The sequence below is a fragment of the Chitinophaga sp. 01L420 genome (genome assembly GCF_056399985.1).
Window position 1 is genome coordinate 1 of the sequence record NZ_JBFTSK010000008.1, and the last position, 57,075, is coordinate 57,075.

The window sequence follows — 57,075 nt, forward strand, 5'->3', positions numbered from 1 at the left end:
ATTTTCGTCTTTTTTATTCAATAAATGACATTTATCCGGTAAATTTAAACTCAAATCAAGAAACTTTTATAAGTATGCGCTACGTGTTTTTCGTTATTTTAAGCTGTTTACCTGTGTTTTTGAAGGCTCAAACTGCCACTAATCCACCCACAAAACCACCATATTTACAGTATCCGATCATACCAGCTTTCCCGCTTACGCTTGCCGATGGCCATTCTATCACTAAGAACGACCTCAAGCGGAATGAGAAAACCATGCTGTTTGTGTTCAGCGTAGATTGTGATCACTGTAAGCACCTGACGGAAGAAGTCCTGAAAAACATCAGCAAGTTCAAAAAAACACAAATCCTCATGGTTACCCCTTTTAAGGTGGAACAAATGAAGGAATATTACGATCAGTATAAAATTAAAGACTACCCAAACATCATTATGGCCAGCGAACCTACCCGGCAGATCATGTATTTTTATGACCTCCATTACTTCCCTGGTTTATACATATATGACAAGAAACAACAGTTTGTAAAGGGTTTTGAAGGAACAGCCAAGGTAGATTCTTTGCTGTTTTATCTGAATAAATAATCCTTGTGAAAATGTGTCTGCCCGGCCGGTTATTCTAAAGCCGAATCATTACATTTGTTTAATCACAATCATTCTTCACTTTTAAAGCTATAGACAAAATGAAAGTTACAGTAGTAGGAGCCGGGAATGTAGGCGCAACGTGTGCCAACGTACTGGCCCACAAAGATTTTCTGCAGGAGGTGGTTTTATTGGATATTAAGGAAGGAACGGCTGAAGGTAAGGCCCTGGACACATGGCAACAGGCTCCCATTGATTATTACAGTACCAAAATTACCGGGGTGACCAGTGATTACACCAAAACAGCGAACAGCGACGTGGTAGTCATCACTTCAGGACTTCCCCGCAAACCTGGAATGAGCAGAGATGACCTGATTTCTACCAATGCCAATATTGTAAAATCGGTTACTGAAAATATTACCAAACATTCTCCGGATGCCATCATCATTATTGTGAGCAACCCGCTGGATGTAATGACTTATTGCAGTTACCTCACTGCCAAAAAAGACAGCAGTAAAGTATTCGGCATGGCCGGCATACTGGATACTGCCCGTTACCGCGCTTTCCTGGCAGAGGAAATAGGCTGTTCTCCGAAAGATATACAGGCGATACTCATGGGTGGCCACGGTGATACCATGGTGCCTTTGCCACGCTATACAACCGTAGGCGGTATCCCGGTAACAGAACTGGTAGCCCAGGATAAACTGGAAGCCATTATTCAGCGTACTAAAGTAGGTGGCGGTGAAATCGTAAACCTGCTGGGTACTTCCGCCTGGTATGCTCCCGGTGCTGCTGCCGCTCAAATGGTAGAAGCGATCGTGAAAAATGAAAAACGTATTTTCCCTGTATGCGCCTGGTTATCCGGTCAGTACGGTCTGAAAGATATTTACCTGGGTGTTCCTGTTGTACTGGGTAAAAACGGTATAGAAAAAATCATTGAACTGCAGCTCAATGATGCTGAAAAAGCATTACTCAATACCTCTGCCCAACATGTAAAAGAAGTGATGGACGTACTGGATAATATGCAGTCGGCTACCGCATAAACGAACTTTTTTTTACACAGGATGATCCTGATTTTATACAATACCATTTAAAAGATTAGCGGAGACCGATGTGGATTTTTCCCATCTATCTCCGCTAATCTTTTCTCATCTTCCAAAATCAAATAAAAAACAGTCATCCGGAACAAGACAAGATCCCCGGTTTCTGTTTTTATTCGTAATTTTACCCCGGCCCTTTAAGCGGCTAAAGCAGTATAAATGAAACACTTCCAAATCGTTTCATCAAATTTGGTTTAACTCTCAATGTATGTCTAACCTGGAAAAACTGATTACGCAGAAAACTTTTGAAAATGAAAATCAGCGGGGCCTGATCAGCCTTATTTTTGTTGGTAACTGGATAACGTCCCGTCATCAGCAATTCTTTAAGCAATACGGTATTACCATGCAGCAGTATAACATACTGCGCATACTCCGCGGCCAACATCCCAAAGCCGCTAATATCAATGTGCTGAAAGAAAGAATGCTGGACAAAATGAGCGATGTATCCCGCCTCGTGGAAAGGCTCCGGAAAGCCGACCTCATAGAACGTAAAAGCAGTGAAATGGACAGGCGTGCGGTAGACGTTCGTATCAATGACAAAGGGCTCCAACTGCTCGCAGATATCGATGTCGAAATTGCGCAGCTGGACAATACCCTTAAATCATTAAACGACAAAGAAGTCATACAACTGAATAAGCTGCTGGACAAAATGCTGGATAGCTATCACTAAATTTCTTCCAGGTAGTTCAGATCTTTACCAAACGTTTCTTCTACTTTCCAGGCAGTAATCAATGCAATACCAATGCAGATAACCGCCACAATAGCCCCACTCTGCAAGTAAGAAAAATAGTTGTTCACTTTTATAAACAGAAAAGATATTAATGGAAGCATCCCCCGGGCAAAATTAGGAACCGTAGTAGCCACGGTAGCCCGCAGATTGGTACCAAAACTTTCTGCAGCTATGGTCACAAAAATAGCCCAGAAACCTACACTGAAACCAAGTATAAAACATACGGTATAAAACACCCAGGTTTCCACTCCATGCAGGTTTAAATATACAGTCACCATCACCCCTGTTAATACCAGGAATAATAACATGACCTTGCGGCGGCTTCGCCATACCTGGCTGAGAAAGCCTGTGGTGAAGTCGCCCAATACCAGTCCTGCATAGCAAAATGCCACGGCATCCCCCGGACTGATAGCACCCTTTACATTCATCACGGTAGCAAACTTATTGGAAAACGCAATGAGTATACCCACCACAAACCAGGTAGGAGTGCCCAGCAGCATACATTTCAGGTATTTAATAAAACGCTCCTTATTGGTAAACAACGCCATAAAACTCCCCCTGGAGGCAGCAGATGCCCTTACCGCATTAAACATATGCGACTCCATCACACTTACCCGCAACACCAGCAAAGCCAGGCCCAGTCCACCTCCTATAAAATAACAAATGCGCCAGTCGCCCACCAGTTTGGCAATCAAGTTGGCAGCTACCGCGCCGGAAACACCTACAGTAGCCACTATCATGGTACCGTATCCTCTTTTTTCTTTGGGTAGTATTTCTGATACCAGGGTAATACCTGCGCCCAGCTCCCCTGCCAAGCCAAAGCCGGCAACAAAGCGCCAAAGCATGTATCCATTGATACTATGCACAAAACCATTGGCAATATTTGCAACAGAATAAATCAGGATGGATCCAAACAATACACTCAAACGACCTTTTTTATCTCCAATAATACCCCAGAAAATACCGCCTACGAGCAGACCAATCATCTGGATATTAATCAGTAACATACCTGCACCTGCGTCAATTTCACTCTGGGGCAATCCCAGTGATTTTAAACTCGGTACTCTCACAATAGTAAACAGCAAAAGATCGTAGATGTCCACGAAATAGCCCAGTGAAGCCACTATCACGGCTATATTGAAAATAGAAACAGGACGATTGTCGGTTTTCATTTTAGTTTGGTTGACGATAATAATAACGGGAATAAATAAAAAAAAAGGGCCTTTTTCAAGGCCCTTTTAAAGATATAAAAAATTATAATGGAGAATCTGTTTTTTCTGTTGTTTCCTTGTGTTCTTCGTGTACATGCTGATGTTTCACTTTCCCGAAAATCACTTTAATCAATACCGGTAAAGTAGTGATCAATACTATTACCAGGATGATCAGCTCCAGGTGATCTTTCAGATTAGGGAACAATTTGTCCAGGTAATGACCTGCCAGCATCATGGAAAATACCCAGGCGAAAGATCCGATGATATTAAAGAACATAAATTTTCTTGCTTCCATCCCCACAATACCCGCTACTATAGGGGCAAAGGTGCGGATGATAGGCAGAAAGCGGGCAAAGAAAATAGCGCCGCCGCCATACTTTACAAAAAACTCATGGGCCTGATGCAGGTGTTTCTTTTTGAAAAAGAAAGTGTCTTTCTTCTTAAATAATAATGGGCCGGATTTTTTACCAAACCAGAAACCTACCATATTACCCAGCACACCAGCGGTGGCTATAAGGAACATAATGACTACAAAGGGCAGATCAAAGAAGCTGCGGCAAAGGTCTTCGCTGTAGATACCTGCCACAAAGAGCAGGGAGTCTCCCGGCAGAAAGAAGCCAATGAATAAACCGGTTTCTGCGAAAATAATCGCCAGTAACAGGTAAAGGCCACCATGTTCAATAATCCACGAGGGATTAATGAGGTGTTTAAAAAACTCAATAATCTGGTCCATGCTAGTACGCTATTTCTATTTCTGAAGTGGTAAAATAAACATTAATCTGTTACGCATTTGTTAAGTTAGGCGTTAGTGGCATCTCCGGGCGTAAGTTTATTTTCCCATTTGGAAACAACGGCAGTAGCCATTGCATTCCCGATTACGTTGGTAGCGGAACGGCCCATATCCAGCAAATGATCTACCCCCAGCAACAGAATCAGGCCTGCTTCAGGGATGTGGAACATAGACAGGGTACCGGCAATTACAACCAGGGAAGCACGCGGTACACCCGCAATTCCTTTACTGGTAATCATTAATACCAATAACATCGTAATCTGCTGATCAATGCTCAGGTGCATACCGTATGCCTGGGCAATAAATAAACTGGCAAAGGTCATATACATCATAGAGCCATCCAGGTTAAAGGAGTAGCCCAGGGGTAATACAAAACTAACAATGCGGCTATCACAGCCAAATTTTTCCAGTTCTTCCATGGTACGTGGGTAAGCAGCCTCACTGCTGGCCGTACCAAATGCCAGTAACAGCGGATCTTTGATCAAACCCAGCAGGCGGAACACGGATTTACCGAGTATCAGCCATCCCACAAAAGCAATGACTACCCATAAACTGAATAGTCCGAGGTAAAACTGTAATATGAACTTACCATAAGTAACCAGTACAATGGGGCCTTTTAAAGCAATGATACCTGCCATGGCGCCAAATACGGCGAAAGGGGCAAAATTCATAACAAAGCCAGTTACTTTCAGCATGATATACGCCACGCTATCCAGGAACTTTACTACCGGCATTGCTTTTTCACCAAGCGCAGCAGCGGCCACACCAAAGAAAATAGCAAATACCACGATCTGCAATATTTCATTGTGCGCCATTGCATTTACCACACTATCGGGTACCACATGCTGAAAGAAGCCTTTCAGCGTCATATCTGCCTTGGCAATACCGGAAGACAGATGTTCGTCCGGTAAAGGTAACTGCAGGGATAAGCCTGGCTTCATCAGGTTTACCAGGATTAAACCCAGGAACAATGATACAAAGGTTGCACTGATAAACCACAGCATGGTTTTACCACCAATACGTCCCACCGCTTTTATATCTCCCAGCTTGGCCACCCCTACCACCAGGGTAGAGAATACCAGTGGGGCTATGATCATTTTAACGAGGCGCAGGAAGATATCTGTGAGGATGGAAATATTATCAGCGAAGATCTGCGGGATGTCTTTAGTTCCTGWGGGAGCAGGAGCTGCATTGCCATAAGCCAGGAATACGCCGCAGCCGGTACCTATTCCGATTACCATAGCAATGAATATATATAAGGTAAGCAGATTCGATGATTTCTTCATGCAGAGCGAAAATTTATCTTGTAATAATTAAAAGTTGTAACCAGAAAATTTCCCAAAAATAAGGTTAAGCAGCTAAACATGCGCTTTAGCGGGTAAAATAAAAGTATCTGTTTTTGATTTTAGATATTATATTTGGCGATCGACAACAACAACATAACTAAACTACCTTAAAACATCAACCACAATACGACTGCGTATGAGCAAACTCTTTGCTAAAAAACAAATGTCTGTTTTAATGGCCGAAGCTGGAGAATCCGAAAAGGGTCTGAAAAGGACGCTTGGAGCTGGTTCCCTGGTGGCCCTTGGGATCGGTGCTATTATTGGTGCCGGACTCTTTGTTAGAACAGCCGCAGCTGCCGGGCAACATGCCGGCCCTGCTGTTACTATCTCCTTTATTATTGCCGCTATAGGCTGTGCGCTGGCAGGTTTATGCTACGCCGAATTTGCTTCCATGATCCCTATCGCCGGAAGCGCCTATACTTATTCCTACGCCACACTGGGAGAATTTGTTGCCTGGATTATTGGTTGGGACCTGGTGCTGGAATACGCGCTGGGAGCTGCAACCGTAGCTATTGGATGGTCACAATACCTCAATAAACTACTGGCGACCGTCTTTCATGTCACGATACCCTATCAATGGTGTCATAGTCCTTTTGAGACTTCTGACGCAGGCATACAGGGTATCATGAACGTGCCTTCACTGTTTATCCTGCTGGCCCTCACTTTACTGCTGATCAGAGGTACCCAGAGCTCTGCTATTGTTAACAACATTATCGTAATTACCAAAGTAGCGATCGTATTGTTATTCATTTTCCTGGGATGGAAATATATCAATCCTGCCAACCATACACCATTTACCATTCCTGCTACTGCCGGTACGGTAAAAATGCACAATGGTCAGATCGTTGACTATTCCCACTTCTGGAATCACGGATGGGCAGGGGTCCTAAGGGGTGCCGGCGTGGTGTTCTTTGCTTTCATCGGGTTTGATGCGGTATCTACTGCAGCCCAGGAAACAAAGAATCCTAAAAGGAATATGCCTATCGGTATCCTGGTGTCACTGGCGATTTGTACAATACTGTATATCCTGTTTTCCTTTGTGCTCACAGGTATCGCGCCTTTCACCGACTTCCTGAAAGCAGGTGGTGAAGCATCTGTTGCTTATGCAATTGATACTTATATGCCTGGTTATGGCTGGCTGTCTACCTTTATCACCGTGGCTATTCTGGCAGGGTTCTCCTCCGTTATCCTGGTGATGTTGCTGGGTCAAACAAGGGTATTCTACTCTATGAGTAACGATGGTCTGGTGCCTTCAGTATTTGCAAAACTGCATCCTAAATACCGTACGCCTTACCGCTCACAGTGGATGTTCTTCGTATTTGTATCCCTGTTTGCTGCTTTTATTCCAGATAACGTGGTAGGTGAAATGACCAGTATCGGTACTTTGTTTGCCTTTGTGCTGGTATGTGTGGGCATCATCGTGATGCGTAAGAGCAATCCTGATTTACCAAGGGCCTTTAAAACACCTTGGGTACCGGTTGTTCCAATCCTGGGAGCGCTGATCTGTCTTACCATGATCGTCAGTCTTGGTTTTGAAAACTGGGCTCGTTTGTTTGTATGGCTGGGTATTGGCTTTATCATTTACTTCCGTTACAGCGTGAAGCATAGTAAAGCCCGTAAGGCGCTGGAAGATAATAAATAGTCTTTTTTAGATATAGTCATTCCATCAAAGCGGAGAACAAAGCGAAGTAATCAATCATTCGTTTTGTTCTCCGCTTTCGTTAAATCCCTAAATCCCGCTACGCCTAAATCTGAAAATCCTTATTTTTGCGTTCTGTTTTTACAAGTAACTATAATTATATACCACCAAAATGGGAAGAATATTTGAAGTAAGAAAATCGACCATGTTTGCCCGCTGGGATAAGATGGCGAAAGYATTTTCAAGAATAGGAAAGGAAATAGCCATAGCTGTAAAGGCTTCCGGCCCTGATCCGGACAACAACCCTGCGCTCCGTCGTTGCATACTCAATGCAAAGAGTGTGAACATGCCCAAAGACCGTGTAGATGCTGCCATCAAGCGTGCTATGGGTAAAGACAAGACTGATTACGAAGAAGTTGTGTATGAAGGCTATGCTCCTCACGGCGTGGCAGTGATTATTGATACGGCTACTGACAATACTACCCGTACCGTGGCTAACCTGCGCATGCACTTCACCAAAGGTGGAGGTAGTTTGGGTAACAGCGGATCCGTAGGATTTCTGTTTAACCGCGTAGGTGAGTTCAAAATAAAGAATAAAGGACAGGATCTGGAAGAGCTGGAACTGGAGTTGATAGATTTTGGTTTGGAAGAAGTAGGGGAAGATAGCGAAGGCAATATTATTATCCGTGCTGCATTCAGTGAATTCGGCAATATGGCGAAAGCCCTGGATGATAAAGGCATTGAAGTGATCAGCTCAGAGCTGAAACGTATCCCGGCTACTACCGTGGAGTTGAATGATGAGCAGGCGAAAGAAGTACTGGAACTGGTGGATCGTTTGGAGCAGGATGATGATGTGCAGGCAGTTTTCTATAATCTGAAATAAATGAGTGGTCACGTAAAGTGGCCACTATAGCATATAAAAAAAGAACGTCCGCCTATACAGCGGACGTTTTTTTCATTGGATACGGTTAACTTTCTAAACCAAAAACAGCTAAACTTTAGCGATGGTGTGTGAACGGTCCAGGTCATCCGCTATAAACATCAGTCCTTTGCCATGGTAGGTTTCAAGTTTTACGGCAGGGTCTTGTGCTATATGTTTACGGAGACGTGTCAGGTAGACGTCCATCACACGTGATGCGAAGAAATCGTCCTGTCCCCAGATGCAGGCCAGGATGTCATCTTTCTTCAGTTTTTTGTTAGAGTTCTCACACAGAAAGCGAAGCAATTCCGCTTCTTTTGGGGCCATACGAACATGGGAATCGGCGGATTTATGCCTAATATGATATTGAGAATAATCAAATACAAGGTTGCTGATGGTATATACAATACGACGCTCGCTCTTAAGGAGACGGCTACGTTTCATRTACACTTCCACCCGGCATAATAATTCCTGCATGTTAAAGGGCTTCACGATATAATCATCTGCCCCGGACTCAAAGCCTTGCAGCCTGTCCTGTTCCATATAGCGGGAAGAAGTAAAGATGATGGGCACGTTAACATCCATGGAGCGGATATCTTCTGCCAGTGCAAAGCCATCTTTCTTTGGCATTACGACATCAAGTAAACAGAGATCAAAAACATGTTTTTGAAATTTCTCCCAGCCTTCCTGGCCGTTTTCACAAAGGGTAACATTATAACCGGCGCGTTCCAGTTGTCTTTTTACCACCTTGGCAAAAAAGATATCGTCCTCCGCCAAAAGAATGCTTGGTTGCATGTACGTTGGTTTTAAAGCGAGTAAATATGAGATTTTAGTTGTAGATACCTTAATGAGCGTATCCGGTACGTTTATTCAAAAATAAATAACATAATTATAACCCTGTTCATTCATCCCTATTCATTCTGAATAGGGCGTTCATTTTAACCATTGTGGGTCATCGTATACCCCAGGAGTTATCATTTTCGGTTTAGTGCACGCTACATTACTAATAACATATTTATTCGCCTGGCGGGGTATGGCTAGTTGATAATATTTTGAGGAGTTCCTTCAAGGAAGGCTTTTACATTTTCAACAGCAGTATGCATCAATCTTTTTCTGGCTGCCTGCGTAGCCCAGGCAATATGGGGTGTGATAATCGTATTAGGTGCGGTAATTAATGGGTTGTTACCAGATGGTGGTTCTGAAGACAATACATCCAGTGCAGCTCCGGCTATAACGCCGTCTTCCAGCGCTTCCGCCAGATCTACCTCCCTGATCAACGGCCCGCGACTGGTATTCACCAGGAAAGCCGTTTTCTTCATGGTGCTTAACAACTCTGCATTTACAAACTCTTTATTGGCCGGATTCAACGGGCAATGCAGGGATACAATATCCGCCTGCTTAAAGCAGGTGGCCAGGTCCACAAAAGTAACACCCGGCATCTCATCTCTGTCAGGATGTTTATGATTAGCAATTACCTTCATCCCAAACGCTAGCGCAATACGCGCCACTGCCTGCCCTATCTGCCCTAATCCTACTATACCCAGCGTACTGCCGGATAATTCAATTAAAGGCGTTTTCCAATAGCTGAAATCAATACTCTTGCCCCACTCCCCTGCCCGCACACTATCTGCATGCAAACCGGTATGATGACATAATTCCAGTATCAACGCAAACGTCAACTGCGCCACGGAATCTGTACTATAAGCCGGTACATTGGTCACAGGAATATGCCGCTCACGGGCAGCCGCAATATCTACCACATTATATCCGGTAGCTGTTACGCCAATATATTCCAGGTGAGTGGCTTCCTGGATAGCGGTCGCATTAATAATGGCCTTGTTGGTTAATACAATATGCGCTTCCCTGATCCTGTCCGCTACCCCCGATTCGGGTGTACGGGCATATACCTTCACATTTCCCAATGCCTGTAAAGCTGCCCAGTTAAGATCTCCGGGATTCAACGTATTACCATCCAATACCACTATATTTTTCATGACCTTAGTTTAAGCAAAGCAAATTTTAAATTTATTCATATCCACAGGGGCTTCTTTATCATCAATATGATAAAACGGCTTATCTCCCATAAAACTGGCCCACATAGAAAAAGTACTGGGAGGGCCAATGATATAGTCACATTGCGACATGAGGTAATGATCTGTAATCACATTATTCCTCGAAACAATTACATTCTTAAAATGCTGATGATAAAGATCCTCATTAAGCACCGTATCATTTGAAAAGATGACCAGCTTACAATCCTTATTCAATGCACCTATCAGCTCCTGGAGCTTTTTAATATACACGGCATTATCATAATAATAAATACCATTCAGGTATTCTTTATAATCCCCTCTTCTGATATGCACAGCAATATTTAACTGACCTTCCGTTTTAACAAGATACTGCTTCGCCAGTTCTTCCTTATTCAACTTCGGATCAAATAAATGCTGATAGATTTTCCTGTACTTTCCGCCCACCATATCCTCATGTCTGAAAACCAGCCTTCACAATAAATTTTAGACCGATCTCTATCCAACATGAAGGCATTATACTCCGGCATCTTTTCAAGATCATCGAAATCAACCGACTTAATTATTTTAAATTTCAATCCTTTCTTGACAAGCTTCCGGGTTAGCCAATCCGCTAACCAGCTTCGTTTATGCTCATTAAGATTCGGATAATTCTTATAATATCGCCGCATAAAAGGATTCACGAATTTTATCTGATTCTCTCTGCAGAAGGCATCAAAATTAAGATGCTGAAAATAAATGTTACTCGTTTGTCCGTATGGCTGGGTCAAAATAACGGTCTTCTTACTACTCATTATATAGGATGATAAGTGTCAAAGATATCAAATAAAAATGTGGCTTCATTCACTTCTGATTATCCACTATATTTATGCTTTATACATTATATTCTATGCTGAAATTTATTTCAAAATCCCATGCCTCTGTAATGGATGCTGACTCCCTCGGAGATTTAATTGATAACCTCGATGCACGTATCAGTAGCCCCGTGCTGAATAACCTCGTAGATACACTGAACAAACATTATAGCAAGGTAAAATGCAGCGACCATAGAGATGCTGTAGTGACGGTGCAGGTAGACTATCTCGGTCTCGGTGAAAAACAGCTAATATTTAAAATGCTGGGATGTTGTTGTGATAAGTTTGAAGCAGAATTACAGGAAAGATTGGGAGAGATAAAGGTGAGGGAATAACTCTCTTTTTGCAGATTCTATCACAATTTACTTCATAAACGATAATTTAAACTTCACATACAGGAATGTTTAATTCACAAACGGTAAACCATGATAATCAATGCTTTTTTACACTATTTTAGATTTAAAATCATATCTAAAATGGAAAGAAAATTCATTGTTCAGGTAACCAGCGGTCACTACTCCGTGAAACAGAAATTACTTTTTTCTATTGAAGGCACAGAAACAGGTGGACAACATATTTTCAACACGTTGCCTGGCGTTAGTAAAAAACCTAAAAGCGAATATCAGTATGAACTGGTGTTTAGTTATGTGCAAAGTGATATATTGGGTTATAGGGAGAAGTACCTCCGGTCGGAGGCTGAGTTATTGGAGTGCATGGGCATGTTGCTATCTCACTAAAAAAAATTACTATTTTGCAAGACCAGTATTTCACAAAAACTAACACTCCGTTTATTTTAAATTCAGTCGGCATATGATGGTCTGTCCGGATATAGAAAATACAGAAGCCGGTATCATAGAAGATAACGAGGGCAAGCCCCATGCCCGGATTATAAAACTTTCCGGCGTGATGGGTAAAGAGGAAATTGCCTTATATCCTATCAACGAACAAACGGATGTTTCTTATCTCGGCATTATTCTACAAACTACCGCCGAATATAACATGGTACAGATATCCACGCTCTTCCACCGGACTCAACTACTGGCCGGAGATGAGATTATTTTTCATTTCGAAAATGAGCATACTACCAGACATCGCTTCCAGATAGAAGGCCATAGAATGGACGACAGGAAAGGCAATCTGTTTATGATTACAAACGAACAACTGCTGTACATCATAGAAAATCCGCTGCAGGGAATTGAGATAATAGATAACCATAACAGCATTAACACCTGCTACTATTTTGGGACGCTCCCCAATCAGCAATATAATACACGCGATGAGGGTAAAACACTTTTTCAAATCATGGCGCGAAGAATTGCCGGCGCGAAATTATTGATGATGGAAATATAAAGATGAGGTTGGTTTTGCACATCACATCGCCTACATGAAATAATCATTAACTCCGCTCCCACCCCTTCTTACATCCAAAAAATCCCCACACCTTTGCTGCGCCATAATAGCAACATACTACTAAGCCTACAAACTGCTTAATTTTAAAAGAGGCCATCATTTCAGCAGATAAATGCTGTTATGATGGCTTCGCCAATTCTGGTAATAACACCAGTAAAAAAGCCGGTTCCTTTATCAGAAACCGGCTTCGTATTATTTTAGCAGATGCTATTCCTGCATCATCTCCATTACTACTTTTACTACTTCTTCTGTGTTTGGTTTAGAGAAATAATCTCCATCAGAACCGTATGCCGGACGATGTGCCTGTGCACTCATGGTGCGTGGTGCTACATCCAGGAAGCGATAACCGCCCTGGGTTTCTATCACCTGCTGGAACATATAAGCGGTACCACCGCTCGGTACATCTTCATCAATAAAAAGGATGCGGTTGGTTTTCTTCAGTGACTCCACAATGCTGTAGTTAATATCGAAAGGCAGCAATGTCTGCACATCGATCAGTTCACAGGAAACGCCCACCTCGCTTAATGTTACCATGGCTTCTTCTACAATACGCGTCATAGAACCGTAGGTAACAATGGTTACGTCTGTTCCTTCGTGCAGTATTTCCGGGATGCCTAATGGTACCGTGTAAGATTCCAGGTTAGCAGGTAATTTTTCTTTTAAACGATAACCGTTTAAAGATTCTATTACGAGGGCTGGTTCATTTGCCTGCAGGAGTGTATTGTACATACCTGCTGCCTGCACCATGTTACGGGGCACACATACGTACATACCGCGGAGCGCGTTAATGATCATACCCATTGGAGAACCACTGTGCCAGATACCTTCCAGTCGGTGGCCACGGGTACGCACAATGATCGGGCAATGCATGATCCCTTTGGTGCGGTATTGCAGAGATGCCACATCATCGCTGAGTGGTTGTAAACCATACATCAGGTAGTCGAGATATTGTATTTCGGCAATCGGGCGAAGGCCACGTAATGCCATACCAATACCTTGTCCCATAATAGTGAGTTCGCGTATACCGGTGTCGGCTATACGATCTTTACCATGTTTCTGTTGCAAACCTGCGAAGCCCTGGTTTACGTCACCTATTTTACCAACATCTTCTCCGAAAGCAAATACTTTGGGGTTGTTGGTAATCAACTGATCAAAATATTTATTCAGTATTTCGTAGCCGTTCACTGTGATGCCGTCTGCTTCGTAGGCAGCCGGAACAACGGGAACATTCAGTGCAGAGTTTACACCGGTGGCATGTAAATAAGTATTGTAAGTATCTTTTTGTTCCTGCAGATAGGTATCATAAAACTGCTGCAATGCCTGAATGTTGGCATCTGATTTCAGATGCTTATGTTTCAGCAGGATGATAGCAGATGCTTTTAAAATATCCCGGCGAACTGGTTCGCGGTTGTTCTGCAGATCGCGGATAGCCAGGTTGATCATATTGGTATCGGCGCCAGTGGTGGTAGCCAGTGGAGTGGCCAGTGCAATAAACGACTGAACATGTTCCTTGATAGGTGATACATATTTATCCCAGGCGTTTTTGCGGGCTTCCTGTGCTTTTACTTTTGCTTCTGCTTCCACGGCAAGCAGTGCTTGCTCTTCACATAAAGCGTTTTCAATGATCCAGGAACGCATTTTAACGTTGCAGTCAAATTCTCTTTCCCAGGAAAGACGTTCCTTGCTTTTGTAACGTTCGTGAGAACCACTGGTAGAGTGACCTTGCGGCTGAGTAATCTCTTCTACATGAAACAGTGCAGGGATATGTGTTTCACGGATCTTGCGGATAGCCGCTTCAAACACTTCACACATGCCGGCATAATCCCAGCCCTTTACATTATAGATATCAAAACCGTTGGAATCTTCCGTTTTACGGAATCCTTCCAGGGCGGCGCTGATAGAATTTTTCGTTGTCTGGTATTTACGGGGTACGGAAATGCCATAACCATCGTCCCATACAAATACGGCCAGAGGTACCTGCAGTACACCCGCAGCATTCATGGTTTCCCAGAAATGCCCTTCAGACGTAGAGGCGTCGCCGATAGTAGCGAAACATATTTCACTACCGTTGTTAGAGAGCCCTTTATATTGATGTAATCCTTCTACTTCACGGAACATTTTGGAGGCATACGCCAATCCCAGCGCACGGGGCATCTGGCCGGCTGTAGGCGCCATATCCGCAGCCGAGTTTTTCATTTCGGTCAGATTGAGCCAGTTGCCGTCCTTACCAAGGTTGGGGGTAGCAAAATGGGAATTCATCTGACGGCCACCTGAAAAAGGATCGTTTTCCAGATCAGGATCTGCATATAGCTGCGAAAAAAATTGTTCGGGAGTTGCGATACCTGTAGCAAATGCAACAGTTTGGTCGCGATAATAACCGGAACGGAAGTCCCCTGGCTGAAAGTATTTTGACATTGCTATCTGCGCCACTTCCTTTCCATCTCCAAAAATGCCAAACTTTGCCTTACCTGTAAGCACTTCCTTACGGGCCAGCAGACTAATTTCCCTGCTATCACAGGCCAACCTGTAATCATTTAGCACTTCCTTACGGAACTCTTCGAATGATAACCGGCTTTCTAAATTCATAGCTAGTTCGTTATTTTCTATCATGCCTCATGGTTAAAGTACAAAAGTAAGGTTAATTATACAGTAGAAAAACGAACGTAAACCTACATTTAAAATAATCTGATTTTTTTTAATAAGAATTTAATAAATTGTAAGGTTTGTAATGCTTTTTGGCCGTAAATTTGTTCTAGCCAAGAAAGATATCAATATTTTTTAACCGGTCGCTTTAAAACCATCATATGAAAATGAAAAAGTTTATCTTATCCCTGTTTGCGAGCATGCTGCTGACTACAGCGCTGTGGGCTCAGACCACACCGACACAGAGCACTCCCGATACTAAAGTAAAATTTGTGAAAGAAACGGTAGATTTTGGCAAAACTGAGTTAAACAAACCAGTAACCGCTGATTTCGAATTTACCAACATTTCCAAAGAACCAATTCTGATTGAAGCTGCCCGCGCAAGTTGCGGTTGCACTACTCCTAAATGGACACAGGAGCCTATTCTGCCTGGTAAAAAAGGTAAAGTTACCGCGACATACAGCGCTAACGGTGTAGGTCAACAGAATAAAACCATCTGGGTTAAGTTCAGAGGCGTGGATCAGGATAAAGAATTGCACCTGACAGGTACAGTTGGTTCCAACAACAAGTAATACTCCACACTTAAACATACTAAGACCTTACAGCACAATGTGCTGTAAGGTTTTTTGTTGCCCATACGATCCCCTATCTTTGCACACCAAGAATCAAAACAATTTTATGCCTACCATTAGCCAGAGAGGTGAGCAAATGCCGCCGTCTCCCATTAGAAAGCTTGTCCCGTTCGCCGAAGCAGCCAAGAAAAGAGGTGTGAAGGTATTTCACCTGAACATCGGTCAGCCGGATATTGAAACACCAAAGCCTGTATTGGATGCGGTGCGTCATTCCGATTTCAAAATCCTGGAATACAGCCACAGCGCGGGCAATGAAAGTTACCGCCGTAAACTGGTTACCTATTATGAAAGATTCAACATCTCTCTTAATCATAACCAGATCATTGTAACTACTGGTGGTTCTGAAGCCATTGTATTTGCATTTATGGCCTGCCTGGATCCGGGAGATGAAGTAATCGTTCCGGAACCATTCTATGCCAACTACAATGGTTTTGCGGTAGAAGCAGAAGTAAAAATTAAAACAATCACGGCCAGTATTGAAACCGGCTTTGCGTTACCGGCGATGGCTGATTTTGAAAAAGCCATTACCCCACGGACCAAAGCGATCCTTATCTGTAACCCTAATAACCCTACCGGTTATTTATATAGTAAGGAAGAAATGGAAGTACTGAAGCAGTTGTGCCTTAAATATAACCTGTTCCTGTTTTCTGATGAGGCTTACCGTGAGTTTTGCTACACTGGTCAGCATTTCTCTGCCATGAATCTGGAAGGGATGGAAGATAATGTGATCCTGATGGATACCATTTCTAAAAGATACAGTGCCTGTGGCGGCCGTATAGGTGCTTTTGTCACCAAAAACCAGTCAGTACTGGATGCTACCATGAAGTTTGCCCAGGCCCGCCTGAGCCCTCCTTCCTTTGCACAGATCGCAGGTGAAGCAGCAGTAGACCTGCCGGCTGACTATTTTGACGGTATCAAAGCGGAATACCTGAGTCGCAGAGATATCCTGGTGAAGATGCTGAACGAAATTCCGGGCGTATACTGTCCAAATCCGGGTGGTGCCTTTTATGCCATGGCCAGATTACCTATCGATGATTCCGATAAATTCTGTCAGTGGATGCTGGAATCCTTCAATTATGAGGGCCAGACCGTGATGATGGCGCCGGCTACCGGATTTTATGCGACGCCTGGACTGGGTAAAAATGAAGTTCGCCTGGCTTATGTATTAAATACAACAGACATTAGTCATGCAATGGTCTGCCTGGAAAAAGCACTGGAGGTATACCCAGGTAGAATTTCCAAATAATTTTTCCCAGCGAGGTGAGATGTAAGATTCAATAAAATAAACATGAAACATATTATAAATAATTTAATGTTTGTTTTTTTATAGAAAATGCAATTATTTAACATCAAGTGCTTGGAATTTTCATGTTTTGTTTCGTATATTTGATACATAAATAACAACAACGACAAAAAAAATCAAATTATAAAAATATTTACAGATACGATGGACAGCAAAATCTAAACTTGTTTAAGAAAAATTTAACCTGCTTTATTTCTTAGACTGTTTATTTGGTCCGACCTTTGAATCGTTATACAAAGAAGAATTATCACTCTTCTGTAAAACTCAAAGATTAACTAAAACGTTTTAGCAAAATATCGTATTTTTGTATCAGTTTTTCATAACGTGGAATTTATAAAGGCAAACGGCTCTGATCACAGAGCCGTATTTTTTTGCCCTTTTCGTTCGTTTCTTCCAAAAAACAGGCAAAATCTCCATTTGCTTTATAAATAATCTGAAAATATTCGCTTTCTCGTTTACCTTTTTTCTATAATATTGTTATGTAATAAAACGGGCGGAAAAACTAACACCATGTGTTATCGTTATTTCGTTTGTTTTCATAACGTGGAATTTTAAAATGCAACGGTCCCGATTCCTCGGGACCGTCCATTTTTTACGGACACATAAGATGATAAAAGCGAATGACCGAAGCGGATATTATAATCGCTTCGGTCATTCGCTTTAAATAGTTGTATGCTTTTTCGCTTTACGCTTTATTCGCTTTGATCATCTCAAAAAAGTCATCAAACAGGTAACGGCTATCGAACGGACCAGGTGTTGATTCCGGATGATACTGTACACTGAATGCTGGTTTATTTTTGATACGGATACCTTCTACAGAATTATCATTCAGGTTGATGTGGGTAATTTCCACATTTTCGCTGGCTGCTACTGCGGCAGGATCTACGGCAAAACCATGGTTCTGGGTGGTAATTTCGCAAAGACCTGTTTTCAGGTTCTTTACCGGATGGTTTAATCCGCGGTGACCATGGTGCATTTTGTAAGTAGGAATACCATTGGCCAGTGCCAGCAGCTGATGACCCAGGCAGATACCAAACATTGGTCTTTCTGCAGCCAGGATCTGCTTTACCGTTTCCACTGCATAGGTCAGCGGAGCCGGATCGCCGGGACCATTGGAAATAAAGTAGGCATGCGGTTTAAATTCTTCGCATACTTCGAAAGTAGTGTCGGTAGGATATACCTGCAGGTAAGCTCCTTTATCAGACAGGCATTTCAGCATATTTCTTTTCACCCCGTTGTCCAGTACCGCAATACGGATTTCCGCTGCCGGATCACCTACATTGTATACTTCTGGAGTGGTTACTTCCTTGCACAAAGCCAGACCTTCCATAGAAGGAACCTTAGCCAATTCAGCTTTCAGCTGCTCTATGTCCAGAACGGAAGAAGAAATGATGCAGTTCATAGCACCTTTGCTGCGGATATGGGAAACGAGCGCACGGGTATCTACATCATAAATGGCAACCAGCTCATTATCGGTCAGGAACTTTTCCAGCGACTCATCGGCCATCTTCCTGGAATAGTTATACGCGATATTTTTAGCGATCAAACCATTGATCTTAACACTGCTGCTCTCTACGTCTTCCTTTTTGGTGCCGTAGTTCCCGATGTAGCAGTTGTTCATTATAAGTACCTGTCCTTTATAAGAAGGGTCCGTAAACACTTCCTGGTAACCCGTCATACCGGTATTGAAAGCTAATTCACCGGCAGCAGTGCCAATTTTCCCAAAAGCTTTTCCCTGAAAAACCGTACCGTCGTCTAACAGCAGTATGGCAGGTTGGATGGTTCTTGTCTGAGGCATTTCTGGTATCTGTCTTGTTTTATATTTTAAAAAAAACCTTCAAGGGTACAAAAAGCCCTGAAGGTTCGGATAAAAAACCGTGCAAAGGTATGAAATGCAACAGTTAATTGCAGATTTTTTTTGCCAGAAATATAGATGTTACTTAATTTTTACAGACTTCAGTATTCTCTGAGCCACCTGGTGGCCCACCTGGTCATCATCCCGGTAGTTGATCTGTATCTGCCAACGACTGCTGCCTTTAATCATTACCAGGTTACAGAAGGCCAAACGGATACCTCCTTTATATAAATAATTGCCTTCTTCCAAAATACCTTTCATACCGGAAATGAGTACCGGCACTGACTTACAGTCCATTTCACTGGCAGTTTCGCTTAATTCCATACTGCTATGCGAGGCTGCCACGGCGGCTTCCAGGTCGTTTGCCACATTACCCTGGTAGCTGAACATATTCACGGCTATGCGAATTCCTCCTCCATCTTCATTTCTATAGCTCTTGGCGTATTCTATCACTTTAGCTTCTTCTCCTTCCAATGGCTGGTCATGCACCCATAACTTCACAGGCGTACTTATTTCCAGGGCCTGCCGGCCTATGGTGGCTGTTTGCCAGCTATTATACAGGGAACTGGCCGGCACCTTCGGATATATAAAAGTAAACATGGCCCTTTTACCGAATAATGTACCGGTAACGGCAATCAATACAATGAAAAGAGAAAAAAACAGGATCACTTTTCCCCTGTTAGTCGGCTGGGCTTGTTTTTTCATCCAGCTGAGCAGGACATTTGTTTTATCTGCTTTCAGGGAGATGCCCACCTGCTGTGAATACTCTGAAAAGGAGGCCATGGGATACATTTTCCGCCAATCGGCAAAAGTCTGCGGCAACTTTTTACCACAGTCATCACAGAAAGTGAGGTATTCGGATTTCAGTGGATTGGCATGTCCACAACTATCACAGTTCAGGTATTTCATAGGAATATCATTAAGTGCAACAAGTGTAATATTACGAAATATATTTATTTATTATCCGGAGATTTATTTTTTGGAACAAGTCATATAGGTTGGTCCATTTATCACAGGAGCGCTTCCGCTGAAAATTTCCTGTTTCCCGCTCATAAATAACCCAGGCCAATTATTGGGCTATTCATAAAAAAGTAGCAAATTTGAACCGGATGAGTCACTGAGATCCACACGCAGTAATAAGCGCCGGATTCGTCGCTGAAGGCTAACACGTATATGGGGAATTATAAACTACTAAGTGATGATGAATTACTTCTTTTAATAAAGAAAGGAGAAGTACATGCATTCAACGAAGTATATTTCCGGTATTTTACTACGCTTTACCGCTACGCCTATAATATTCTCAGAAGTGAAGAAGAATGCAGTGATGCCATACAGGAAGTTTTTGTGTGGATATGCAAATATTCTGGCAGGATGAATTCAATGATACATTGCTGGACCTCAATAAATGGAACACTGTTTATTATTCCAATATCGACTTTCTGAAGAAAGATAATCTGCAGGCGATGCTGGGAGAAAGTCTGCCCGAAGCTGCCTACACATTCACGGGACATTCTATTCACCTGTTCACCAACGATTCCCTGCCGGCAAAAGCCTTTTACCCGGGCAATGGCAGAAAAATTTCCTCTATCCAGACGTATGACTGGAGAACCAATGAAAACAAGCTCGATAACAGCCGCGGAGGATACTTTGAGGTAAGGGTAAGGCGGAGTTATACCGGGCATCCCCAAGGGCTTAATACTGCCTTCTGGTTGGATTCTCCTGGTCCTGACCTGAAATATTACCTGCAGGAAGGAACTACCCTGGAAGGGACAACAGGTATAAGACCCAAGGGACAGGTGTTTGAAATCGATGTATTTGAAATACCTGGATGCCCAGTTTGCATTRCATGGACATGTTGATACCAATGGAAGATTTGTTCATAACTTGGCTACGCATATTGCGGAAGGCTTTATGCATGATAATAACTGGGTAGTGCATGGTATCCTCTGGACGCCCAATAGTATCAAACATTATATCAATGGTCAACTGATCAAAGCCTATACAAACAAACATCAGGTCTATTCTCCCAATCATTTCATGAATATGTTCCTGGGAAATTATGGTGGTGGCGGATCTGTAGATATGGAAGTGAATTATATCAGGGGTTACCAATGGCCATTGACGGGTAATAATGAATTGCCTAATCCAGGATTTGAAGCCAATAAAAATCTGCTTCCCTGGGAAGGTACTGCTACCTTATCTGCCGATATAAAACGGAGTGGTAAACAGGCGTTGTTACTGGCGCCAGGTCAGGAAATAGAGCAGTATGTTTATCTGAATAACAATGAGCCTTATCAACTGGCTTATTGGGAAAACGGCCGTGGTGAGTTGTATGCGTCCATCGAAAATGTGAAACTGGTAACAGGAGATCTGGAGAAGATAGCGGAGCAAACGACTGGGAGCAGCACCTCATTTGCACATAAAACGTTGGGCTTCCGTACAGGTAAAGAGTATGGAGATAATATGAAAACGGTACGTATTTACTTTAAAAATACGGGCAATAGCAATGTGGTGATCGATGATATCACTGTTACAAAAGGAAAATAGCAGTAACGTTATAAAACGGAAAGAGGGTGTCATTAATAATGACACCCTCTTTTTTCGTATCGTTGAAATAAGATTACTCAGCAGATTTTTCTTCTGTTGCAGTATCAGCAGCTTTAGTYTCAGTTGCTTCATCTGCTTTCTTCTTAGCACCACCGGCACGACGGGTTTTCTTAGCAGCTGCTTTTTCTTCTGATTTACCATAGATTTCGTTGAAATCTACCAGTTCAATCATTGCAACTTCCGCGTTATCCCCATGACGTTTACCCAGTTTAATGATACGGGTGTAACCACCAGGACGGGTAGCTATTTTCTCACTGATCGTGCTGAACAGTTCCTTGATAGCTTCTTTATCCTGCAGGTAGCTGAACACGATTCTACGATTGTGAGTAGTATCGCTTTTGCCTCTTGTCAGCAGCGGCTCAACGTACACGCGGAGGGCTTTCGCCTTTGCCAGTGTAGTGTTGATACGTTTGTGGCTGATCAGTTCGCAAGCCAGATTGGACATCAGGGCTTTACGATGAGAAGCAGTTCTGCTTAATTTGTTTAATTTAACTCCGTGACGCATGACATTTTTGTTTTGACCCTTACACCGTGTCAGGAATTGCAAGGTATTGTTTAGACATAGCTAATAGCAGTTAGCTAGTAGCCGATTGATATAAAAATTTTAGCCTTTGACCCTCTGCTTTGCAGCTAAGGATTAAAGGCTAAATACTTTTTACTATTCTTCTTCGAGTTTCAGTTTAGACAGATCCATACCAAAGTGCAGACCTCTTTCGCCTAATACCTGTTCAATTTCGCTGAGTGATTTCTGGCCGAAGTTTCTGAACTTCATCAGTTCTTCCTGTTCGTATTGTACCAGTTCGCTGAGGGAATTGATTTTAGCTGCTTTCAAACAGTTGAATGCACGTACGCTCAGATCGAGATCTTCGAGTGGTGTTTTCAGTATCTTACGCAGTTGCAGTGTTTGTTCGTCCACTACATCTTCTTTTTCAGTGTCTTTAGTATCAAAGCTGATGTTTTCATCAGTAATGATCATCAGGTGCTGAATCAGGATGCGGGAAGCTTGTTTTACTGCTTCTTCCGGGTGGATAGTACCGTCTGTGATCACCTCCATTACGAGTTTCTCATAGTCAGTTTTTTGCTCCACACGTGTATTTTCTATGCTGTACTTTACGTTTTTGATAGGCGTAAAGATAGAGTCGATCGCGATGTAGCCAAATATTGCATCTTTGGGTTTGTTTTCCTCAGCTGGAACATAACCACGGCCTTTACCGATAGTCAGTTCGATATCCAGCTTGGCAGAAGGATCCAAGGTGCAGATTAACAGCTCAGGGTTCATGATCTGGAAAGCGCTGGTGGCTTTTTCGATCATGTCTGCGCGGAATTCTGTTTTACCTTTGATCGACAGCGTGATCTTTTCGTTCGTTACATCACTCTCAGAGATCCTTTTGAAACGAACTTGTTTCAGATTCAGAATGATCTCAGTAACGTCTTCAGTAACACCTTTCAGTGTAGCGAACTCGTGATCTGCTCCTTCAATTTTAATACCCACAATGGCATAGCCCTCCAAAGAAGACAACAGTACGCGACGTAACGCATTACCGACTGTCACAGCATAACCTGGTTCTAATGGACGGAATTCGAATTGAGCTTCAAAGTCGGTAGACTTCTGCAATACGATCTTATCAGGTTTCTGGAAATTTAAAATTGCCATTGATGTGATAGATTTATTTGTTAAATATGAGGTTAGTCCATGACCTTTGGCCATGGACTAATTATTTATTACTTAGAGTACAATTCTACGATCAGTTGTTCCTTGATATTTTCAGGAACGCTCTCTCTCTCAGGATAAGCAATGAATATACCTTTCATTTCTTTTTCGCTCCAATCCAACCAGCTGAATTTTGGATTTTTTCCACGGATAACGCTGGTCAGTGCAGAATTGTTTGCAGTTTTATTTTTCAGGCTGATAACATCTCCTGGTTTCAGTTGGAAAGAAGGAGTGTTAACCACAACACCGTTAACAGTAACGTGTTTGTGAGAAACCAGCTGACGGGCAGCAGGACGGGAAGGTGCGATACCCAGACGGAACACAGTGTTATCCAGACGGGCTTCGAGCAATTTGATCAATACTTCACCGGCAACACCTTTTCTACGGGTAGCTTCGTCGAACAGGTTACGGAACTGACGCTCCAGCAAACCGTAAGTGTACTTCGCTTTTTGTTTTTCTCTCAGCTGCAGTGCGTATTCGCCTAATTGTTTGCGTTTACGGTTAGCACCGTGTTGACCCGGAGGGTTGCTGTTCTTACTTAAATACTTACCATTACCGAGAATGGGTTCACCAAAAATTCTGGAAATTTTGGTCTTTGGTCCTGTGTACCTTGCCATGTTTTAAATATACTTTAGATTTTTTAGTTAATGGTGCATGCTCTTCAAAAAATCTGAAAACCTGATCATACACCCATTTATCTAATAATAAATTACAACGTCCAGATACCAAACTTCTAATGAAATCTGGTATCTGGATATTGTAAATATATATTACTATACTCTTCTCTTCTTAGGAGGACGGCAACCGTTGTGAGGTAAAGGCGTAACGTCTTTAATCATATTCACCTCGATACCAGAGTTGGCGATAGCGCGGATAGCACTTTCACGACCAGCTCCCGGTCCTTTCACAAAAACATCTGCTCTTTTCAGACCTGAGTCCATAGCAACTTTAGCAGCATCCTGTGCAGCCAGCTGAGCTGCGTATGGAGTGTTCTTTTTAGAACCTCTGAAGCCCATTTTACCAGCAGAAGACCAGGAAATAACCTGACCATGCTTGTTGGTGATGCTAACAATGATGTTGTTAAAGCTAGCGGAGATATGAACGTCTCCGTAGTTATCTACTTTTACTACCCTCTTTTTATTAGCAGCAGTTTTTGTATTATTTGCTTTTGCCATAATGATTTAAATTCCAAATATGAAATTCCAGATCCCAAATTTACACGACTCACGGTCATTGAAACCCCTCTGATTCGGAATGTGGGATTTCAACCTGGGATTTTATTTATTATTTCTTAGTTGCTTTTTTCTTACCAGCCACTGTCTTACGTTTACCTTTACGGGTACGGCTGTTGGTACGTGTACGCTGACCTCTTACCGGTAAGCCTTTCCTGTGACGCAGACCGCGGTAGCAAGCGATATCCAGCAGACGCTTGATATTCATTTGTACTTCAGAACGCAGTTGACCCTCTACCTTAAACTCACCGTTGATAACGTTACGGATGGCAGCTTGTTCATCGTCATTCCAATCCCGCACCTTTTTATTGAAATCAATTTCCGCCTTGTTCAGGATATATTGGGCGGTAGAACGGCCTATACCAAAGATATAGGTGAGGCCAATTTCTCCTCTTTTATTTTTAGGAAGATCTATACCGGCTATACGTGCCATATTTCTATTTTAGATTTTATGATTCTGATTAAAAAATCAAATTCCGTTAGGGGAATCGATTAACCCTGGCGTTGTTTAAAACGAGGATTCTTTTTGTTGATTACCAACAAAACACCTTTTCTACGAACTATTTTACAATCCGCACTTCTTTTTTTGATTGCAGCTCTTACCTTCATGATTAATACTTTATAAAAGGTTATGATATTTATTAAATTGTACTTTCAATCCCCTCTACCCTGTTCCGTCCTATTTGTATCTGAAAATTATACGGCCTCTTGACAAATCGTATGGGCTCATCTCTACGCCAACCTTATCTCCTGGCAGAATGCGGATGTAGTGCATTCTCATTTTTCCAGAAATGGTGGCCAGGATCTCATGCCCGTTTTCCAATTTTACACGGAACATAGCGTTCGACAAGGCTTCTAATATAATTCCATCCTGTTTAATGAGTGCCTGTTTTGCCATAAAAATTTTTAGGACTGCAAAGATAGCATTTATCTTTTGAAATAGAAAAATTTACCGTGATTATTATTATTATTGCCAGTTTCTATACTAAAACCTGTCTTTTTTACCGTTAAAACCCCTCTTATGTTAGACAATTCCAAATGCTCAAACTAGTAATTCGAGTTCAATTCAGGGTTATTTTTCTCTTCTCTTTCTATGTCCACGTAGGTAGATAATACATCTGCCTTCCCTTTTCCAACAGCCACTGTATGTTCAAAGTGAACAGAAGGACTGCCGTCACGGGTAGCTACGGTCCAACCATCTTCCAGGTATTCAACGTCCTTGGAGCGGAGGTTGATCATAGGCTCAATGGCAATCACCAAACCGTCTTTCATTACCGGACCACTTCCCCTTTTACCGTAGTTAGGCACCTGAGGATCCTCGTGGAGGTTGCGGCCAAGGCCATGTCCCACCAATTCTCTTACAACGCCGTAACCACGCTCTTTTTCGGTATACTCCTGTATTGCGTAGGAGATGTCACCTATCCTGTTTCCCACAATGGCTTTTTCGATGCCTTTGTAAAGGGATGCTTTGGTAGCCGTCATCAACCGGAGCACATTTTCAGGAACATTACCAATAGCAAAAGTATAAGCACTATCAGAATGATAACCATTCATGTAAACGCCTACATCTACGGTGAGGATATCACCGTCTTTCAGCACATACTTATTGGGAATACCATGCACTACTTCTTCATTCACTGAAATGCAGCAGGCATTTGGGAAACCTTTGTAATTTTTGAAAGAAGGAGTTGCACCATTTTCCACGATAAACTTATCTGCAATTGCGTCTACATCCAGTGTGCTCATACCTGGCTTCAGGGTTCTGGCTACTTCTGCCAGCGCAGCACTCAGGAGCAGGGCACTTTTGCGCATCAGCTCTATTTCTTCCTTCGTCTTATAGTGAATCATACATTCAGCTTTTAGCTGTTAGCCATTAGCTTTAAGATTAGCAGGTAGCTTTTAAAACTCATAGCTAAATGCTAACGGCTAGTAGCTTCTAAATAATATAGCCACTAAAGCGGGAAAGCTTCTGTGGCTATTTTATTGTTATTGTAACACTTTCGTGTTCAATTACTTATGCGTTAGCCGGGGCAGTTCTGCCTTTGATACGGCCGGTGCTCATCAAACCATCGTAATGGCGCATGAGGAGCTGGCTTTCAATCTGTTGCAGTGTATCCAGGATAACTCCTACCATGATCAACAGAGACGTACCACCGAAGAAGGTAGCGAAGTTACTGTTAACCTTGAAGGCAGCAGCCAAACCTGGCATGATACCCACCAATGCCAGGAAAAATGCACCAGGCAAAGTGATACGGTCCATTACTGCGCCGATGTAATCAGCAGTAGCTTTACCAGGTTTAATGCCTGGAATGAAACCGTTATTACGTTTCATTTCATCCGCCATTTGAGTGGGGTTGAAGATCAACGCAGTATAGAAGTAGGTAAATACGATAACGAGCACAGCGTATATCAGGTTATACCAGCCATTAGTATGATCACTAAAGATGCGGATAAAGCCGGAAGCACTTTCAGAAGAAGTAGCAAAGCCTATCGCCGTAGCTGGGATGAACATGATAGCCTGGGCAAAGATGATTGGCATTACACCCGCAGCATTCACCTTCAGGGGAATGAACTGGCGTACACCACCATATTGTTTGTTGCCCACGATACGTTTAGCGTAGTTCACCGGTATTTTCCTGGTACCCTGAACGAGCAGGATCAGGCCTACCGTGATTAAGATAAAGACAGCTATTTCAATGAGGAAAAGGATGGGGCCACCCATTTCTCCACTCACCTTACTGGAGAATTCTGCGACTAAAGCCTGTGGCAAACGGGCAAGGATACCCATCATGATGATGATGGAAGTACCATTACCAATACCTTTATCTGTGATCTTTTCACCGAGCCACATTACAAACAGGGTACCTGCAGTAAGTACAACGGTAGTAGAGAGCCAGAAGAAGAAGGTGCCATATTCAGCAATAATAGCGCCACCGGATTGATTACGCAGATAAGCTACGTAAGCACTCGCCTGGAAACCTGTTACTATTACTGTGAGATAACGGGTAAACTGGTTAATCTTTTTGCGGCCGCTTTCACCTTCTTTCTGCAGTTTCTGGAAATACGGAACGGCTATCGTTAATAACTGGATAGCAATTGACGCAGAAATGTAGGGCATGATACCCAATGCAAATATGGAGGCCCTTGAAAACGATCCGCCCGCAAACATGTTCACCAAACCCAAGATACCCTGATTAGAATTTTTCTCAAAGTTGGTCAGCGCGTTTGCATCAATGCCAGGCAAAGCGATATAGGATCCTACACGGTAGATGAGGACCAGGAGCAGGGTGGTCAGGATGCGGTTACGCAAATCCTCAATACTCCAGATATTCTTAATCGTTTCGATAAATTTCTTCACAGGAAGATAAAGGTTTAATAGCGCTATTAAATATGAAAAGACGCACTACTCCGTAGGCGTCTCCTCAGTCAAAGTCTTATACCAGTTCTACTGATCCACCTGCTGTTTCGATGGCCTGTTTAGCTTTTTCGCTGATCGCGTTAACCTTAACAGTAACCTTGGTTTTGAGTTCTCCGTTAGCGAGAATCTTAACTTTAGCTGTTCTGTTAATCAGACCGTTCATGAACAGGTTTTCCAGATTAAACTCCTGGAGGCCATATTTCTCAACTAATTGATCCAGTTGGCCCAGGTTGAAGATTTTGTATTCTTCACGGTTATTGTTGATGAAACCGCGTTTAGGCATACGGCGTTGGATGGGCATCTGGCCACCTTCGAAGCCTCTTTTGCTGGAGTAACCAGCACGTTGCTGGATACCTTTGTTACCTTTTGTAGAGGTACCACCTTTACCGGAAGCCTCACCACGTCCCAGACGTTTTTCTTTATGTACAGCGCCTTGTGCAGGCTGTAATGAATGCAGATTCATATCTAATTGTTTTACTTGCGCGGAAATTAACCGCTCGCTTATTCTAAAATAAAAATGGTAAAGTCACAAATGTAAAGGTAAGATTATCAAAAGACAATCCCACAGCAGTGTTACTTAAATTAAGCGTTAACTGTTTCTACCGTTACAAGGTGATTAACTTTACGGACCATTCCCAGGATCTGAGGAGTTGCTTCTACTTCAACAGCAGCGTGCATCTTAGTCAGGCCCAGTGCCTTCAAGGTCAATTTCTGCCTTTCCGGACGGTCTATACCACTTTTCACTTGAGTGATCTTAATCTTTGCCATAAACCCCTATCCGCCAAGGCGGAGTAATTTAATTGTTAATGAATTATTTTCAAAATTTCCCCGGGGGAAAAAATACCTGTATCTCCGGAGGAGAAGTGGGTATTAATTATCCGTTGAAAACTTTCTTCAGGGAAACGCCTCTGGTTTTAGCGATGCTGATAGGCTCGCGTAACATGCCCAGTGCTTTGAAAGTAGCTTTCACCACGTTGTGTGGATTAGCAGAACCCAAAGATTTAGCCAGAACGTCCGTTACACCAGCGCTTTCCAGCACTGCGCGCATAGAACCTCCAGCGATCACACCAGTACCATGAGCAGCTGGTTTGATCAAAACTTTGGCAGCGCCTTCTTTAGCAAACTGATCGTGAGGAATGGTGCCGTGCATAACAGGAACCTTGATCAGGTTCTTTTTTGCATCGTCTATACCTTTAGTGATAGCCTGCTGCACTTCTTTCGCTTTACCAAGACCATGACCTACAACACCGTTTTCGTTACCTACTACTACCAGTGCGGAGAAACTAAATGTACGACCGCCTTTAGTTGTTTTAGTAACACGGTTGATCGCCACCACTTTTTCTTTCAGCTCCAGATCACCAGCCTTTACTTTATTGAATGAATTCTTTGCCATTTTATTTTATAAGAATTACTTGTTCAGAATTATAAGATTCGGACTTCGTGATTAAAACTGAAGACCGCCTTCTCTTGCTCCGTCAGCTACGCTTTTCACGCGGCCATGATATAAATAACCACTTCTATCGAAGATGCAGGTGGTCAGACCCAGTGCCAGTGCTTTAACAGCCAGCGCTTTACCTACCAGTGCAGATTTTTCGATTTTAGTTCCTTGCTGGGCTTTGATGTCCTTATCACGGGAAGAAGCTGAAGCCAGGGTAGTGCCATTGGTATCATCTATCAATTGCACATAGATATCGCTGTTGCTGCGAAATACAGATAATCTTGGTGCTTGTGCAGTACCGGAGATTTTCTTACGGATGCGATAGCGGATTTTCTGTCTCCTGTTAACTTTTGTGCTCATTTTGAGTTTTATTTTATTACCCCGATGCTGCCGGGATATCTGTTAAAATCAGCTAACCAGCTTTGTAAGCTGATTAGCCAATTAAAAATTTTATTTACCAGCTGATTTACCAGCTTTCTTACGTACCACTTCATCACTGTAGCGAACACCTTTACCTTTGTAAGGCTCTGGTTTACGCAGACCACGGATTTTAGCAGCCACCTGACCCAGTAATTGATTATCGATACCTTCCAGCATGATCTTAGGGTTCTGACCCTTTTCAGTCAGGGTAGCTACCTTCAGTTCTTTCGGAATTTCGAAAACGATATTGTGAGAATAACCTAATGCGAGATCAAGTAACTGACCGTTGTTAGTGGCTTTATAACCAACACCCACCAGTTCCAGTTGTTTCTTGAAGCCATCAGTTACGCCTTCTACCATGTTCGCCAGTAAAGCGCGGTATAAACCGTGAAGTGCTTTGTGACGGATCTGTTCAGTTGGGCGGATGATAGTCAGCACGCCTTCCTTTACCTCTATCTTCATATCCCTGTCGATGTTCTTTTTCAGTTCACCTTTTGGGCCCTTTACGGTTACTTCATTGGAGGGGGAAACAGAAACTGTAACACCACTAGCCAACTTGATAGGACTTTTACCTATACGAGACATAACTTTAATTTAAAGTTGTTTGATATTTGTGTACCGGTTATCCGTGTTCAGCGCCGTATAGAGAGCTTAATTGTCAGATAACTTAAGTGAATGACTGGTTGTGCAACAACCAATCATTCAATATATTAATATACGTAGCAAACTACTTCGCCACCTACGTTTTGAGCTTTTGCTTCTTTATCGGTCATTACACCTTTAGAAGTAGAGATGATCGCCACGCCTAAACCATTCTTCACACGCTTAAACTCTTCTGGTTTAGCGTACTGACGCAGACCTGGACGGCTAATGCGTTGTATTTCCTTGATAGCGGGCTCTTTAGAGATCGGATCGTACTTCAAAGCGATTTTGATAACGCCTTGTTTAGTATCTTCTTCGAATTTGTACTTCAGGATATAACCTTTGTCGTACAGAATTTCTGTAATACGTTTTTTCAGCTTGGAAGCCGGAATTTCCACAATCCTGTGGGTGGCCATTTGCGCGTTCCGGATACGTGTCAGGAAGTCTGCTATTGGATCAGTAACCATTGTTGAAATAGTTTGATAATGTTTACAATGCGATATCCAATCGTAATAAGATGGGAATCAAAATAACTTACATTCAGAGATTTACGGATCTGGTTATTTGTTCATGGAATAAATAACCAAATGCTGTCAATCTTTAATTACCAGCTGGCTTTTCTAACGCCAGGGATTTTACCTGCGAGTGCCAGGTCACGGAACATGTTCCTGCAAAGACCAAAGTGACGCATGTATCCTTTAGGACGACCGGTCAGCTGGCATCTGTTGTGCAGACGAACAGGAGAAGCATTTTTTGGAAGTTGGTCCAGTGCAGCGTAGTCACCGGCAGCTTTCAGAGCAGCACGCTTTTCAGCGAACTTTGCTACCATAGCTTCTCTTTTCCTTTGTCTGGCTTTTACGGATTCTTTTGCCATAATTAATTTATCGTTTCGATTTACTGATTATCTTTTTTCATACCCTTGAACGGCATACCCATTTCTTTCAGGAGCTCGTAAGCTTCTTCGTTGGTGTTTGCAGTTGTAACGAAAGTGATATCCATACCGGACATTTTCGTTACTTTATCGATATCGATTTCAGGGAAGATGATTTGTTCGGTGATACCCATAGTGTAGTTACCACGACCGTCAAAAGCTTTTTCGTTCACACCTTTGAAGTCACGTACACGTGGGAGGGATACAGCGATCAAACGATCCAGGAAGTCATACATATTGGTAGCGCGTAAAGTTACACGAGCACCGATAGGCATGTTCTTTCTCAGTTTGAAGTTGGAGATATCCTTCTTAGACATAGTAGCGATAGCTTTCTGACCAGCGATGCGGGTCATTTCGTCTACTGCGATGTCTACCAGTTTCTTATCACCTACTGCACCATTGATACCCTGGTTCAGGCAAATTTTTACCAGGCGAGGAACCTGCATTACACTTTTGTAGTTGAATTTCTTCATCAGTGCAGATTTAACTTCCTCGTGGTATTTAGTCTGCAGTCTCGGAGTATATTTTGTGTTTGACATTATTTAATTTCCTCCCCTGATTTTTTAGCGATACGAATTAATTTACCGTTTTCTCTCTTCCTGTTAACTTTGGTTGGAGCACCAGTTTTGGCGTCCCACAGCATCACGTTGGAGATAGCAATAGGAGCTTCCTGCTTAACAATACCACCTTTGGTATTCTGAGCGGTAGGCTTTGTGTGCTTGGTAATAATGTTAACGCCTTCTACAAGAATGCGGGCTTTATCAGGCTGAACTTCCAGCACTTTACGCGCTYTGGTCCTGTCCTTGTCATCACCGGCAATTACCGCAACCAGGTCGCCCTTCTTAATGTTGAATTTAGGCTTAAATCTAGTTTTCATTACTTTGATTTATTTATAAACGCCAAGCGAAACAGTTGTTTCGCTTGATTAATGTTTTTTCTCGTTTTGCAAACGGGCTGCAAAGATAAGAAATATTTATGAATTTTGGGATTCAGGAAATTTATCTGAAAAATCCTGAATCCCTCAATCGATAATATCTTATAATACCTCAGGAGCCAGGGAGATAATTTTCATATAACCCTTGTCTCTCAGCTCACGTGCAACCGGACCGAAAATACGGGTACCGCGAGGTTCGTCTGAGTTATTCAGCAGTACTACTGCGTTATCATCGAAACGGATATAAGAACCGTCTTTACGACGTAATTTGTTCTTAGTTCTTACGATTACAGCTTTAGTAACCATACCTTTCTTAACACCACCGCCTGGCATTGCATCCTTCACGGTTACTACAATCTTATCGCCTACGCCAGCGTAGTCCTGACCGGAGTTACCTAACACGCGGATGCAAAGTACTTCTTTGGCACCGCTGTTGTCAGCTACACTCAGTCTTGATTCTTGTTGTATCATCGAAATGAGATTTGATATTGTTTAGTCAGCGGCTGTAACCGGGATTGCCGGATACAGCTTGAAACAAATAAATAATTATTTTACTTTAGCGATTACTTCTACCAGTCTCCAGCACTTGTTCTTGCTCAAAGGACGAGTTTCCGCGATTTTCACGGTATCGCCAATGCTGCACTCGTTCTTATCGTCGTGTGCCATGAACTTGGTAGTTTTTTTCACGAATTTACCATAGATCGGGTGCTTTACCTTACGCTCCACCTTAACGGTGATGGTTTTATCCATTTTGTTGCTGGCAACCACACCAATCCTGGTTTTTCTTAATTTTCTTTCGGTCGTCATTGTTGAAAGTATTTAACCCTCCGTGAGGAGGTCATAAATTGTGTTATACTAATGCTATGTCAGCAGTCCCGGGGTTACCGGGACTGACGAATCAGAAGCCCAGTTGTCTTTTACGCAGTTCGGTGTTCATCCGAGCGATATCGCGTCTTACGGCGCGGATGCTCATTGGATTTTCGATTGGCGTAATTGCGTGACCAAAGGTCATTTTTTTCAAGCGGAGTTCTTCTGCAGAGATTTTCTCTTTCAGATCTTGTTCGCTCAGGCCTTTCAGTTCCAGCTTTTCTTTTGCCATTGTATTGAATTTGATTCGGTTAGCTGCCAGGGCAGGATTACCGGATTTTTAGTTATTGTGTACCTGTAATTAAGCTACGAAGTCGCGGCTGGTTACAAATTTTACTTTGATGGGCAGTTTCTGAGCTGCGAGTTCCATTGCTTCTTTTGCTACCTGTAAGGAAACGCCATCAGCTTCAAATAAAATTCTACCTGGCTTCACTACTGCTGCCCAATGGTCAGGAGCACCTTTACCTTTACCCATCCTCACTTCCAAAGGCTTAGCAGTGATAGGTTTGTCAGGGAATATGCGGATCCACACGTTACCTTCACGTTTCATGTGTCTTGTGAGTGCCACACGAGCAGCTTCGATCTGCCTGTCGGTGATCCACTTAGGTTCTAATGCTTTAAGACCGAAAGTACCAAAGGAGAGGGTAGCGCCTCTTTTAGCGTTCCCTTTGATGCGGCCTTTGTGCATCTTCCTGTGTTTCGTTCTTTTTGGCTGTAACATCGTCTATGTTGTTAATGTTAATAGTAATTGTTAATGTCTGCTCTACCGCCAGATACTATCTGCGGCCGCCGCCACGGTGTTCTCCACCGCCTCTTCTTTCGCCACCACCGCGGTTATCTCTACGTTCACCGTGATGTTCTCTGCGTTCACCACCATGACCAGTGCCACGGTTATCGCCTTCTTTACCGGTTAAAACGTTCGGGTTAAGATCGCGTTTACCCAGTACTTCACCTTTACAGATCCATACTTTGATACCGATTTTACCATAAACCGTTAAAGCGAACAGGGAAGCGTAATCAATGTCCATACGGAAAGTATGTAAAGGCACGCGACCTTGTTTCATTTCTTCGGAGCGGGCAATTTCAGCACCACCTAAACGGCCACTGATTTTAACCTTGATACCTTCTGCACCCATTCTCAGAGCAGTAGCAATTGCCATTTTGATAGCACGTTTGTAGTTAATACGGCTTTCAATTTGTTTTGCAATTGTTTCAGCAACGATGTTAGCATCCATTTCGGGACGACGGATTTCGAGGATGTTGATCTGAACATCTTCTTTACCTGTCAGCTTCTTCAGTTCTTCCTTGATGCGATCAACTTCGTTACCGCCTTTACCAATGATGATACCAGGCTTAGAAGTATGAACAGTGATGATTAACTTACCTAAAGTTCTTTCGATCACAACTCTTGAAATACCGCCTTTGTTGATACGGGCATTCAGATAAGTTCTGATCTTGTTATCTTCGATCAGTTTAACAGCAAAGTCTTTTTTGCTGCCATACCAATTAGAGTCCCATCCTCTGATGATACCTAACCTGTTACCAATAGGATTTGTTTTCTGACCCATGTTCTGGTTATTTGTCTATTAGTTTAATAGTTTTGTTTCTATCTCGTTTCCGATGTGCACTAATTATTGTGCTTTACCGTCAACTACAATCGTTACGTGGTTACTTCTCTTGCGGATACGGTAACCCCTTCCCTGTGGAGCTGGACGCATTCTTTTCAGTGTGCGGCCACCATCAACAAAAACGGTCTTTACGATCAGGTTAGCATCTTCTACCCTTGCACCTTCGTTTTTAACTTTCCAGTTAGCGATAGCAGATACCAGCAGTTTTTCTAAAGGTACGCTCGGGTGTTTCGGATGGAATTTCAAAATATTCAAAGCCTTTTCTACATCCAGACCGCGGATTAAGTCTGCCAGCAAACGCATTTTGCGGGGAGATGTAGGATTATTATTCAGCTTAGCTACTGCTTCCATTGTAATTAATTTCTTTTATTATTAAGTGTCTGATGCCTGATGTTTGATGTTATCGGTTTGAAACTGAATACTTCAAACCTCAAACCTCAGACTATAATTTACATTTTCTTGTTAACGTGTCCTCTGAAGTTACGTGTAGGAGCAAATTCGCCCAGTTTATGACCAACCATGAATTCTGTTACATAAACAGGAATAAATTTGTTGCCATTATGTACTGCGAACGTGTGACCAACGAAATCAGGTGTGATAGTAGAACGACGGCTCCAGGTCTTGATAACAGAACGCTTGGTACCGGTATTCATCTTCTCAACTTTTGTTTCTAATTTCAGGTCTACGTAAGGACCTTTTTTTATGGAACGAGCCATGTCTTACTGATTTATGATTTTTCAAACCCGAGATCCGGTACTGCTACCGGAGCCCGAATTCCGAAATATTATAATTTTTTACCGTTTTTTCTGCTAATGATCAGCTTATCAGAACTCTTATGCGGTTTTCTGGTTTTCAGACCTTTCGCATATTTACCAGTTCTTGATCTTGGATGGCCTCCGGAAGATTTACCTTCACCACCACCCATTGGGTGATCCACAGGGTTCATAGCCACACCACGGTTGCGGGGGCGGATACCTCTCCAACGGTTAGCACCTGCTTTACCGATGGATTGCAGTGCGTGGTCGGAGTTAGAAACAGTACCTACGGTTGCTTTACAAGTATTTAATACTTTGCGGAGCTCACCAGAAGGCATTTTCAGTACGGCATACTTTTCTTCCTTGTTGGATAACTGAGCATAAGCGCCGGCGCTTCTTGCGATCGCACCACCTTTACCAGGTTGCAGCTCAATGTTGTGTACAACAGTACCCAGTGGCATATTTTTCAATGGTAAAGCGTTACCTACTTCAGGAGCTACGTCAGCGCCGCTGATAACGGTACCACCAACTTGTAAGCCCTGTGGAGCAATGATATAACGTTTTTCACCATCAGCATAGTTTACCAGTGCGATGAATGCGCTACGGTTAGGATCATATTCGATCGTTTTAACTGTAGCAGGTACATTCTCTTTATCACGTTTGAAATCAATTACACGGTATTGTTTCTTGTGACCACCACCTATGTAACGCATGGACATTCTTCCTTGCGCATTTCTACCGCCGGTTCTTTTGATCGGTTCCAGCAGGCTTTTCTCAGGGGTATCCGATGTCAGCTCAGCGTAAGCGTTGCCTATTTTCCAGCGGGTACCGGCCGTCATTGGTTTGAACTTCTTCAGTGCCATTACTTCCTAAAAAGTTAAATGTTATTAAATATAAATCGTGATCTGTATATACATCCACATCCCGGCGGTTCAGGCCGGAACGGCACTACATGTTAGCATACAGATCTATAGTTTCACCAGTTGCAACGGTAATGATCGCCTTTTTGTAAGACGGTTTTTTACCTGCGATGAAACCGGCTTTAGTAAAGCGGAATTTAGCTTTACCTGGCATTACAGCAGTGTTTACATCTGCTACGGTTACACCGTAAAATTCTTCTACTGCTTTTTTGATCTCCAGTTTGTTGGCTTTTTTGTCAACGATGAAGTAGTAGCGGTTGAATTTTTCGGTTGCTTTATTAACCTTTTCGGATACCACCGGTTTGATTAAAACGTCAGAAAGTTTCATTTTCTTTATAGCATTTAGCTGTTGGCGTTAGCCGCGAGCTGTTATTTAATTGGTTTTTACATCCTAAGCTTCAGCTTCTGCAGGCTCTTCAGTGAAGATTTTAGCAGCGCTTTCTGTGAAAACGATGTAATTGCTGTTCATGATGTCGTAAGTGTTTACGTCGCTCAGTACAGTACCGTCTACAGTAGGGATGTTTCTCAAAGACAGATAAACATTGTCATTGTATTCAGGCGTGATGAACATAGTCTTTCTGCCTTCAACGTTGATGTTCAGGTTCTTCAGGAATCCAACGAATTGTTTTGTTTTAGGTGTTTCGAGCTGCAGATCTTCAACGATGATGATGCTGTTTTCTTTAGCTTTTACTGACAGGGCGGAGATCTTAGCGAGATCTTTCACTTTTCTGTTCAGTTTGAAACCCCAACCGTGCGGTTTTGGTCCAAAGATGGTACCACCACCTTTATACAATGGGTTACGGATGTTACCTTTACGGGCACCACCAGTACCTTTCTGTTTGTGCAGTTTGCGGGAAGCACCTTGTACTTCAGCTCTGGTTTTTACCTTGTGGGTACCCTGACGCTGAGCAGCGAGGTATTGTTTAACAGCCAGGTAAATTACGTGGTTGTTAGGTTCAACACCAAAGATCTCCTCTGGAAGTTCAATTGACCTTCCGGTTTTCTTACCTTCTATATTTAAAATATCGATTTGCATGTTACTTCTGGATTAAAACGATTGAACCAATGTGGCCGGGAACGGAACCACTTACCAGGATATAATTCTTTTCAGGGAATATTTTCACGATCTTCAGACCTTTCACTTTTATTCTTTCGTTACCTGTCTGGCCGGCCATACGCATACCCTTGAAAACGCGGGAAGGATAAGATGATCCACCAACAGAACCAGGAGCTCTGCTTCTATCGTGCTGACCGTGGGTAGCTTCACCCACACCGCTGAATCCGTGGCGTTTTACAACACCCTGGAAACCTTTACCTTTGGAAGTGCCTACAACGTCAATTGATTCGCCTTCTGCGAAGATTTCGCATGTGATAGATTCACCGAGGGCTTTCTGTACGTCCGGGTTGCGGAGTTCTTTTACAAAACGTTTGGGAGAGGTGCTTGCTTTCGCGAAGTGATTGCTTTCTGCTTTTGTAGTGTGCTTTTCTTTCTTCTCACCGAAAGAAACCTGAATTGCATTGTAACCATCTGTTTCCAGGGTTTTTACCTGGGTTACAACGTTGGGACCCGCTTCGATAATGGTAACAGCAGTTTGCTTACCATTAGCTTCGAAGATGCTGGTCATACCAATCTTTTTGCCAATAATACCTTTCATTTTTTATATGATTTTACCCAGCGCCTGGGGGATTTCGTGCTATCCCCAGGATGGGCGGTTTAAATACATTTATTGGGCGGCCGCCCAGAAGGCGCGACCTATGTTTGCTTGTTAAAATTGCTACCCTGCTGAAAATCAGCGAGGTAACCATAAATCAATAAAAGGCCGGCCTTTCGCCCGCCTTGCTGTTGTCCTATGCTTTAATTTCAACTTCCACTCCGGAAGGCAGATCGAGCTTACTCAGCGCGTCTACAGTTCTGGAAGAAGACGTGTAAATATCCAGTAAACGTTTGTGTGTACACAGTTGGAACTGCTCGCGCGCTTTCTTATTAACGTGCGGAGAACGTAATACTGTAAATATTTTCTTCTCGGTAGGTAAAGGAATTGGACCTGTTACCACGGCACCCGTGTTACGCACGGTTTTAACGATCTTCTCAGCAGACTTGTCTACCAGGTTATGATCGTAGGACTTCAGCTTGATTCTTATTCTCTGAGACATATGCAATGAACTTCTTCTTGTTTTTTCCCAATACAATTTGGGAGGGCAAAGGTAACCCGTTTTTTCTATTTGGCAAATAAATCTCTGGAAAAAATAAAAGATCCCGGGCAAAAGGCTAGCTCCGGCGGCAGTTGGAAGGGGGTGAAAACAAAATTATCGGGCAATAAGGCTTCAGAAAACATTCATTGTGTGTGTGTTAAGCCTTAAGGTAACTTCACATGCTCGTTTTGACAAATATAGGAAAACAAATTTCAAAACCAAAAAAAGGCAAATTTCTTTATAACTTTTTTCAGGGAGATAGGTAAAACCGGTTTTACCAGGGTAAAATCAATGACAGGAGGACAGTTACTGCACAATATCCGCAGGAATATTTTAGAGTGTTCCCATAACGGGTGAGGCATAGCCGGCAGGAAGGAGGATGCGGAAGGACTGCCAACTTTCTTCAGATCCCGGACTTTTATTAAACCTAAAGAGATCCAATGATATCTTCTGGCTCAGGCGGCATAATGCGGACCCACATCCAACACAAAGGGCTGTTCCTGCTTACCTGGAACAGCCCTTTGCTGAATAATTAAAGTGGTTTGAGTACATCTATGGTCGGGCGACCATCCGGTTAAAGCGGTAAACCACCGCCTAAACCACCCAATAATGATTGAATTAATCCTAAGATTAATGCCAGCAGTTGATTTAGTAAATCCATGGGAAAAGGTTTTTATAAGATATTGCCTACTCTTTTGTCTGGTTTTCGGCATTCCCCAGTTGTTATTCAGTTAACAGAACTAAAATTAAAAGCTATCATTCAATATGCAGCCGTTCATCTTGTTCATTCCAACAGCAGTCACCCTTACTGTTCATTCAGCTATCACAGCCAATTTCAGGGGAATCTGCGGGTAAAAAAGAGGCTGTTCGTGGTGAACAGCCTCCGATAATGTTTGTAAGGAAATAGCATAACTAAATACGAAATAATCCCTTACAGGAAATCTGCTTACAGACCGCCCAGCAGAGATTTCAGCAGGCCAAGAATTAACGCCAGCAATTGATTCACTAAATCCATGGGAAAAGGTTTTTATAAGATATTGCCTACTCTATTGTCTGGTTTTCGGCATTCCCAGTTGTTATTCAGTTAACAGGACTAAAATTAAAAGCTATCATTCAATATGCAGTCGTTCATTTTGTTCATTCCGGCAACATTCAACCGCGTTGTTCATTCAGCCACCACAAGCATTTAACAAGGAACATAGGCGCAAAAAAAAGGCTGTCCAGGGTATGAACAGCCAAAAGGATGATGAGTGTAAGGGAAATAGCATAACTTAAGTATGAAATGAATCCCTTACTAAAGGAAATCTTCTTACAGACCTCCCAGCAGAGATTTCAGCAATGCAACGATAGTCGCCAGCAATTGAGTCAGTAAATCCATAAGATAGTTTTTACTACGGGTGATACCWACTCTCTTGATTTGGTTTTCGGCAATCCCAGGGCACCTATTTTTTTAAGTGCATGTCGAAATTAAAGTCTATTCAGATAAATCCGTTCGTTCATTTTGTTCAGTTCGGAATCCTAATTTTGAGTTGTTCAATCCCCTTCCAGTGAGGGTTTCTTTAAATCAAAGAGAGCTTCAGTGGTATACCGAAGCTCTCTTTGTTAAAATAGACTGTAAAATACGCTAATGCTTTTGACTAGTGATTTCGTGGGCTACCAACAACAGCACCCTATCAGGTTTACATCAATGGCCACGGAAAGTATTATAAAATACCTGCCAAACCACTACAATGGATCCTCTGAAAGTTACCGCAGAGGGTAGCCGCTTGTGCTACTGCACAATCAGATACCTCCAAGGGCAGATACCAGCAATGCCAGTAACCCTGTCAGGAATGTGTTTAATGCATCGAGGATCATAAGGCGATGATTTTTGGATGATGTTTTTTAGCCTACTCTCTTATATGGTTTTCGGCAATCCCATTAGGAAATATCCTTGTGTAACAATGTAGAAAACTACAGTGCACCTGCTACGGTGTGCAAAAACTTAAGCACAGCCTGAAGAATAGTGTTCAACATACCGGAGTATTTATGGACGTAACGCTTACTCTATCCTGGGTTTTCAGCAATCCCCTGTCTGCGCTTATGCAGACAAGCTACTAAAATAACCAGTTCCTGCTGAAAAGCCTCCGTTCAATTAGTTCATTCCTGGTTTCCATATTCATTTTATTCAGCGCCTGTCCGTCCGGTTAGGATCACTAATAAAAATGGTTACGGCCGCAAAAATGCAGCCGTAACCATTGGTGAGTTGATATGTAAATTTATTTACCTCTTTCTTCTTTATAGATCGCTTTAGCTTTGGCAGATGGCAGATAAATCTGGAAACCTATGCCCAAACTGAGCCTGTTTGCGGTAGTTGAATTACCTCCACCCACAGTAAGATCATATTTAAACAATCCTTCCAAACCAATGTTGGGGGTAATAAAATAGGAGATACCGGGGCCTATACCCACATTAAAACCATTGGTAGAAGCACCACTCGCCGGATTCTGACCAGCAAAACCAGCATTTGCTTCCAGGAAGAAACGGGTTCTTTTGGAGAACTCCAGCTTTCTAACATTTTTGTCTTCCACAAAATAACGTGCAAAAGCTCCTACACCGTAGTTTGTGTTGGAAGCCCTGGTGTCAGTCGTTTTATTCTTTGTGGTATTTGCTCCAAAGGCAACATACCCGCCAATAGCCAGACCGTCTTTGATAAACCAACCAACTTTTGGAGTAAGATTGAAATTAAAAGCAGTGCTTTCCTTTTGAAAAACAACATTAAGATTGGTCAAATCCGCACCAACCATAATATTTCCTTTCTGAATTTGAGCGTTAGCAGCAGAACCAAACAATACAGCTGAAAGTGCAAGGGTTAAGAGACGAATTCTTTTCATAGTCTGATTTTTAGTTTTAACAATTTAACATGTTGAATGAATAAGAGATTTTCAGGCAAACGCTTCCATTTGCAACTGAGCTGTCGATAGCAGCCATCAAAAAAATAAAAGGCAGGGGGGATAATGGGGACGTAGTCTTGATCTTCGTTAAACAAACATCACACGACAATAGATTCTTGTCTATTACAAAACTACTGAAAATGAATATAATAAGAGTCTAATCTTACAAAAAAATCTTAAAAAAAATTCTTACCGCACAGTTCGAAAATTCCCTCAACATGAATACTTATCCTTATTCATTATTACTATAACATTTATAAGTTAAATGTTGTTGCATAAAAAACAGGTTCTTTCACGTCCGGGAAATCCGGTCGTGAACGTTATCAGCTGTGAAACAATACTAGCGGGATTTTAGCAGATCAGCGTGCGTACAAAAAGTTCCCTGTTTTTGTAAAAAACTTAGGAATCCGTCCATTTTACGTTGCATTTTTTCACCGGAAATACGCCTGATATAAGCCGGCAATGTATAAGCATTAATGTCTATCAGCTCCCAGGGATGGAAATAAAAAGAGAGATAATTATCTTTCTTCAATACCCTTCTGCTGAAATGCCGGGTTATCCACAGGGGCATATTTTTGACACTCAGCCAGAATATTGGATATCTTATGAGGGGAGATACGGAAGAAGGAATGATCCAGGTATCCTCTTCTTTGAAAACAGTTCTTGGCAGATGCCAGTTATTGTATCTGCCGGGAAGCCAGGTAGGATTCACAGAGGCATCATACAGGTAGCCGGCGGCCTTTAGGGCCTCCATATTCACTTTCCGCAAACGGGGCATTCTAAAGCCCTGTATATGTTGTCCGCTGATCTCCTGCAAGGCCAATCTGGAGCCTTCCAGATCGGCCTCTGAGAATGAGCTGTGATAATATGCGTGGGAGGCTATTTCATGCTTTGCCGCCATCTGCCGGATTAATTCAGGGTAATGCTGGGCCCAGTAAGCAGTCACGAAAAAGGTAGCGCGTACATTATATTTATCAAATAGTGCCAGTGTAGCCTGCAGTCCACTTCTGGAAACTTCCAGCTTCTCCTGTAATGATACCTGTTGACCGAATTCTTCGGGGATATCAAATTCTTCCACATCTACACTGATCAGTATCCTGTTCGTTTGTTCCATAAAAAACTAAGCGGCTTTAGAGCCGATGATGATCTTGCAATAATTCACCATCTCCTTCATCAATAGTTTGAAGCGGAACGATGAGAACTGTATGCCGGGACGGCAAGATACTGCGACTGCACCAATTTTAACATGTGGGCGGCGGCCTGCATGATATAGAAATTCGCTATCATACAAAAAGCCATCTATACGAGTTTTCAGCAATATGTTTCTGCCATACGCATTAAAGCCTTTGAGGCCAGCCTGGGCATCTTCCACCTTCAGGTCCAGTACTGTCCTGTTTAAAAACCGGCTGATACGGGTAATTGTACGGCGCTTGCGGGGTAACGCGCGAAGATAAGCAGCCCCTCTCTCTCCTGCTACTACATCCAGTCCCTGTTGCAGGCGGTCATAGGCTTCCTTCACGGCATATATGCCAAAGGGGAAATCCAGGTCTGTATACACCTGGTAAGCATGTTGAGAACGTTTTACACCCTCTCTTACTGCATATCCCTTACCACGGTTGCGGGTATAGCTAACGATGATAATATTAGGAATGGCAGCTTCGAGCCAGGCTATATGTTGTGCAGTGAAATTCCGCTCAGAACCATCATTCACAAGAATCAACTGAACAGGCACTTTTCCCATGATCGTTGTTACCTCGTGATAGTGCCTGATAAGTGATTCCACCCAGGGGCCCGAGGGATTCCAGCAGGGCAGAATCAAGTCAAGGCCGGGAGTAAGCGTTACCATTTCTCCCGTTGTCGAAATTACAGTTGTAGGAGGTGCTTGCAATAACTCTATTGACATAATTTCAATGCTATCAGTAAAAAATATAGGTCAGATGGATGACATTCAATACAATGACGCCAAAAGAAGAGCCTCCCCCTATCATGAGGTATAAAAAATAAAAAAGGTCCTGTAGAACAGGACCCTGGCAGTTAGCAAAAAGTAAATTGCAGTTGTAGGTTATTTCAACGTAAAATATCGAATATTCTTTTCATGGCAATAGCATGTTCATGTCAGTTGCCGGGATAAAAAGCAGAAAGGTTGTCCCGCTTTGGCAGGACAACCTTTCCGATATAAAAGAAGCTATGATTAAGCGTTTACTTTGCCTTTCACTTTAGCTACCACTTCTTCAGCCACGTTGTTCGGAGCTGGTGCATAGTGGGAGAATTCCATGATAGAGCTTGCGCGACCGGAAGACAGGGAACGCAGCTGAGTTACGTAACCGAACATTTCGCTCAACGGAACTTTAGCTTTAATTACCTGAACACCGTTTTTGGAGTCCATACCTTCCAGCATACCACGACGACGGTTCAGATCACCTGTAACATCACCCATGTATTGGTCTGGAGTCAGTACTTCCACTTTCATGATTGGCTCCAGCAATACTGGTTTAGCTTTGCGGGCAGCTTCACGGAAAGCAGATTTAGCGCACAATTCGAAAGACATCGCATCAGAATCCACCTGGTGGTAAGAACCGTCAAACAGACGTACTCTCAGGTTCACCAGCGGGAAGTTGGCGAGAACACCCTGGTTGAGGGACTGTTCAAAACCTTTCTGTACCGCAGGGATGAACTCTTTAGGGATGGAACCACCAAAGATATCATTTACGAACTGGAAGGATTTGCCTTCGTTTTCTTTCAACCATTCTGCGTCTGCAGGTCCGATTTCGATCTGGATATCAGCGAATTTACCACGACCACCGGTTTGTTTCTTGAATACCTCACGGTGTTCAACTTTGGTAGTCAGTGCTTCTTTGTAAGCAACTTGCGGAGCACCCTGGTTAACTTCTACCTTGAACTCGCGACGCATACGGTCAACGATGATTTCGAGGTGAAGCTCACCCATACCACTCAGGATGGTTTGGCCGGTTTCTTCGTCAGTTTTAGCTTTCAAGGTAGGATCTTCTTCTACCAGTTTAGAGATAGCCAGACCCATTTTATCAACGTCTGCCTGAGTTTTAGGCTCGATAGCGATGTGGATAACTGGTTCAGGGAATGTCATTGATTCCAGGATAATCGGTGCTTTTTCATCGCACAGGGTATCACCGGTTTTGATATCTTTAAAACCAACAGCAGCACCGATATCACCAGCTTCGATGAAATCGATAGGATTCTGCTTGTTAGCGTGCATCTGCATGATACGGCTGATACGCTCGTTTTTACCTGTACGGGTGTTCAATACATAAGAACCCGCATCCAGATGACCGGAATAAACCCGGAAGAACGCCAGACGACCTACGAAAGGATCGGTTGCAATTTTGAATGCCAGTGCAGACAATGGTGCTTTTGCATCTGGTTTACGTTCGATTTCTTCACCGGTGTCAGGGTTGGTACCTTTTACCGCTTCAACGTCCATTGGAGAAGGCAGGTAACGGCAAACCGCATCCAGCATCTTCTGTACGCCTTTGTTTTTGAAGGAAGAACCGCACATCATCGGGATGATAGCGATATCGATAGTAGCTTTACGGATAGCTTCGTGGATTTCGTCTTCAGAGATTGAATTAGGATCTTCGAAGAATTTTTCCATCAGGGTATCATCGTATTCAGCAACTGCTTCTACGAGTTTAGCTCTCCACTCTTCCGCTTCAGCCTGCATATCTTCCGGAATAGGAATTTCCTGGTAAGTAGCACCTTTTCCTTCTTCATCCCAGATAATACCTTTCATGGTAATCAGGTCCACAACACCCTTGAAGGAGTCTTCTGCACCGATTGGCAAAGTCAAAGGAACGGGGTTAGCACCCAGCATTTCTTTCACCTGTTTAACTACATTCAGGAAGTCAGCTCCTGAACGGTCCATTTTATTTACGAAACCGATACGTGGTACACGGTAGCGGTTAGCCTGACGCCAAACGGTTTCAGACTGAGGTTCAACACCGGATACAGCGCAGAACAATGCCACCAGACCATCCAGTACACGCAGGGAACGCTCTACCTCAACGGTAAAGTCCACGTGACCCGGGGTATCGATGATATTGAATTTATATTGTTTGGTATCAGGTTGGGCTTTACCTTGTAAGGTTGGAAAATTCCAGAAACAAGTGGTTGCCGCAGATGTGATGGTAATACCTCTCTCCTGCTCCTGTGCCATCCAGTCCATTGTAGCAGCACCCTCGTGCACTTCTCCAATTTTGTGGGATTTACCTGTATAATACAGGATACGTTCTGTGGTAGTGGTTTTACCCGCATCGATGTGCGCCGCAATACCAAAGTTCCTTTGAAATTTTAAGTCTGCCATAATATTAAAGTGACTAAATAATGCAATTTGGGGGGCAAAGGTAACTTATTTTTGACAATAAATAAAACGACCAGCTTTTCCAAATTGTTATTTCTTTTTAACAAGCACGGGCGTTCCATCACATTACAATTGTCTTTTATAAGTATCCTAACTAAAACCAGTTTTTAGTTGCTACCTACCACCTTTTTATCAAATACAACCAAAAGTTAAATTATAGTTTTCCGGTTGCTGTATTTGCATCAAATTCGTAGCAAATTGTTAAAAGGTTAGATTTCCCCCAGCACTAAAAAACAAGAAACGTAGCAAAATATTATTCGGTTTCCCCTAAAACACAGATTTATCATGAATGAAAAACTTTACACTATACCTGTTCAACAGGTAACCAGGTTATTTATTACCATAGCATTCCCGGCATAACGCTGTAGCATTATTCCAGCATCTTCATTTACTGATTAACCTTTCTATATGAGAACATTTGTACTCAGGTATTCCTGTGCGCTGTTGTTACTGACCTGTGTCTGTACTTCATCAAAAGCCCAGGTAATTCTGAACCGGCAGGTAGTAGCCAGTGCCGGCGGCAATGGTGTTGTTCAGAACATCCAGATCCAGTATACCGTAGGAGAAGCAATAGTATTGCCTATCACCAATGGCAAAACCCTACTTACGCAGGGATTTCAACAACCGGAAGAATTACCCAAACTCCCTCCCGGTGTAAGTCCTGTTAAGAGCTATATTTTATTCCCCAACCCGGCAGTTACCAATACCAAGATTCAATTTGATCTGTTGTCAAATGTGAATGTAACCATTGAGGTGATTAATCCGGCAGGACAAAGCATTTATCATCAGTATCTGCAAATGGGTGCGGGTAAGAATACCGTCATATTGCCCGTCAATCACTTTGCAGCAGGCATATACACGGTTATGTTAAATGTAAGTGGTAATGTCTTTTTTGAAAAGCTCATTGTGCAGTAATACGCTCCTGTAGCTCCCCATCACAACTTAATTGATGACACATGAAATACGGTTATACAATTATACTTCTTGCAGGTATTTTGACAGCTGGTATCCCTTTATCAGCACAAAAGATCACCCAAAAACCGCCTAACATAGGCGCCAGTTTTTTACTGGTTAATCCGGATGCCCGAAGCAGTGGAACCGGAGATGCCAGCATTGGACTAACGCCCGATGCTAATTCCCTGTTTTCCAATGCAGCTAAAATAGTTTTTGCCGGCGATTGGGGTGTAAGTGCCAATTACTCCCCCTGGATGTGGGAATTAAATAACAATAAGTCTAATATGGCTTATGTAGCTGCCTATAAAAACTGGAATGCATCTGAAGGCGTGGGTATTTCCATGAAATATTTCAATTACGGCGCTGTTACTTTCCGCGATGATAACGGAACAGTACTACAGGATTATAATCCCAAAGAATTTTCGATAGATGGTTCTTATGCCCGGAAACTGGGTAATCATATGTCGCTGGCATTGGGCATCAGATATGTGCGCAGTCAGCTGGGACAAGGCTCCTATAATAGTCTTCAGCAGAAACCTGCATCAGCCGTGGCCGGCGATCTGAGTTACTATTATCAAAACAGTGTAGACCGCCTCGATTTCGGCAACCGTTACTGTTTTGGTGTAAGTATTACCAATATCGGCACCAAACTTCAATACACCGACGATAACAACAGGAAGAGTTTTCTGCCCATGAACCTTCGTATCGGTGGCGGCTATACGTTTGTACATACCCAGGAGCATGAGTTCACCCTTTCCGTTGATATTAATAAATTACTGGTACCCACTCCCCCATTGTATGCACTGGATTCCAATGGCATAGAAACCAACCAGATTCTGAAAGGTAAAGATCCTAACCGGGGAGTAGTGGAAGCGATGTTTTCTTCTTTTGGAGATGCCCCTGATGGCTTCCATGAAGAGCTGAGAGAGTTTACCATTGGTTCCGGTATCGAATACGGATATCGCCAGGTATTTTTTGTGCGGGCAGGATATTTCTATGAACACCCCTATAAAGGTTACCGGCAGCATTTCTCGGCTGGAGTAGGTGTACGGGTATCTAACCTGGCACTGGACATTGCTTACCAGATGCCTACGGGAGAAAGCCTGGTGCAGAAAAGAACCCTGAAATTTTCACTGGTATATAACATCGGCGGAACACGCGATGAAGCTGTGCAACATTAGCATAACCTTCATCGGCTATTTACCGATTGCTGCAAATGATCAAACAGGAAAAGGAAAAACAGCTATCACCAACAGGTAAAACAACTTTTCATTCATGTATCTATAATTCTCAATCATATGAAATCACTGCTCATAACTTTATTCCTTGTCACTGCAGGAATGCAATCATTCACACATGCACAGGTCCGTCCGGCATCCAGGAATGAGACTGTTAACGATGGTCGCAATGCGATCGACTTTTTATTCCCTGATCTACAGGCGGATCTTGCAAAATTGCAGGCCAAAGAGATAAAGCCTCAACCAGATAAGGCGATCATATCTGCCCCTATTGAAAACCGGCTTTTCACGAATTACAAGGCGCCGGTTGTTCATAACAATTCGAATGCGCGTTTACTGAAAACCAGTGCTACTCCGTCTCCCATGGCTTCAGAGATATCTGCTACAGATGCAGCAAATAAACTGAAAGCTGCGCGGGCAACGCAGACGGTAAAACCAATTGTCATCCCCAATCAGGGCAGCGAAGTGAATAGCGCACCTGTAAAGAAAAAGAGCTAAGCCTGCTGTAACCTATTAAAATGATTATTATGAAAAAAATATTCTACCTGGCAATATTACTCTTAGCGGTATCATCCCAATATGTGCAGGCTCAGAGCGGGCTTGCCGGAACTAATTACCAGGCTGTGGCACGTAATGCGAATGGCACTGTTCTCGGTAATCAATCGCTAACCGTACGTTTTTCTGTACTGGGAGGCTCTGCTGCCGGACCTGTACAATACCAGGAAACACACAATGCTACCACCAATAATTTAGGTTTATTTACTTTACAAATAGGAAAGGGTACTCCATTGACAGGCACTTATAGTACTGTTCCCTGGGCGAATGCCAATCAATATCTGAAAGTAGAAATATCCATTAACGGAAGCAATTTCAGCGAGCTGGGTACTTCACAATTAATGAGTGTGCCGTATGCTTTATTTGCAGCAAACGGCAATCCAGGTCCAGCCGGACCTGCTGGTGCTAAAGGTGATCCTGGTGCAGTTGGACCAGTGGGGCCTATCGGACCTAACGGACCAATCGGGCCAGTAGGACCGGCGGGTACCAAAGGGGATCCGGGCGCGGCGGGACCAATTGGACCCATCGGACCAGTTGGACCTATTGGCGCCGCAGGACCTGCGGGCATTCAAGGCATCAAAGGAGACCCTGGTGCCGTTGGACCGGCAGGGGCGACAGGACCAGTAGGTCCGGCCGGACCTGCGGGAATACAGGGCATTAAAGGCGATCCAGGGGTAGCAGGACCTGCAGGTATACAAGGTGCTAAAGGTGATCCTGGTGTAGCCGGACCTGCGGGCATACAAGGTGCTAAAGGCGATCCTGGTATAGCCGGGCCTGCGGGCATACAAGGTGCCAAAGGTGATCCTGGTGTAGCTGGACCGGCAGGCATACAAGGCGCTAAAGGCGATCCTGGTGTAGCTGGACCTGCGGGCATACAAGGTGCCAAAGGTGATCCTGGTGTGGCTGGACCAGCGGGTGTAGCTGGACCGTTAGGACCAATGGGGCCTGCAGGACCTCAGGGTATACAAGGCCCTGCCGGCAATATCAACGGTATAGCTGCAGGAGGAGATCTCTCGGGTACCTATCCTAATCCCCTGATTGGAAACGGAAAAGTTACCCTGGCTAAAATAGCTCCTGGCGTTATACCTACTACCTTACCTCCTAACGGCCCCGCTGGCGGAGATCTGAGTGGTAGCTACCCGGCTCCTGTAGTAGCAGGCTTGCAAGGTAAACCTGTTAGTAATACAGCGCCGCTGGCCAACCAGATATTAAAATTTGATGGTGTACAATGGCTGGCAACTGCAGCACCAGGAGGCGGACTTACCCTTCCGTTTGTGGCTACAGAAAATAATCCCGCTACCCTTTTCAGCATCACTAATGATGGAGATGGCACTTCGATTGAAGGTGTCAGCAATTCTGTTTCTTCTTCTATTGTTCCGGTACGTGGTATCGTTACCTCCACCTCTCCCGGCGGTTTTTCCTCTGCAATAAGAGGAATCAACAGTGGTACCGGTGGATTAGGAATAGGCGTATGGGGCTCCCAGGCTGGTTCTGGCTGGGGCGTTTATGGTGTAACACCCAACGGACTTGGTGTATATGGTAACTCGAGTGCAGCAGGAACAGGCGTATATGCCAACAGCAATACCGGAACTGGTTTAATTGCGACCAGTAATAATGGCATACCAGCCACCATATCCGTTTTTAATAATGCGAATGCCAACAATGCACTCGCTGTCAGCACTTTAGGTAATGGCTCAGCGATTACTGCCACTGCTGGTGCCGGGTTCGGTATCGATGCCTCCAGCACGAATAACACAGGTGTACACGGTAGCACAGGCGTTCAAACGGCTGCTGGAGTAATTGGTGATAATACTGGTGCCGGGGAAGCCGTAGTTGGACGGACCACCTCTGATATAGCCGGTGCAGTAGTAGGACGCAATGATGGTGGCGGTTACGGCGTACGTGGCTTTGTGTCTACCAATACTACAGGTACCGCTATAGGCGTATTTGGCCAGATTGGGTTAAACGGTAGCAAGGGTGCCTCCGGACGTTTTGAAAACAACAATTCTGCTAACTCCTTTGATAATATGACAGCCTACACCAACTCCCTGGGTGACCCAGGTGTAGTGGGCATCGGAGCTGCCGGCGCATTTGAGGTAAATAATACCAACTCTGTGGCACCGGCTGTAAAGGCTAAAGTGAATACAATATTTGGCAACTTTGGTGCCGCGGGTGTTTTCTCTGAATCTGCCGGTACTGGCGGTTTTGCAGGATTATTTTATACTTCGAATACGACAGGCAGTGGCAATACATTGGTGTCTATCAATAACGGTAATGGTGATGCAATTGTGGCTAATGTTAAAAAGAATGGCAATGCCATAGAAGGCAATGTTAACGGTACGGGTAAAGCGATCTATGGCTGGATTCCTTCCTTCGGTACCGGTCAGGCAGCGGATTTTGAGAATTTCAATGATGCCAACACCAACAATGTAGTGACGGCTAAAACAATTGGTAATGGTACAGCGGGCTATTTTGAAGTGGACAATGTTTCGGGTACTTCTCCAGCGGTACATGGCAAGGTAAATTCACAGTTTTCCAACTTTGGTACTGCGGGCGTATATGGTGAAAATGCGGGTAGTGGTGGATTTGGCGGATTGTTCTATTCTTCCAGCGTAACTGGTAATGGACCTGCGCTCATCGCTATCGCCAAGGGAAATGGAAATGGTATTACCGCCAATGCTGCCAACCTGGGTGATGGCGTAGAAAGCACCGTTAATGGCTCTGGTAATGCCATTTACGGTTGGGTACCTAATTTTGGTACTGGTCGTGCTGCCAGATTCGTCAATTTCAATAACGCCAATACGACTGACGTACTACGGGTAGAATCACACAGTACCAGCAATCTTGCCGTATTCAGAAGCGGCGACCCGGCTCCTGTAAATGTGGCCAGGATCAACAGCGCCGGGCGTGGTTTCTTTAACGGTGGTACACAAACCGGAGGCGCGGATTTGGCGGAATCATTTGCTGTATCAGGCGCACGGGCTACCTATGAAGCCGGAGATGTACTGGTGATTTCGACTCATACTGACCGTATGGTGGAAAAATCAGCCGAGCCCTACTCTACCCTTGTGGCAGGGGTATTTGCCACCAAGCCAGGTGTATTGCTGACTGAACACGATATAGAAACAGATCTTTCTGCAGAAGTTCCGATGGGAGTAGTTGGCGTGATTCCTACTAAAGTATGTAATGAAAATGGCATTATTCACCGGGGTGATTTACTGGTGACTTCCAGTAAAGCCGGTTATGCCATGAAAGCAGATATTGATAAGGTGAAGCCAGGACAGGTAATTGGAAAGGCATTACAGGAGTTTAATGGTGAAGCAGGTAAGATTAACGTGCTGGTAAATGTGAAATAGTAATCCAGTGTTCCCTAAATATCCAGGTATTTTCAATTGGCAGGCATCCATTAAGGGTGCCTGTTTTTTTGTGAGATGTACTGAGTGGGGAACAGCTGATCAAATTGTTCCTTTAACAGCCATGCGTCATCTAATTGACAGGGCCTCCGTAATGAAAGTTCTTTTTGACGGATGGGGTTGAGTAAAGAGATGATGACCTGGTATCACGTTCCGGAAAGGTATAAACACAAAAAGGCAAACAGCTCCAAAGGAACTGTTTGCCGAATATATTGAGTTGCCTGTTAAGGCTATAACTAGATTCTGAAGTGAGAGAAAGCTTTGTTCGCTTCTGCCATACGATGCGTGTCTTCTTTCTTCTTGAACGCTGCGCCTTCACCTTTGCTTGCTGCTACGATTTCATTCGCCAGCTTGTCAGCCATGCTCTTACCGTTTCTTTCGCCGGCAAAGCGTACTAACCATTTGATGCTCAGGGAGATCTTTCTATCAGGACGAACTTCCGCAGGAATCTGGAAGGTAGCACCACCAATACGGCGGCTTCTAACTTCTACACCAGGAGTTACATTAGTTAATGCTTTTCTCCAAACCTCGTAACCGTTTTCACCGGTCATCGTGCTCACCTTATCCACAGCATCGTAGAAAATTTTATAGGCAATGCTCTTTTTTCCTTGTTCCATAACGTTATTAACAAAGCGGGTTACCAGCTTGTCATTAAACCTAGGATCTGGAGCCAGAGGCAATTTCTTTGCAGCTTGCTTTCTCATTTATTGAAAATTACGACTATTTATAATTGTTATTTCTTAGCCTTTTCCTTTTTAGTACCATATTTGGAACGGCTCTGCTTTCTGTCTTTCACACCTGCAGTATCCAAAGAACCGCGAACGATGTGGTAACGAACACCTGGTAAATCTTTTACCCTTCCACCACGGATCAGTACGATAGAGTGCTCCTGCAAGTTGTGACCTTCACCAGGGATATAGGCAATCACCTCAACTTTGTTGGTTAAACGCACTTTCGCTACTTTACGCAGAGCGGAGTTCGGTTTCTTAGGCGTGGTAGTGTATACACGAGTACAAACGCCACGACGCTGAGGGCAACTATCTAATGCCCTGGACTTAGACTTAGCCCGGATAATTTCTCTTCCTTTTCTTACTAATTGTTGTATAGTAGGCATTCTTTACCTAGTTTTTTTATGTCGGTTTACAATGACATCCAAATTCCTCACAAAGGGATTTTGGGACGGCAAAGGTAAAACTATATGTGTGAATAACAAAATTGTTTCGAAAATATTTTTACCGGAATGATCTTCTGTATAAACAGGGAAAGGTCTTATTATTCTGGTAGCAGCTCAGGATTACCAAAAACCGGATTGCAAAGGTATGATTTCCCTTAGAAACAACCATAAAAAAATAGGGTCTTTTTATTGACCCTATTCTTTCAATGATAATAATATATAAAGTACTTATTTCTTGTCGATTATGTAATTCCAATGGCGGGTATCTGTAGCCCGTCCAGTACGGATATCATCCAAACGACGGATCACTTCTGCTCCTATTTCATATTTGGTGGTATCCAGTTTGATTTGCGTATCCAGGTAATCCAGTTGTTCTACATAAGCTACACTGGAAGCTGTTCCTGTTCCAAAAACTTCTCTAAGGGTACCATCTTTATGGGCAGCCACTACTTCATCAATAGAAATAGGTCTCTCTTCCACTTTGAGGCCCATATCGATGAGAACATCCATTACGCTGGCCCTGGTAACCCCTTCCAGGATGGTTCCCTGTGTAAGGTCCGGGGTAATGGCAGTATTGCCTATGATCGCAAAAACGTTCATCGTACCGCATTCCTGGAGGTATTTATGTTCATATCCATCTACCCACAAAATCTGATCATACCCCTTTTTCTTAGCCTGCATAGTAGGATACATAGTACCACCATAGTTACCGGCAGCTTTGGCGTAACCCACACCGCCCGGAAAAGCACGTACATATTTGTCCTGCACCAGTAATTTAATAGGCTTATTAAAATAAGGACCAGAAGGAGAATTGATGATGGCAAATTTATAAGTATCAGAAGGACGTACCCCTATAAACTCATCTGCAGCAATCATAAAAGGACGCAGGTAGAGAGAACAGCCCGCTCCGGTAGGTACCCAGTCGCGGTCCATATCTATTAATATATCCAGACCGCCAATAAACAGCCACTCAGGTACCTGGGGCATTCCCATTCTTTCTGCGGAGGTGTTAAAGCGTTTGTAGTTATCATATGGCCTGAAGATCATTGGTTGGCCCTGAGGATCTTTATAGGCTTTGATGCCTTCGAAGATCGCCTGCCCATAGTGCCAGGCGGCGTTAGAAGGACTTACAGACAGGTTCTGAAAAGGCAGAATTTCGGCATTTCCCCACTCTTTACCATCAAAATCAGCCACTAACATGTGGTCGGCATACATTTTACCAAATGCCAGGTTGTTGAAATCCACTTCACTCAGCCTGCTATGCGTAGTTCCGGTGACTTTGATCTTCTTTAGCGCCTCTTCCTTAACTGTTGATTTATCTACCATCATGGTTAATCAATTTTATCTCAATATTTTTACATTTTTAATCGCTGTGTCGCCGAAACCTTTACGGTAAGGCAGTGCAAATAAACTGATTTTTCCCCACCCGGGGTTTTCATATTAAATTAAACGATAATAAATATGTCGCTTGAGCAATTCCAAATGGATCCTTACTTTCTGGCTAAAATCTTTACCCAGCCAATCATTCCCGGGAAAAGCATGCCGGCTGAGGTCGCGGAAAAAGTGGTGCCCAAAGTCAAATATTTAGGAGAAAATCAAAAAAACATTGCGCTCTTCATACAAAACGAAAACGAAGCGTACCTAAACGAAGAATTATTCAACCTCCTCACCAATATATTAAATGCCTGTAAACTAGGAATGCAGGATGTGTCGCTTTTTAACGTGTCGCACCACCCTTCTCTTACCTTTCCTGACTGGCAAACAGCAGTGAAGATAGAACGGAGCGTTGTATTTGGGATTGCACCGGAACAACTTGGACTCAGTGATATTCCGCTTTATCAACTGGTAACCGTAAATGGTACCACCCTCCTGTTTTCCGATGAATTAGCACTCATTGGCACCGACAAAGCGCTGAAAGCCAGACTATGGGCAGGATTAAAACAATTATTAGGTATTTAATACAATAAAACCGCATTCTCATCCGACTATATGAAATTGATATTTGCTACCAACAATCAAAACAAAGTAAAAGAGTTCCGGTCATTGCTGGGAGATCAGTTTGAGATCATCACCCTGCTGGAAGCCGGCATAGACATCGATATTCCGGAACCACACGATACACTGGAAGCCAATGCCACCGAGAAATCGGCTACCATTCACCAAATGACCGGACAAAACTGTTTTGCAGAAGACACCGGGCTGGAAATTGCCGCATTAAACGGAGCACCGGGTGTTTTATCCGCCCGCTATGCCGGTGAACAAAAGGAAGCAGCCGATAATATTGTAAAAGTATTACAGGAACTGGAAGGCCAAAGTGACCGCAGCGCACAATTCCGCACAGTGATTTCCCTGATACTGGATGGTAAAGAACATCAGTTTGAAGGCGTGAGCAAAGGCCATATCACTACGGAAACGAAAGGTGCAAAAGGATTTGGCTATGATCCCATTTTTGTTCCCGAAGGAGAAACAAGGGCTTTTGCAGAAATGGACCTGACGGAAAAGAATAAATACAGCCACCGGGCCAGGGCCTTTGAAAAATTTGTGGCCTTCCTGAAACAAACAACAAACGTTTAGCATCTCCCTAAAAAATAATAATGGCAAGGATTAAGATAGATTTACCGGAAGTATTCCCTTTTATTATACAAATACCTGTACGTATACAGGACATTAATTATGGTAATCATGTAGGCAACGATGCTATACTGTCTATCATGCACGAATCAAGGATTCAGTTCCTCAACAGTATCGGCTACAAAGAACTGGATCATGAAGCCGGTAAAGGTTTGATTATGGCAGATGTGGCAGTAGCTTACAAAGGAGAAGCATTTCATGGAGATATTTTTGAAGTAGCGATAGCTGCAGGAGAATTCAATGCCTTTGGCTTTGAGTTGTTTTATCGCATCACTACTAACAGGAATGCACAAACGATCACGATTGCCGAAGCCAAAACCGGCATGATTTGTTTTGATTACCATCTTCGCAAAATAATGAAGTTACCGGCCGACATGAAGGCCAGCCTGGAAACAGGAAAATAAATACAACATATGATGGATACAACAACATTAGCCACATCTGTGGAGCAAGTGATTACAGCACGTCGTACGGTGAAACCCACCAGCATGAACGGCAGGAAGATAGCAGATGAAACCATTCAGCAATTATTGCAACTGGCCGACTGGGCTCCCACCCACGGCTATACGGAGCCCTGGTATTTTGTAGTATACAGCGGAGATAAAGTGCGGCAGTTTTGTTCGGATCATGCCGACCTGTATAAGCAATACACTCCGGCAGACAAATATATTCCGGGCAATTACGACAAACTGAAAAACCAGGGCAACCTCGCTTCACACGTACTGGCCATTTGCATGAAACGGGGCAACAACCCAAAGATTCCGGCATTGGAAGAAATTGCGGCAGTATCCTGCGCAGTAGAAAATATCTGGCTGGGAGCTACTGCACTTAACCTTGCAGGCTACTGGGGTTCCGGTGGTATGACCTACCACCCTGCTATGCAGGATTACCTGGGTTTGGGAGATGAAGACCTGGTACTGGGTTTCTTTTACCTCGGTTATACAGACGAGCCTGCGCAACCAGGAAGAAGGGTAAAACCATCTTCAGAGAAGTTCATTTGGAAGTAAGCAGAAAGCTATAGAAGCATTTGATGAACAGTATATCGCTAACA

The 57,075-nt window shown here is 43.3% G+C and carries 66 protein-coding genes; 20 read left to right on the forward strand and 46 right to left on the reverse strand.

Annotated features, from left to right (window positions below; translation table 11 throughout):
- Positions 1-119: 119 nt before the first annotated feature.
- The 3 genes from AC1DP6_RS09995 to AC1DP6_RS10005 all read left to right on the forward strand — a co-directional run bounded on the left by AC1DP6_RS09995 (position 120) and on the right by AC1DP6_RS10005 (position 2,345).
- A complete protein-coding gene (locus AC1DP6_RS09995; RefSeq protein WP_477054690.1) occupies positions 120-578 on the forward strand; it encodes a peroxiredoxin family protein in 459 nt (152 codons plus the stop codon).
- 98 nt (positions 579-676) lie between these two features.
- The gene (mdh, locus tag AC1DP6_RS10000; RefSeq protein WP_477054691.1) at positions 677-1,618 is read left to right on the forward strand and encodes a malate dehydrogenase; all 942 of its coding nucleotides are present in this window, start codon (positions 677-679) and stop codon (positions 1,616-1,618) included.
- A gap of 265 nt (positions 1,619-1,883) precedes the next feature.
- Complete coding sequence (locus tag AC1DP6_RS10005; RefSeq protein ID WP_477054692.1) at positions 1,884-2,345, forward strand: MarR family winged helix-turn-helix transcriptional regulator; 462 nt, start codon at positions 1,884-1,886, stop codon at positions 2,343-2,345.
- Here the strand turns inward: AC1DP6_RS10005 and AC1DP6_RS10010 are convergent.
- The 3 genes from AC1DP6_RS10010 to AC1DP6_RS10020 all read right to left on the reverse strand — a co-directional run bounded on the left by AC1DP6_RS10010 (position 2,342) and on the right by AC1DP6_RS10020 (position 5,692).
- Positions 2,342-3,577: an MFS transporter gene (locus tag AC1DP6_RS10010; RefSeq protein WP_477054693.1), complete on the reverse strand. Its 1,236-nt coding sequence runs from the start codon at positions 3,575-3,577 to the stop codon at positions 2,342-2,344. The two genes, AC1DP6_RS10005 and AC1DP6_RS10010, sit on opposite strands and share 4 nt — an antisense overlap.
- Before the next feature lie 82 nt (positions 3,578-3,659).
- Positions 3,660-4,349, reverse strand: a complete 690-nt coding sequence (locus AC1DP6_RS10015; protein WP_477054694.1) for a DedA family protein — start codon at positions 4,347-4,349, stop codon at positions 3,660-3,662.
- A gap of 65 nt (positions 4,350-4,414) precedes the next feature.
- Complete coding sequence (locus AC1DP6_RS10020; protein ID WP_477054695.1) at positions 4,415-5,692, reverse strand: dicarboxylate/amino acid:cation symporter; 1,278 nt, start codon at positions 5,690-5,692, stop codon at positions 4,415-4,417.
- A gap of 196 nt (positions 5,693-5,888) precedes the next feature.
- On the opposite strand from AC1DP6_RS10020, the gene AC1DP6_RS10025 reads away from it, so the two are divergent.
- Positions 5,889-7,394: an amino acid permease gene (locus tag AC1DP6_RS10025; protein WP_477054696.1), complete on the forward strand. Its 1,506-nt coding sequence runs from the start codon at positions 5,889-5,891 to the stop codon at positions 7,392-7,394.
- Positions 7,395-7,563: 169 nt separating this feature from the next.
- Positions 7,564-8,274: a YebC/PmpR family DNA-binding transcriptional regulator gene (locus AC1DP6_RS10030; RefSeq protein ID WP_477054697.1), complete on the forward strand. Its 711-nt coding sequence runs from the start codon at positions 7,564-7,566 to the stop codon at positions 8,272-8,274.
- A 108-nt stretch (positions 8,275-8,382) separates the two neighbouring features.
- Here the strand turns inward: AC1DP6_RS10030 and AC1DP6_RS10035 are convergent, their stop codons facing one another.
- From AC1DP6_RS10035 to AC1DP6_RS10045, 3 genes are all read right to left on the reverse strand, one after another.
- Positions 8,383-9,105 carry a response regulator transcription factor gene (locus AC1DP6_RS10035; protein WP_441572589.1) on the reverse strand — a complete coding sequence of 241 codons (723 nt, stop codon included), beginning with the start codon at positions 9,103-9,105 and terminating at the stop codon, positions 8,383-8,385.
- A 242-nt stretch (positions 9,106-9,347) separates the two neighbouring features.
- Positions 9,348-10,304, reverse strand: a complete 957-nt coding sequence (locus AC1DP6_RS10040) for a D-2-hydroxyacid dehydrogenase (RefSeq protein WP_477054698.1) — start codon at positions 10,302-10,304, stop codon at positions 9,348-9,350.
- 9 nt (positions 10,305-10,313) lie between these two features.
- A complete protein-coding gene (locus tag AC1DP6_RS10045) occupies positions 10,314-10,790 on the reverse strand; it encodes an alpha-1,2-fucosyltransferase (RefSeq protein WP_477054699.1) in 477 nt (158 codons plus the stop codon).
- 439 nt (positions 10,791-11,229) lie between these two features.
- Between AC1DP6_RS10045 and AC1DP6_RS10050 the strand changes: the two genes are divergently transcribed.
- From AC1DP6_RS10050 to AC1DP6_RS10060, 3 genes are all read left to right on the forward strand, one after another.
- Positions 11,230-11,529 carry a hypothetical protein gene (locus AC1DP6_RS10050; protein ID WP_477054700.1) on the forward strand — a complete coding sequence of 100 codons (300 nt, stop codon included), beginning with the start codon at positions 11,230-11,232 and terminating at the stop codon, positions 11,527-11,529.
- Positions 11,530-11,670: 141 nt separating this feature from the next.
- Positions 11,671-11,931: a hypothetical protein gene (locus tag AC1DP6_RS10055; protein WP_477054701.1), complete on the forward strand. Its 261-nt coding sequence runs from the start codon at positions 11,671-11,673 to the stop codon at positions 11,929-11,931.
- A 73-nt stretch (positions 11,932-12,004) separates the two neighbouring features.
- Complete coding sequence (locus AC1DP6_RS10060) at positions 12,005-12,544, forward strand: hypothetical protein (protein ID WP_477054702.1); 540 nt, start codon at positions 12,005-12,007, stop codon at positions 12,542-12,544.
- Positions 12,545-12,811: 267 nt separating this feature from the next.
- On the opposite strand, the gene AC1DP6_RS10065 is transcribed toward AC1DP6_RS10060, so the two are convergent.
- The gene (locus AC1DP6_RS10065; protein WP_477054703.1) at positions 12,812-15,190 is read right to left on the reverse strand and encodes an alpha-ketoacid dehydrogenase subunit alpha/beta; all 2,379 of its coding nucleotides are present in this window, start codon (positions 15,188-15,190) and stop codon (positions 12,812-12,814) included.
- Positions 15,191-15,414: 224 nt separating this feature from the next.
- Between AC1DP6_RS10065 and AC1DP6_RS10070 the strand changes: the two genes are divergently transcribed.
- Together AC1DP6_RS10070 and AC1DP6_RS10075 are read left to right on the forward strand one after the other, a co-directional pair.
- Positions 15,415-15,819, forward strand: coding sequence for a DUF1573 domain-containing protein (locus AC1DP6_RS10070; RefSeq protein ID WP_441572595.1), 405 nt, complete (start codon positions 15,415-15,417; stop codon positions 15,817-15,819).
- Positions 15,820-15,925: 106 nt separating this feature from the next.
- Positions 15,926-17,125, forward strand: a complete 1,200-nt coding sequence (locus AC1DP6_RS10075; protein WP_477054704.1) for a pyridoxal phosphate-dependent aminotransferase — start codon at positions 15,926-15,928, stop codon at positions 17,123-17,125.
- A 742-nt stretch (positions 17,126-17,867) separates the two neighbouring features.
- Here the strand turns inward: AC1DP6_RS10075 and carA are convergent.
- Together carA and AC1DP6_RS10085 are read right to left on the reverse strand one after the other, a co-directional pair.
- Entirely contained in the window at positions 17,868-18,980 is a 1,113-nt protein-coding gene (carA, locus tag AC1DP6_RS10080) for a glutamine-hydrolyzing carbamoyl-phosphate synthase small subunit (RefSeq protein ID WP_477054705.1), read from the reverse strand.
- A 138-nt stretch (positions 18,981-19,118) separates the two neighbouring features.
- On the reverse strand, positions 19,119-19,946 hold the full coding sequence (locus AC1DP6_RS10085) for a hypothetical protein (protein WP_477054706.1): 828 nt from the start codon (positions 19,944-19,946) through the stop codon (positions 19,119-19,121).
- A 443-nt stretch (positions 19,947-20,389) separates the two neighbouring features.
- Between AC1DP6_RS10085 and AC1DP6_RS10090 the strand changes: the two genes are divergently transcribed.
- Both AC1DP6_RS10090 and AC1DP6_RS10095 read left to right on the forward strand, forming a co-directional pair.
- A complete protein-coding gene (locus tag AC1DP6_RS10090) occupies positions 20,390-20,896 on the forward strand; it encodes a hypothetical protein (protein WP_477054707.1) in 507 nt (168 codons plus the stop codon).
- The gene (locus AC1DP6_RS10095; protein WP_477054708.1) at positions 20,853-21,584 is read left to right on the forward strand and encodes a family 16 glycosylhydrolase; all 732 of its coding nucleotides are present in this window, start codon (positions 20,853-20,855) and stop codon (positions 21,582-21,584) included. Before AC1DP6_RS10090 ends, AC1DP6_RS10095 begins: the two co-directional genes overlap by 44 nt.
- A gap of 73 nt (positions 21,585-21,657) precedes the next feature.
- On the opposite strand, the gene rplQ is transcribed toward AC1DP6_RS10095, so the two are convergent.
- The 34 genes from rplQ to fusA all read right to left on the reverse strand — a co-directional run bounded on the left by rplQ (position 21,658) and on the right by fusA (position 46,002).
- Positions 21,658-22,149, reverse strand: coding sequence for a 50S ribosomal protein L17 (rplQ, locus tag AC1DP6_RS10100; protein ID WP_133808663.1), 492 nt, complete (start codon positions 22,147-22,149; stop codon positions 21,658-21,660).
- Between the two features lie 153 nt (positions 22,150-22,302).
- Entirely contained in the window at positions 22,303-23,298 is a 996-nt protein-coding gene (locus AC1DP6_RS10105) for a DNA-directed RNA polymerase subunit alpha (RefSeq protein ID WP_331969494.1), read from the reverse strand.
- Between the two features lie 68 nt (positions 23,299-23,366).
- Entirely contained in the window at positions 23,367-23,972 is a 606-nt protein-coding gene (gene rpsD / locus AC1DP6_RS10110) for a 30S ribosomal protein S4 (RefSeq protein WP_106528791.1), read from the reverse strand.
- A 156-nt stretch (positions 23,973-24,128) separates the two neighbouring features.
- Positions 24,129-24,530, reverse strand: a complete 402-nt coding sequence (rpsK, locus tag AC1DP6_RS10115) for a 30S ribosomal protein S11 (protein WP_079470752.1) — start codon at positions 24,528-24,530, stop codon at positions 24,129-24,131.
- Between the two features lie 109 nt (positions 24,531-24,639).
- Positions 24,640-25,020 (reverse strand): 30S ribosomal protein S13, encoded by a 381-nt coding sequence (gene rpsM, locus AC1DP6_RS10120; RefSeq protein ID WP_106527861.1) that lies wholly within the window; start codon positions 25,018-25,020, stop codon positions 24,640-24,642.
- A 59-nt stretch (positions 25,021-25,079) separates the two neighbouring features.
- Positions 25,080-25,196: a 50S ribosomal protein L36 gene (gene rpmJ, locus AC1DP6_RS10125; protein WP_073083232.1), complete on the reverse strand. Its 117-nt coding sequence runs from the start codon at positions 25,194-25,196 to the stop codon at positions 25,080-25,082.
- A gap of 70 nt (positions 25,197-25,266) precedes the next feature.
- A complete protein-coding gene (gene infA / locus AC1DP6_RS10130; protein ID WP_012789309.1) occupies positions 25,267-25,485 on the reverse strand; it encodes a translation initiation factor IF-1 in 219 nt (72 codons plus the stop codon).
- A gap of 149 nt (positions 25,486-25,634) precedes the next feature.
- Positions 25,635-26,435: a type I methionyl aminopeptidase gene (gene map, locus AC1DP6_RS10135; RefSeq protein ID WP_477054709.1), complete on the reverse strand. Its 801-nt coding sequence runs from the start codon at positions 26,433-26,435 to the stop codon at positions 25,635-25,637.
- Positions 26,436-26,601: 166 nt separating this feature from the next.
- Positions 26,602-27,945, reverse strand: a complete 1,344-nt coding sequence (gene secY, locus AC1DP6_RS10140; RefSeq protein ID WP_133808659.1) for a preprotein translocase subunit SecY — start codon at positions 27,943-27,945, stop codon at positions 26,602-26,604.
- Positions 27,946-28,021: 76 nt separating this feature from the next.
- Positions 28,022-28,468 carry a 50S ribosomal protein L15 gene (gene rplO / locus AC1DP6_RS10145; protein ID WP_133808658.1) on the reverse strand — a complete coding sequence of 149 codons (447 nt, stop codon included), beginning with the start codon at positions 28,466-28,468 and terminating at the stop codon, positions 28,022-28,024.
- A gap of 119 nt (positions 28,469-28,587) precedes the next feature.
- Positions 28,588-28,773: a 50S ribosomal protein L30 gene (rpmD, locus tag AC1DP6_RS10150; protein ID WP_326994770.1), complete on the reverse strand. Its 186-nt coding sequence runs from the start codon at positions 28,771-28,773 to the stop codon at positions 28,588-28,590.
- Between the two features lie 106 nt (positions 28,774-28,879).
- Entirely contained in the window at positions 28,880-29,398 is a 519-nt protein-coding gene (gene rpsE, locus AC1DP6_RS10155) for a 30S ribosomal protein S5 (RefSeq protein WP_133808656.1), read from the reverse strand.
- A 51-nt stretch (positions 29,399-29,449) separates the two neighbouring features.
- Entirely contained in the window at positions 29,450-29,803 is a 354-nt protein-coding gene (rplR, locus tag AC1DP6_RS10160; protein WP_133808655.1) for a 50S ribosomal protein L18, read from the reverse strand.
- 90 nt (positions 29,804-29,893) lie between these two features.
- Positions 29,894-30,448, reverse strand: a complete 555-nt coding sequence (rplF, locus tag AC1DP6_RS10165) for a 50S ribosomal protein L6 (RefSeq protein ID WP_477054710.1) — start codon at positions 30,446-30,448, stop codon at positions 29,894-29,896.
- Positions 30,449-30,573: 125 nt separating this feature from the next.
- A complete protein-coding gene (rpsH, locus tag AC1DP6_RS10170) occupies positions 30,574-30,972 on the reverse strand; it encodes a 30S ribosomal protein S8 (protein WP_133808653.1) in 399 nt (132 codons plus the stop codon).
- Positions 30,973-31,109: 137 nt separating this feature from the next.
- Positions 31,110-31,379 carry a 30S ribosomal protein S14 gene (gene rpsN, locus AC1DP6_RS10175; RefSeq protein ID WP_079470762.1) on the reverse strand — a complete coding sequence of 90 codons (270 nt, stop codon included), beginning with the start codon at positions 31,377-31,379 and terminating at the stop codon, positions 31,110-31,112.
- A 20-nt stretch (positions 31,380-31,399) separates the two neighbouring features.
- A complete protein-coding gene (rplE, locus tag AC1DP6_RS10180) occupies positions 31,400-31,975 on the reverse strand; it encodes a 50S ribosomal protein L5 (protein WP_133808651.1) in 576 nt (191 codons plus the stop codon).
- On the reverse strand, positions 31,975-32,313 hold the full coding sequence (gene rplX, locus AC1DP6_RS10185; protein ID WP_477054711.1) for a 50S ribosomal protein L24: 339 nt from the start codon (positions 32,311-32,313) through the stop codon (positions 31,975-31,977). Before rplX ends, rplE begins: the two co-directional genes overlap by 1 nt.
- A gap of 159 nt (positions 32,314-32,472) precedes the next feature.
- The gene (gene rplN, locus AC1DP6_RS10190; RefSeq protein WP_079470765.1) at positions 32,473-32,841 is read right to left on the reverse strand and encodes a 50S ribosomal protein L14; all 369 of its coding nucleotides are present in this window, start codon (positions 32,839-32,841) and stop codon (positions 32,473-32,475) included.
- Between the two features lie 75 nt (positions 32,842-32,916).
- Positions 32,917-33,177, reverse strand: coding sequence for a 30S ribosomal protein S17 (gene rpsQ / locus AC1DP6_RS10195; protein WP_079470766.1), 261 nt, complete (start codon positions 33,175-33,177; stop codon positions 32,917-32,919).
- A gap of 91 nt (positions 33,178-33,268) precedes the next feature.
- The gene (gene rpmC, locus AC1DP6_RS10200) at positions 33,269-33,469 is read right to left on the reverse strand and encodes a 50S ribosomal protein L29 (RefSeq protein WP_079470767.1); all 201 of its coding nucleotides are present in this window, start codon (positions 33,467-33,469) and stop codon (positions 33,269-33,271) included.
- Positions 33,470-33,538: 69 nt separating this feature from the next.
- Positions 33,539-33,958, reverse strand: coding sequence for a 50S ribosomal protein L16 (gene rplP / locus AC1DP6_RS10205; protein WP_106527847.1), 420 nt, complete (start codon positions 33,956-33,958; stop codon positions 33,539-33,541).
- 55 nt (positions 33,959-34,013) lie between these two features.
- Positions 34,014-34,805 carry a 30S ribosomal protein S3 gene (gene rpsC, locus AC1DP6_RS10210; RefSeq protein WP_079470769.1) on the reverse strand — a complete coding sequence of 264 codons (792 nt, stop codon included), beginning with the start codon at positions 34,803-34,805 and terminating at the stop codon, positions 34,014-34,016.
- A 63-nt stretch (positions 34,806-34,868) separates the two neighbouring features.
- A complete protein-coding gene (gene rplV, locus AC1DP6_RS10215; RefSeq protein WP_106527845.1) occupies positions 34,869-35,216 on the reverse strand; it encodes a 50S ribosomal protein L22 in 348 nt (115 codons plus the stop codon).
- A gap of 98 nt (positions 35,217-35,314) precedes the next feature.
- Positions 35,315-35,581, reverse strand: coding sequence for a 30S ribosomal protein S19 (gene rpsS, locus AC1DP6_RS10220; protein WP_079470771.1), 267 nt, complete (start codon positions 35,579-35,581; stop codon positions 35,315-35,317).
- A gap of 68 nt (positions 35,582-35,649) precedes the next feature.
- The gene (gene rplB, locus AC1DP6_RS10225; protein WP_133808649.1) at positions 35,650-36,483 is read right to left on the reverse strand and encodes a 50S ribosomal protein L2; all 834 of its coding nucleotides are present in this window, start codon (positions 36,481-36,483) and stop codon (positions 35,650-35,652) included.
- An 85-nt stretch (positions 36,484-36,568) separates the two neighbouring features.
- Positions 36,569-36,868, reverse strand: a complete 300-nt coding sequence (rplW, locus tag AC1DP6_RS10230; RefSeq protein ID WP_133808648.1) for a 50S ribosomal protein L23 — start codon at positions 36,866-36,868, stop codon at positions 36,569-36,571.
- Between the two features lie 63 nt (positions 36,869-36,931).
- Entirely contained in the window at positions 36,932-37,576 is a 645-nt protein-coding gene (gene rplD / locus AC1DP6_RS10235; RefSeq protein ID WP_133808647.1) for a 50S ribosomal protein L4, read from the reverse strand.
- A 1-nt stretch (position 37,577) separates the two neighbouring features.
- On the reverse strand, positions 37,578-38,195 hold the full coding sequence (gene rplC / locus AC1DP6_RS10240; protein ID WP_133808646.1) for a 50S ribosomal protein L3: 618 nt from the start codon (positions 38,193-38,195) through the stop codon (positions 37,578-37,580).
- Between the two features lie 193 nt (positions 38,196-38,388).
- Positions 38,389-38,694 (reverse strand): 30S ribosomal protein S10, encoded by a 306-nt coding sequence (gene rpsJ, locus AC1DP6_RS10245; protein WP_012789286.1) that lies wholly within the window; start codon positions 38,692-38,694, stop codon positions 38,389-38,391.
- A 2,297-nt stretch (positions 38,695-40,991) separates the two neighbouring features.
- Entirely contained in the window at positions 40,992-41,606 is a 615-nt protein-coding gene (locus AC1DP6_RS10250) for an outer membrane beta-barrel protein (protein WP_477021495.1), read from the reverse strand.
- A gap of 400 nt (positions 41,607-42,006) precedes the next feature.
- Entirely contained in the window at positions 42,007-42,780 is a 774-nt protein-coding gene (locus AC1DP6_RS10255; protein WP_477054712.1) for a polysaccharide deacetylase family protein, read from the reverse strand.
- Positions 42,781-42,786: 6 nt separating this feature from the next.
- A complete protein-coding gene (locus AC1DP6_RS10260; protein ID WP_477054713.1) occupies positions 42,787-43,569 on the reverse strand; it encodes a glycosyltransferase in 783 nt (260 codons plus the stop codon).
- A 288-nt stretch (positions 43,570-43,857) separates the two neighbouring features.
- Entirely contained in the window at positions 43,858-46,002 is a 2,145-nt protein-coding gene (gene fusA / locus AC1DP6_RS10265) for an elongation factor G (protein ID WP_477054714.1), read from the reverse strand.
- 465 nt (positions 46,003-46,467) lie between these two features.
- On the opposite strand from fusA, the gene AC1DP6_RS10270 reads away from it, so the two are divergent.
- The 4 genes from AC1DP6_RS10270 to AC1DP6_RS10285 all read left to right on the forward strand — a co-directional run bounded on the left by AC1DP6_RS10270 (position 46,468) and on the right by AC1DP6_RS10285 (position 52,162).
- Positions 46,468-46,974: a T9SS type A sorting domain-containing protein gene (locus AC1DP6_RS10270; protein WP_477054715.1), complete on the forward strand. Its 507-nt coding sequence runs from the start codon at positions 46,468-46,470 to the stop codon at positions 46,972-46,974.
- A gap of 41 nt (positions 46,975-47,015) precedes the next feature.
- Positions 47,016-48,194, forward strand: coding sequence for a type IX secretion system outer membrane channel protein PorV (gene porV, locus AC1DP6_RS10275; protein ID WP_477054716.1), 1,179 nt, complete (start codon positions 47,016-47,018; stop codon positions 48,192-48,194).
- Positions 48,195-48,311: 117 nt separating this feature from the next.
- Complete coding sequence (locus AC1DP6_RS10280; protein ID WP_477054717.1) at positions 48,312-48,749, forward strand: hypothetical protein; 438 nt, start codon at positions 48,312-48,314, stop codon at positions 48,747-48,749.
- A gap of 29 nt (positions 48,750-48,778) precedes the next feature.
- A complete protein-coding gene (locus AC1DP6_RS10285; RefSeq protein WP_477054718.1) occupies positions 48,779-52,162 on the forward strand; it encodes a hypothetical protein in 3,384 nt (1,127 codons plus the stop codon).
- Positions 52,163-52,455: 293 nt separating this feature from the next.
- Here AC1DP6_RS10285 and rpsG read toward each other — a convergent pair whose 3' ends face one another.
- The 3 genes from rpsG to AC1DP6_RS10300 all read right to left on the reverse strand — a co-directional run bounded on the left by rpsG (position 52,456) and on the right by AC1DP6_RS10300 (position 54,722).
- Positions 52,456-52,923, reverse strand: coding sequence for a 30S ribosomal protein S7 (gene rpsG / locus AC1DP6_RS10290; protein WP_106527832.1), 468 nt, complete (start codon positions 52,921-52,923; stop codon positions 52,456-52,458).
- Positions 52,924-52,952: 29 nt separating this feature from the next.
- Entirely contained in the window at positions 52,953-53,333 is a 381-nt protein-coding gene (gene rpsL, locus AC1DP6_RS10295; protein WP_012789278.1) for a 30S ribosomal protein S12, read from the reverse strand.
- Between the two features lie 288 nt (positions 53,334-53,621).
- The gene (locus AC1DP6_RS10300; RefSeq protein ID WP_477054719.1) at positions 53,622-54,722 is read right to left on the reverse strand and encodes a branched-chain amino acid aminotransferase; all 1,101 of its coding nucleotides are present in this window, start codon (positions 54,720-54,722) and stop codon (positions 53,622-53,624) included.
- A 132-nt stretch (positions 54,723-54,854) separates the two neighbouring features.
- Here AC1DP6_RS10300 and AC1DP6_RS10305 point away from each other — a divergent pair, with 132 nt between their 5' ends.
- From AC1DP6_RS10305 to AC1DP6_RS10320, 4 genes are read left to right on the forward strand one after another with little or no spacing between them, the layout of a single operon-like run.
- Positions 54,855-55,352, forward strand: coding sequence for a hypothetical protein (locus tag AC1DP6_RS10305; RefSeq protein ID WP_477054720.1), 498 nt, complete (start codon positions 54,855-54,857; stop codon positions 55,350-55,352).
- 30 nt (positions 55,353-55,382) lie between these two features.
- Positions 55,383-55,967 carry an RdgB/HAM1 family non-canonical purine NTP pyrophosphatase gene (gene rdgB, locus AC1DP6_RS10310; protein ID WP_477054721.1) on the forward strand — a complete coding sequence of 195 codons (585 nt, stop codon included), beginning with the start codon at positions 55,383-55,385 and terminating at the stop codon, positions 55,965-55,967.
- Positions 55,968-55,987: 20 nt separating this feature from the next.
- Positions 55,988-56,428, forward strand: coding sequence for an acyl-CoA thioesterase (locus AC1DP6_RS10315; RefSeq protein ID WP_477054722.1), 441 nt, complete (start codon positions 55,988-55,990; stop codon positions 56,426-56,428).
- 9 nt (positions 56,429-56,437) lie between these two features.
- Entirely contained in the window at positions 56,438-57,031 is a 594-nt protein-coding gene (locus tag AC1DP6_RS10320; RefSeq protein ID WP_477054723.1) for a nitroreductase family protein, read from the forward strand.
- Positions 57,032-57,075: the final 44 nt, after the last annotated feature.

Coding starts and splice junctions, on each gene's coding strand:
- mdh (WP_477054691.1), top strand. CDS start 677: ATGAAAGTTACAGTAGTAGGAGCCGGGAATGTAGGCGCAACGTGTGCC.
- AC1DP6_RS10005 (WP_477054692.1), top strand. CDS start 1,884: ATGTCTAACCTGGAAAAACTGATTACGCAGAAAACTTTTGAAAATGAA.
- AC1DP6_RS10010 (WP_477054693.1), bottom strand. CDS start 3,577: ATGAAAACCGACAATCGTCCTGTTTCTATTTTCAATATAGCCGTGATA.
- AC1DP6_RS10015 (WP_477054694.1), bottom strand. CDS start 4,349: ATGGACCAGATTATTGAGTTTTTTAAACACCTCATTAATCCCTCGTGG.
- AC1DP6_RS10025 (WP_477054696.1), top strand. CDS start 5,889: ATGAGCAAACTCTTTGCTAAAAAACAAATGTCTGTTTTAATGGCCGAA.
- AC1DP6_RS10040 (WP_477054698.1), bottom strand. CDS start 10,304: ATGAAAAATATAGTGGTATTGGATGGTAATACGTTGAATCCCGGAGAT.
- AC1DP6_RS10045 (WP_477054699.1), bottom strand. CDS start 10,790: ATGGTGGGCGGAAAGTACAGGAAAATCTATCAGCATTTATTTGATCCG.
- AC1DP6_RS10050 (WP_477054700.1), top strand. CDS start 11,230: ATGCTGAAATTTATTTCAAAATCCCATGCCTCTGTAATGGATGCTGAC.
- AC1DP6_RS10055 (WP_477054701.1), top strand. CDS start 11,671: ATGGAAAGAAAATTCATTGTTCAGGTAACCAGCGGTCACTACTCCGTG.
- AC1DP6_RS10060 (WP_477054702.1), top strand. CDS start 12,005: ATGATGGTCTGTCCGGATATAGAAAATACAGAAGCCGGTATCATAGAA.
- AC1DP6_RS10065 (WP_477054703.1), bottom strand. CDS start 15,190: ATGAATTTAGAAAGCCGGTTATCATTCGAAGAGTTCCGTAAGGAAGTG.
- AC1DP6_RS10070 (WP_441572595.1), top strand. CDS start 15,415: ATGAAAAAGTTTATCTTATCCCTGTTTGCGAGCATGCTGCTGACTACA.
- AC1DP6_RS10075 (WP_477054704.1), top strand. CDS start 15,926: ATGCCTACCATTAGCCAGAGAGGTGAGCAAATGCCGCCGTCTCCCATT.
- carA (WP_477054705.1), bottom strand. CDS start 18,980: ATGCCTCAGACAAGAACCATCCAACCTGCCATACTGCTGTTAGACGAC.
- AC1DP6_RS10085 (WP_477054706.1), bottom strand. CDS start 19,946: ATGAAATACCTGAACTGTGATAGTTGTGGACATGCCAATCCACTGAAA.
- AC1DP6_RS10105 (WP_331969494.1), bottom strand. CDS start 23,298: ATGGCAATTTTAAATTTCCAGAAACCTGATAAGATCGTATTGCAGAAG.
- rpsD (WP_106528791.1), bottom strand. CDS start 23,972: ATGGCAAGGTACACAGGACCAAAGACCAAAATTTCCAGAATTTTTGGT.
- rpsK (WP_079470752.1), bottom strand. CDS start 24,530: ATGGCAAAAGCAAATAATACAAAAACTGCTGCTAATAAAAAGAGGGTA.
- rpsM (WP_106527861.1), bottom strand. CDS start 25,020: ATGGCACGTATAGCCGGTATAGATCTTCCTAAAAATAAAAGAGGAGAA.
- rpmJ (WP_073083232.1), bottom strand. CDS start 25,196: ATGAAGGTAAGAGCTGCAATCAAAAAAAGAAGTGCGGATTGTAAAATA.
- infA (WP_012789309.1), bottom strand. CDS start 25,485: ATGGCAAAACAGGCACTCATTAAACAGGATGGAATTATATTAGAAGCC.
- map (WP_477054709.1), bottom strand. CDS start 26,435: ATGATTCACTATAAGACGAAGGAAGAAATAGAGCTGATGCGCAAAAGT.
- rplO (WP_133808658.1), bottom strand. CDS start 28,468: ATGAATCTGCATTCATTACAGCCTGCACAAGGCGCTGTACATAAAGAA.
- rpmD (WP_326994770.1), bottom strand. CDS start 28,773: ATGGCAAAGATTAAGATCACTCAAGTGAAAAGTGGTATAGACCGTCCG.
- rpsE (WP_133808656.1), bottom strand. CDS start 29,398: ATGGCAAAGAATTCATTCAATAAAGTAAAGGCTGGTGATCTGGAGCTG.
- rplR (WP_133808655.1), bottom strand. CDS start 29,803: ATGAGCACAAAAGTTAACAGGAGACAGAAAATCCGCTATCGCATCCGT.
- rplF (WP_477054710.1), bottom strand. CDS start 30,448: ATGTCTCGTATAGGTAAAAGTCCTATCAAGTTGGCTAGTGGTGTTACA.
- rpsH (WP_133808653.1), bottom strand. CDS start 30,972: ATGGTTACTGATCCAATAGCAGACTTCCTGACACGTATCCGGAACGCG.
- rpsN (WP_079470762.1), bottom strand. CDS start 31,379: ATGGCAAAAGAATCCGTAAAAGCCAGACAAAGGAAAAGAGAAGCTATG.
- rplE (WP_133808651.1), bottom strand. CDS start 31,975: ATGTCAAACACAAAATATACTCCGAGACTGCAGACTAAATACCACGAG.
- rplN (WP_079470765.1), bottom strand. CDS start 32,841: ATGATACAACAAGAATCAAGACTGAGTGTAGCTGACAACAGCGGTGCC.
- rpsQ (WP_079470766.1), bottom strand. CDS start 33,177: ATGACGACCGAAAGAAAATTAAGAAAAACCAGGATTGGTGTGGTTGCC.
- rpmC (WP_079470767.1), bottom strand. CDS start 33,469: ATGGCAAAAGAAAAGCTGGAACTGAAAGGCCTGAGCGAACAAGATCTG.
- rplP (WP_106527847.1), bottom strand. CDS start 33,958: ATGTTACAGCCAAAAAGAACGAAACACAGGAAGATGCACAAAGGCCGC.
- rpsC (WP_079470769.1), bottom strand. CDS start 34,805: ATGGGTCAGAAAACAAATCCTATTGGTAACAGGTTAGGTATCATCAGA.
- rplV (WP_106527845.1), bottom strand. CDS start 35,216: ATGGAAGCAGTAGCTAAGCTGAATAATAATCCTACATCTCCCCGCAAA.
- rpsS (WP_079470771.1), bottom strand. CDS start 35,581: ATGGCTCGTTCCATAAAAAAAGGTCCTTACGTAGACCTGAAATTAGAA.
- rplB (WP_133808649.1), bottom strand. CDS start 36,483: ATGGCACTGAAGAAGTTCAAACCAATGACGGCCGGTACCCGCTGGAAA.
- rplW (WP_133808648.1), bottom strand. CDS start 36,868: ATGAAACTTTCTGACGTTTTAATCAAACCGGTGGTATCCGAAAAGGTT.
- rplD (WP_133808647.1), bottom strand. CDS start 37,576: ATGCAAATCGATATTTTAAATATAGAAGGTAAGAAAACCGGAAGGTCA.
- rplC (WP_133808646.1), bottom strand. CDS start 38,195: ATGAAAGGTATTATTGGCAAAAAGATTGGTATGACCAGCATCTTCGAA.
- rpsJ (WP_012789286.1), bottom strand. CDS start 38,694: ATGTCTCAGAGAATAAGAATCAAGCTGAAGTCCTACGATCATAACCTG.
- AC1DP6_RS10250 (WP_477021495.1), bottom strand. CDS start 41,606: ATGAAAAGAATTCGTCTCTTAACCCTTGCACTTTCAGCTGTATTGTTT.
- AC1DP6_RS10255 (WP_477054712.1), bottom strand. CDS start 42,780: ATGGAACAAACGAACAGGATACTGATCAGTGTAGATGTGGAAGAATTT.
- AC1DP6_RS10260 (WP_477054713.1), bottom strand. CDS start 43,569: ATGTCAATAGAGTTATTGCAAGCACCTCCTACAACTGTAATTTCGACA.
- fusA (WP_477054714.1), bottom strand. CDS start 46,002: ATGGCAGACTTAAAATTTCAAAGGAACTTTGGTATTGCGGCGCACATC.
- AC1DP6_RS10270 (WP_477054715.1), top strand. CDS start 46,468: ATGAGAACATTTGTACTCAGGTATTCCTGTGCGCTGTTGTTACTGACC.
- porV (WP_477054716.1), top strand. CDS start 47,016: ATGAAATACGGTTATACAATTATACTTCTTGCAGGTATTTTGACAGCT.
- AC1DP6_RS10280 (WP_477054717.1), top strand. CDS start 48,312: ATGAAATCACTGCTCATAACTTTATTCCTTGTCACTGCAGGAATGCAA.
- AC1DP6_RS10285 (WP_477054718.1), top strand. CDS start 48,779: ATGAAAAAAATATTCTACCTGGCAATATTACTCTTAGCGGTATCATCC.
- rpsG (WP_106527832.1), bottom strand. CDS start 52,923: ATGAGAAAGCAAGCTGCAAAGAAATTGCCTCTGGCTCCAGATCCTAGG.
- rpsL (WP_012789278.1), bottom strand. CDS start 53,333: ATGCCTACTATACAACAATTAGTAAGAAAAGGAAGAGAAATTATCCGG.
- AC1DP6_RS10300 (WP_477054719.1), bottom strand. CDS start 54,722: ATGATGGTAGATAAATCAACAGTTAAGGAAGAGGCGCTAAAGAAGATC.
- AC1DP6_RS10305 (WP_477054720.1), top strand. CDS start 54,855: ATGTCGCTTGAGCAATTCCAAATGGATCCTTACTTTCTGGCTAAAATC.
- rdgB (WP_477054721.1), top strand. CDS start 55,383: ATGAAATTGATATTTGCTACCAACAATCAAAACAAAGTAAAAGAGTTC.
- AC1DP6_RS10315 (WP_477054722.1), top strand. CDS start 55,988: ATGGCAAGGATTAAGATAGATTTACCGGAAGTATTCCCTTTTATTATA.
- AC1DP6_RS10320 (WP_477054723.1), top strand. CDS start 56,438: ATGATGGATACAACAACATTAGCCACATCTGTGGAGCAAGTGATTACA.